The 57,671-nt window shown below is 25.9% G+C and carries 51 protein-coding genes, 3 tRNA genes and 1 other RNA gene (2 of these 55 running past the window's edge); 33 read left to right on the top strand and 22 right to left on the bottom strand.

Going from position 1 to position 57,671, the window contains the following annotated elements; genetic code table 11:
• The 4 genes in view from ftsY to rpmB are tightly spaced (at most 24 nt apart) and all read right to left on the bottom strand, a layout consistent with a single transcriptional unit that may run on beyond the window.
• Nucleotides 1-864 carry the 5' portion of a signal recognition particle-docking protein FtsY gene (gene ftsY, locus H0H49_RS00520; protein WP_185864552.1) on the bottom strand. Its footprint begins 78 nt before the window's first position, so 864 of the gene's 942 nt are visible here — the first part of the coding sequence; the start codon lies at nt 862-864; the stop codon falls past the left edge of the window.
• A 6-nt stretch (nt 865-870) separates the two neighbouring features.
• Nucleotides 871-1,029, bottom strand: coding sequence for a DUF4295 domain-containing protein (locus tag H0H49_RS00525; RefSeq protein WP_185864553.1), 159 nt, complete (start codon nt 1,027-1,029; stop codon nt 871-873).
• A 24-nt stretch (nt 1,030-1,053) separates the two neighbouring features.
• Nucleotides 1,054-1,242, bottom strand: a complete 189-nt coding sequence (rpmG, locus tag H0H49_RS00530; RefSeq protein WP_185864554.1) for a 50S ribosomal protein L33 — start codon at nt 1,240-1,242, stop codon at nt 1,054-1,056.
• Nucleotides 1,223-1,486, bottom strand: coding sequence for a 50S ribosomal protein L28 (gene rpmB / locus H0H49_RS00535; protein WP_185864555.1), 264 nt, complete (start codon nt 1,484-1,486; stop codon nt 1,223-1,225). Before rpmB ends, rpmG begins: the two co-directional genes overlap by 20 nt.
• Nucleotides 1,487-1,557: 71 nt before the next feature.
• Between rpmB and H0H49_RS00540 the strand changes: the two genes are divergently transcribed.
• The 3 genes from H0H49_RS00540 to H0H49_RS00550 all read left to right on the top strand — a co-directional run bounded on the left by H0H49_RS00540 (nt 1,558) and on the right by H0H49_RS00550 (nt 2,652).
• Nucleotides 1,558-2,271, top strand: coding sequence for a YebC/PmpR family DNA-binding transcriptional regulator (locus tag H0H49_RS00540; RefSeq protein ID WP_185864556.1), 714 nt, complete (start codon nt 1,558-1,560; stop codon nt 2,269-2,271).
• An RNA gene (gene rnpB / locus H0H49_RS00545) (RNase P RNA component class A) lies at nt 2,269-2,557 on the top strand. Before H0H49_RS00540 ends, rnpB begins: the two co-directional genes overlap by 3 nt.
• Before the next feature lie 10 nt (nt 2,558-2,567).
• Nucleotides 2,568-2,652, top strand: a tRNA-Ser gene (locus H0H49_RS00550).
• A 17-nt stretch (nt 2,653-2,669) separates the two neighbouring features.
• On the opposite strand, the gene H0H49_RS00555 is transcribed toward H0H49_RS00550, so the two are convergent.
• From H0H49_RS00555 to rho, 3 genes are all read right to left on the bottom strand, one after another.
• Entirely contained in the window at nt 2,670-3,815 is a 1,146-nt protein-coding gene (locus H0H49_RS00555; protein WP_185864557.1) for a DNA recombination protein RmuC, read from the bottom strand.
• 53 nt (nt 3,816-3,868) lie between these two features.
• Nucleotides 3,869-3,941 (bottom strand) — tRNA-Met (locus H0H49_RS00560).
• A gap of 48 nt (nt 3,942-3,989) precedes the next feature.
• On the bottom strand, nt 3,990-5,528 hold the full coding sequence (rho, locus tag H0H49_RS00565) for a transcription termination factor Rho (RefSeq protein WP_185864558.1): 1,539 nt from the start codon (nt 5,526-5,528) through the stop codon (nt 3,990-3,992).
• Nucleotides 5,529-6,140: 612 nt separating this feature from the next.
• Here rho and prfA point away from each other — a divergent pair.
• Nucleotides 6,141-7,235 carry a peptide chain release factor 1 gene (gene prfA, locus H0H49_RS00570; protein ID WP_185864559.1) on the top strand — a complete coding sequence of 365 codons (1,095 nt, stop codon included), beginning with the start codon at nt 6,141-6,143 and terminating at the stop codon, nt 7,233-7,235.
• A gap of 2 nt (nt 7,236-7,237) precedes the next feature.
• Here prfA and accC read toward each other — a convergent pair whose 3' ends face one another.
• The 3 genes from accC to rpmF are packed head-to-tail and all read right to left on the bottom strand — an operon-like array spanning nt 7,238 to nt 9,279.
• Nucleotides 7,238-8,599: an acetyl-CoA carboxylase biotin carboxylase subunit gene (accC, locus tag H0H49_RS00575; protein ID WP_185864560.1), complete on the bottom strand. Its 1,362-nt coding sequence runs from the start codon at nt 8,597-8,599 to the stop codon at nt 7,238-7,240.
• A 15-nt stretch (nt 8,600-8,614) separates the two neighbouring features.
• Nucleotides 8,615-9,070: an acetyl-CoA carboxylase biotin carboxyl carrier protein gene (accB, locus tag H0H49_RS00580; RefSeq protein WP_185864561.1), complete on the bottom strand. Its 456-nt coding sequence runs from the start codon at nt 9,068-9,070 to the stop codon at nt 8,615-8,617.
• Nucleotides 9,071-9,087: 17 nt separating this feature from the next.
• Nucleotides 9,088-9,279: a 50S ribosomal protein L32 gene (gene rpmF, locus H0H49_RS00585; RefSeq protein ID WP_185864562.1), complete on the bottom strand. Its 192-nt coding sequence runs from the start codon at nt 9,277-9,279 to the stop codon at nt 9,088-9,090.
• Nucleotides 9,280-9,395: 116 nt separating this feature from the next.
• Between rpmF and proS the strand changes: the two genes are divergently transcribed.
• The gene (gene proS / locus H0H49_RS00590; RefSeq protein WP_185864563.1) at nt 9,396-10,868 is read left to right on the top strand and encodes a proline--tRNA ligase; all 1,473 of its coding nucleotides are present in this window, start codon (nt 9,396-9,398) and stop codon (nt 10,866-10,868) included.
• Here the strand turns inward: proS and H0H49_RS00595 are convergent.
• Nucleotides 10,860-11,807 carry a dihydroorotate oxidase gene (locus tag H0H49_RS00595; RefSeq protein ID WP_185864564.1) on the bottom strand — a complete coding sequence of 316 codons (948 nt, stop codon included), beginning with the start codon at nt 11,805-11,807 and terminating at the stop codon, nt 10,860-10,862. The genes proS and H0H49_RS00595 overlap by 9 nt on opposite strands.
• A 73-nt stretch (nt 11,808-11,880) precedes the next feature.
• Here H0H49_RS00595 and pyrE point away from each other — a divergent pair, with 73 nt between their 5' ends.
• Together pyrE and H0H49_RS00605 are read left to right on the top strand one after the other, a co-directional pair.
• Nucleotides 11,881-13,254 (top strand): orotate phosphoribosyltransferase, encoded by a 1,374-nt coding sequence (pyrE, locus tag H0H49_RS00600; protein WP_185864565.1) that lies wholly within the window; start codon nt 11,881-11,883, stop codon nt 13,252-13,254.
• 160 nt (nt 13,255-13,414) lie between these two features.
• Nucleotides 13,415-13,990, top strand: coding sequence for a MarC family protein (locus H0H49_RS00605; RefSeq protein WP_185864566.1), 576 nt, complete (start codon nt 13,415-13,417; stop codon nt 13,988-13,990).
• Here the strand turns inward: H0H49_RS00605 and H0H49_RS03100 are convergent.
• Together H0H49_RS03100 and fbp are read right to left on the bottom strand one after the other, a co-directional pair.
• Nucleotides 13,962-14,126 carry a hypothetical protein gene (locus H0H49_RS03100; protein ID WP_394798472.1) on the bottom strand — a complete coding sequence of 55 codons (165 nt, stop codon included), beginning with the start codon at nt 14,124-14,126 and terminating at the stop codon, nt 13,962-13,964. The genes H0H49_RS00605 and H0H49_RS03100 overlap by 29 nt on opposite strands.
• A gap of 186 nt (nt 14,127-14,312) precedes the next feature.
• Nucleotides 14,313-15,323: a class 1 fructose-bisphosphatase gene (fbp, locus tag H0H49_RS00615; protein ID WP_185864567.1), complete on the bottom strand. Its 1,011-nt coding sequence runs from the start codon at nt 15,321-15,323 to the stop codon at nt 14,313-14,315.
• A gap of 97 nt (nt 15,324-15,420) precedes the next feature.
• Between fbp and H0H49_RS00620 the strand changes: the two genes are divergently transcribed.
• Complete coding sequence (locus tag H0H49_RS00620) at nt 15,421-16,185, top strand: lysophospholipid acyltransferase family protein (RefSeq protein ID WP_185864568.1); 765 nt, start codon at nt 15,421-15,423, stop codon at nt 16,183-16,185.
• A gap of 35 nt (nt 16,186-16,220) precedes the next feature.
• Nucleotides 16,221-16,718, top strand: coding sequence for a ribonuclease HI (locus tag H0H49_RS00625; RefSeq protein WP_185864569.1), 498 nt, complete (start codon nt 16,221-16,223; stop codon nt 16,716-16,718).
• Here the strand turns inward: H0H49_RS00625 and H0H49_RS00630 are convergent.
• Nucleotides 16,711-17,526: a TrmH family RNA methyltransferase gene (locus H0H49_RS00630; RefSeq protein WP_185864570.1), complete on the bottom strand. Its 816-nt coding sequence runs from the start codon at nt 17,524-17,526 to the stop codon at nt 16,711-16,713. The genes H0H49_RS00625 and H0H49_RS00630 overlap by 8 nt on opposite strands.
• Before the next feature lie 8 nt (nt 17,527-17,534).
• On the opposite strand from H0H49_RS00630, the gene H0H49_RS00635 reads away from it, so the two are divergent.
• Together H0H49_RS00635 and H0H49_RS00640 are read left to right on the top strand one after the other, a co-directional pair.
• On the top strand, nt 17,535-17,954 hold the full coding sequence (locus H0H49_RS00635; RefSeq protein WP_185864571.1) for a deaminase: 420 nt from the start codon (nt 17,535-17,537) through the stop codon (nt 17,952-17,954).
• Nucleotides 17,955-17,976: 22 nt separating this feature from the next.
• Nucleotides 17,977-18,059: transfer RNA gene (locus tag H0H49_RS00640), tRNA-Leu, on the top strand.
• Between the two features lie 11 nt (nt 18,060-18,070).
• Here the strand turns inward: H0H49_RS00640 and ureC are convergent.
• Both ureC and H0H49_RS00650 read right to left on the bottom strand, forming a co-directional pair.
• Nucleotides 18,071-19,780, bottom strand: coding sequence for an urease subunit alpha (gene ureC, locus H0H49_RS00645; protein WP_202983780.1), 1,710 nt, complete (start codon nt 19,778-19,780; stop codon nt 18,071-18,073).
• Nucleotides 19,777-20,400 carry an urease subunit gamma gene (locus H0H49_RS00650; RefSeq protein WP_185864572.1) on the bottom strand — a complete coding sequence of 208 codons (624 nt, stop codon included), beginning with the start codon at nt 20,398-20,400 and terminating at the stop codon, nt 19,777-19,779. Before H0H49_RS00650 ends, ureC begins: the two co-directional genes overlap by 4 nt.
• A 308-nt stretch (nt 20,401-20,708) precedes the next feature.
• Between H0H49_RS00650 and thrA the strand changes: the two genes are divergently transcribed.
• Genes thrA through thrC form a run of 3 tightly spaced genes read left to right on the top strand, consistent with a single transcriptional unit; the run spans nt 20,709 to nt 25,465 of the window.
• Nucleotides 20,709-23,156 carry a bifunctional aspartate kinase/homoserine dehydrogenase I gene (thrA, locus tag H0H49_RS00655; protein WP_185864573.1) on the top strand — a complete coding sequence of 816 codons (2,448 nt, stop codon included), beginning with the start codon at nt 20,709-20,711 and terminating at the stop codon, nt 23,154-23,156.
• A gap of 5 nt (nt 23,157-23,161) precedes the next feature.
• Nucleotides 23,162-24,115: a homoserine kinase gene (locus tag H0H49_RS00660; RefSeq protein WP_185864574.1), complete on the top strand. Its 954-nt coding sequence runs from the start codon at nt 23,162-23,164 to the stop codon at nt 24,113-24,115.
• Nucleotides 24,116-24,133: 18 nt separating this feature from the next.
• Nucleotides 24,134-25,465, top strand: a complete 1,332-nt coding sequence (thrC, locus tag H0H49_RS00665) for a threonine synthase (RefSeq protein ID WP_185864575.1) — start codon at nt 24,134-24,136, stop codon at nt 25,463-25,465.
• A gap of 14 nt (nt 25,466-25,479) precedes the next feature.
• Here thrC and H0H49_RS00670 read toward each other — a convergent pair whose 3' ends face one another.
• Entirely contained in the window at nt 25,480-26,280 is an 801-nt protein-coding gene (locus H0H49_RS00670; protein WP_185864576.1) for a thymidylate synthase, read from the bottom strand.
• 67 nt (nt 26,281-26,347) lie between these two features.
• On the opposite strand from H0H49_RS00670, the gene H0H49_RS00675 reads away from it, so the two are divergent.
• From H0H49_RS00675 to H0H49_RS00685, 3 genes are read left to right on the top strand one after another with little or no spacing between them, the layout of a single operon-like run.
• Complete coding sequence (locus tag H0H49_RS00675; RefSeq protein WP_185864577.1) at nt 26,348-27,280, top strand: ribose-phosphate diphosphokinase; 933 nt, start codon at nt 26,348-26,350, stop codon at nt 27,278-27,280.
• Nucleotides 27,281-27,302: 22 nt separating this feature from the next.
• Nucleotides 27,303-27,911 carry a 50S ribosomal protein L25 gene (locus H0H49_RS00680; protein ID WP_185864578.1) on the top strand — a complete coding sequence of 203 codons (609 nt, stop codon included), beginning with the start codon at nt 27,303-27,305 and terminating at the stop codon, nt 27,909-27,911.
• A gap of 29 nt (nt 27,912-27,940) precedes the next feature.
• A complete protein-coding gene (locus H0H49_RS00685; RefSeq protein WP_238784963.1) occupies nt 27,941-28,381 on the top strand; it encodes a nucleoside deaminase in 441 nt (146 codons plus the stop codon).
• Here H0H49_RS00685 and H0H49_RS00690 read toward each other — a convergent pair.
• On the bottom strand, nt 28,370-29,053 hold the full coding sequence (locus H0H49_RS00690; RefSeq protein ID WP_185864732.1) for a DedA family protein: 684 nt from the start codon (nt 29,051-29,053) through the stop codon (nt 28,370-28,372). The two genes, H0H49_RS00685 and H0H49_RS00690, sit on opposite strands and share 12 nt — an antisense overlap.
• 267 nt (nt 29,054-29,320) lie before the next feature.
• Here H0H49_RS00690 and aroB point away from each other — a divergent pair, with 267 nt between their 5' ends.
• Nucleotides 29,321-30,421 (top strand): 3-dehydroquinate synthase, encoded by a 1,101-nt coding sequence (aroB, locus tag H0H49_RS00695; RefSeq protein WP_185864580.1) that lies wholly within the window; start codon nt 29,321-29,323, stop codon nt 30,419-30,421.
• 60 nt (nt 30,422-30,481) lie between these two features.
• A complete protein-coding gene (gene gyrA / locus H0H49_RS00700) occupies nt 30,482-32,944 on the top strand; it encodes a DNA gyrase subunit A (protein ID WP_185864581.1) in 2,463 nt (820 codons plus the stop codon).
• Here the strand turns inward: gyrA and H0H49_RS00705 are convergent.
• Nucleotides 32,941-35,058, bottom strand: a complete 2,118-nt coding sequence (locus H0H49_RS00705) for a carboxy terminal-processing peptidase (protein ID WP_238784955.1) — start codon at nt 35,056-35,058, stop codon at nt 32,941-32,943. The two genes, gyrA and H0H49_RS00705, sit on opposite strands and share 4 nt — an antisense overlap.
• A 91-nt stretch (nt 35,059-35,149) precedes the next feature.
• Here H0H49_RS00705 and surE point away from each other — a divergent pair, with 91 nt between their 5' ends.
• From surE to guaA, 13 genes are all read left to right on the top strand, one after another.
• The gene (gene surE, locus H0H49_RS00710; RefSeq protein WP_185864582.1) at nt 35,150-35,998 is read left to right on the top strand and encodes a 5'/3'-nucleotidase SurE; all 849 of its coding nucleotides are present in this window, start codon (nt 35,150-35,152) and stop codon (nt 35,996-35,998) included.
• 20 nt (nt 35,999-36,018) lie between these two features.
• On the top strand, nt 36,019-36,981 hold the full coding sequence (ruvB, locus tag H0H49_RS00715) for a Holliday junction branch migration DNA helicase RuvB (RefSeq protein WP_185864583.1): 963 nt from the start codon (nt 36,019-36,021) through the stop codon (nt 36,979-36,981).
• A 69-nt stretch (nt 36,982-37,050) separates the two neighbouring features.
• Nucleotides 37,051-38,352 (top strand): adenylosuccinate synthase, encoded by a 1,302-nt coding sequence (locus H0H49_RS00720; protein ID WP_185864584.1) that lies wholly within the window; start codon nt 37,051-37,053, stop codon nt 38,350-38,352.
• Between the two features lie 6 nt (nt 38,353-38,358).
• Nucleotides 38,359-39,795 (top strand): adenylosuccinate lyase, encoded by a 1,437-nt coding sequence (purB, locus tag H0H49_RS00725; RefSeq protein ID WP_185864585.1) that lies wholly within the window; start codon nt 38,359-38,361, stop codon nt 39,793-39,795.
• A gap of 36 nt (nt 39,796-39,831) precedes the next feature.
• Nucleotides 39,832-43,557 carry a phosphoribosylformylglycinamidine synthase gene (locus tag H0H49_RS00730; RefSeq protein ID WP_185864586.1) on the top strand — a complete coding sequence of 1,242 codons (3,726 nt, stop codon included), beginning with the start codon at nt 39,832-39,834 and terminating at the stop codon, nt 43,555-43,557.
• A 10-nt stretch (nt 43,558-43,567) separates the two neighbouring features.
• On the top strand, nt 43,568-44,068 hold the full coding sequence (gene purE, locus H0H49_RS00735) for a 5-(carboxyamino)imidazole ribonucleotide mutase (protein WP_185864587.1): 501 nt from the start codon (nt 43,568-43,570) through the stop codon (nt 44,066-44,068).
• Nucleotides 44,069-44,101: 33 nt separating this feature from the next.
• Nucleotides 44,102-44,830: a phosphoribosylaminoimidazolesuccinocarboxamide synthase gene (purC, locus tag H0H49_RS00740; RefSeq protein ID WP_185864588.1), complete on the top strand. Its 729-nt coding sequence runs from the start codon at nt 44,102-44,104 to the stop codon at nt 44,828-44,830.
• 90 nt (nt 44,831-44,920) lie between these two features.
• Nucleotides 44,921-46,381, top strand: coding sequence for an amidophosphoribosyltransferase (gene purF / locus H0H49_RS00745; RefSeq protein WP_185864589.1), 1,461 nt, complete (start codon nt 44,921-44,923; stop codon nt 46,379-46,381).
• Nucleotides 46,368-47,357, top strand: a complete 990-nt coding sequence (purM, locus tag H0H49_RS00750) for a phosphoribosylformylglycinamidine cyclo-ligase (RefSeq protein ID WP_185864590.1) — start codon at nt 46,368-46,370, stop codon at nt 47,355-47,357. The genes purF and purM overlap by 14 nt, the downstream gene beginning before the upstream one ends.
• 10 nt (nt 47,358-47,367) lie before the next feature.
• Nucleotides 47,368-47,937 carry a formyltransferase family protein gene (locus H0H49_RS00755; RefSeq protein ID WP_185864591.1) on the top strand — a complete coding sequence of 190 codons (570 nt, stop codon included), beginning with the start codon at nt 47,368-47,370 and terminating at the stop codon, nt 47,935-47,937.
• A 25-nt stretch (nt 47,938-47,962) separates the two neighbouring features.
• Nucleotides 47,963-49,489: a bifunctional phosphoribosylaminoimidazolecarboxamide formyltransferase/IMP cyclohydrolase gene (gene purH / locus H0H49_RS00760; RefSeq protein WP_185864592.1), complete on the top strand. Its 1,527-nt coding sequence runs from the start codon at nt 47,963-47,965 to the stop codon at nt 49,487-49,489.
• Nucleotides 49,490-49,493: 4 nt separating this feature from the next.
• Entirely contained in the window at nt 49,494-50,735 is a 1,242-nt protein-coding gene (gene purD / locus H0H49_RS00765; RefSeq protein ID WP_185864593.1) for a phosphoribosylamine--glycine ligase, read from the top strand.
• 32 nt (nt 50,736-50,767) lie between these two features.
• On the top strand, nt 50,768-52,306 hold the full coding sequence (gene guaA, locus H0H49_RS00770) for a glutamine-hydrolyzing GMP synthase (protein ID WP_185864594.1): 1,539 nt from the start codon (nt 50,768-50,770) through the stop codon (nt 52,304-52,306).
• A gap of 47 nt (nt 52,307-52,353) precedes the next feature.
• Here the strand turns inward: guaA and accD are convergent, their stop codons facing one another.
• On the bottom strand, nt 52,354-53,193 hold the full coding sequence (gene accD / locus H0H49_RS00775; protein ID WP_185864595.1) for an acetyl-CoA carboxylase, carboxyltransferase subunit beta: 840 nt from the start codon (nt 53,191-53,193) through the stop codon (nt 52,354-52,356).
• A gap of 10 nt (nt 53,194-53,203) precedes the next feature.
• Nucleotides 53,204-54,274 (bottom strand): class II fructose-bisphosphate aldolase, encoded by a 1,071-nt coding sequence (gene fbaA / locus H0H49_RS00780; RefSeq protein WP_185864596.1) that lies wholly within the window; start codon nt 54,272-54,274, stop codon nt 53,204-53,206.
• Nucleotides 54,275-54,447: 173 nt separating this feature from the next.
• Here fbaA and H0H49_RS00785 point away from each other — a divergent pair, with 173 nt between their 5' ends.
• Nucleotides 54,448-57,051 carry a UvrD-helicase domain-containing protein gene (locus H0H49_RS00785; protein ID WP_185864597.1) on the top strand — a complete coding sequence of 868 codons (2,604 nt, stop codon included), beginning with the start codon at nt 54,448-54,450 and terminating at the stop codon, nt 57,049-57,051.
• Between the two features lie 3 nt (nt 57,052-57,054).
• Here the strand turns inward: H0H49_RS00785 and lipA are convergent, their stop codons facing one another.
• A protein-coding gene (gene lipA / locus H0H49_RS00790; protein WP_185864598.1) for a lipoyl synthase crosses the window boundary here: on the bottom strand, nt 57,055-57,671 show its 3' portion. It continues 241 nt past the right edge of the window; 617 of the gene's 858 nt are visible here — the last part of the coding sequence; the start codon falls outside the window, past its right edge; it ends in the stop codon at nt 57,055-57,057.

A 57,671-nucleotide genomic window follows, 5' to 3' on the forward strand; every position in this document is an offset into this window, starting at 1 on the left:
TTTTATTGGAATTTTAAATTGATCCATAATACCTATTATTACACCACCTTTTGCTGTTCCTTCTATTTTTGTTAAAATAATGGAAGAAATTTTAACAAATGAAATAAATTTTTTTACTTGTTCAAAAGCATTTTGACCGGTAGAAGCATCCAAAATAAGCATGATTTCATGAGGAGATTCAGGTATGATTTTTTTCATAACTCTACTTATTTTTGAAAGCTCTTCCATCAGACTAACACGATTTTGTAATCTACCTGCTGTATCAATTAATACTACATCTTTATTTTTCGATTTTGCAGATTGTAATGTGTCATAAGATACAGAAGCTGGATCTGCATTTATATGTTGTTTAATTAAAGGAACTTCAGCTTTATTTGACCATATTTCCAATTGGTTAATTGCTGCTGCTCTAAATGTATCTGCAGCTCCAATTATTGGAGATAAACCTTTTTTTTTAAATAAAAACGCTAATTTACCAATTGTAGTTGTTTTTCCTACGCCATTTACTCCTACCACCATAATGACATATGGTTTTTTACTGTAATTTTTTATTGTTTTTTCTAAATCATTTTTATCAACTCCTATAAAAAAATTATTGATTTCTTTTTTCAGAAGATTATATAAATCCTTTGTATATTTATAACCATTACTTTTAATTGTATTTTCTAAATTATTTATAATTTTTATGGTAGTTTTTGTACCTACATCTGCTGATAACAATAAATTCTCTATTTGGTCTAAAACTCCTATATCAATTGATTTTTTTAAAAAAATGATATTTTTTATTTTTGAAAAAAAAGATTCTCTCGTTATTTTTAATTCATCATCAAAAGTTTCTTTTTTCTTTTTTTTTAGAAAAAACATGAATAATTACTTTATTTTAAAAAAATTTTTTACTTTTTCAAAAGTAATCATTTTATCTTCAAAAGCATAAGAATCATACTTTTTTGATTTTTTTACTATTCTAATGGCTAAAACCATTTTTTTTGATTCTATTTTTTTTTTGTTATTTACAATTTTTTTAGACATATTTTTTTGTAATGTAATTTTTAATTAATTTCCTTTAATTTCCTTATGTATAGTATACTTTTTTAAAATTGAATTATATTTTCTCAATTTCATTCTATTCGGAGTATTTTTCTTATTTTTAATAGTTATATATCTAGAAGTACCAGGTAATCCACTTTTTCTATGTTCAGAGCATTCTAAAATAACTTGTATTCTATTTCCTTTTTTTGCCATAACAATCTGATAACTTTTTCAGTTTACGTTGATATTTACTTAATGCTTTCTCAATTCCCATTTTATTAATGATTCTAATAGCATTAGCACATACTTTTAAAGTAATCCATTTATTTTCTTTTATTAAAAAAAAACGTTTTTTACATAAATTAATGTTGAAACGTCGTTTTGTTTTATTACTAGCATGAGAGACTTTATTACCAAACATAACTCTCTTTCCTGTCAACTCACAAACTTTTGACATAATACTTTATTTTTACTAAATTGCTAAACAATTCTTTCCAATAAAGATATCAATAATTTCTTAATATTTCAATGTCAGGACATAGTAAATGGTCAAACATACAACATAGAAAATCTACTAAAGATTTTAGAAAATCTAAAATTTTCTCCAAGATGATTAAAGATATTTCCATAGCTGTTAAAGAATCAGGAAAAAATTCCTTTCGATTAAGAAATGCTATCGCTAATGCAAAATCGTTCAACGTACCTAAAAATTCTATAGAAAAAGCTATAGAAAAAGCTCTACAAGTTAAAAAAAATAATTATAGAAATATGACCATAGAAGGACGTCTTCATGGTATTAGTATGATGATAGAATGTATGACTGATAATAATGTTAGAACAATATCTAACATAAGATCACTCATTCATAAAAATGGAGGTAGGTTATGTAAACATGGAGAATTATCTCATTTATTTCAAAAAATAGGATTTTTTGATATAAATATAAAAGATATTCACTATCCCATCGAAGATTTTGAACTGATGATTATAGATTTTGGAGCAAAAGATTTTATAAAAAATAACGAAACAATATCCATATATACAGAGTTTGAAAACTTTGGATTTATGAAAAAAAATTTAGAAAAATTAGAACTATTTCATAGTTCAAAAATAAATTATATTCCAAATCTAACTAAAAATATTTCATATGATAAAAATAAAAAAGTACTGGATATAATAGAAAAATTAAAAAATAACGAAGATGTCGACAATGTTTATTGTGATTTAGAATCAATAAAATAAGTAGAATGTCCTATCGCATTTTTAAAAAATGAGGAAAGTCCGGACACCATAGAGCAACATAATGGGTAACACCCATCCATCGATAGATGAGGAATAGTGCAACAGAAAGAATGTACAGGTAAAGGCTGTAGTGAAATCATGTAAACTCTGTGTGGTGAAATGCCATGTATACCGGAAAACTTGCTCGGTTGATACCGGGGGGTAGGCAGATAGATATTTAGGGTAACCTAAATAGTAGATAAATGATAGGAAAAAACAGAATCCGGCTTATAGTTCTACTTTTTTTATGTTTTGTAGGAGAGATGGCCGAGAGGTTTAAGGCGCACGTCTGGAAAGCGTGTACACAAAAGTGTGTCAAGGGTTCGAATCCCTTTCTCTCCGCAAAATTTATAATTCATTTACAAATTATCTATGTCTCTTAATTTTTTTTCCATAAGATGACTTCTTACTCCTAATAAGGTATCTATATCTTTCGATGCACCTTGTAATTTATCTTGAGCTTGATGAAGTAAAATACCAAATTTTTTAAACTCCTGTTTGACAGTTTCTAAAACTTTCCATACTTCAGAAGTTCTTTTTTGAATGGCTAAAGTTCTAAACCCTATCTGTAAACTATTCAATACAGCAGCTAGAGTTGATGGTCCTGTTATCACAGTTTTATATTTTCTTAATAACTGCTCCAATAATCCAGAGTTTTTTACTATTTCTGCATAAATACCTTCAAAAGGTAAAAAAAGAATAGCAAAATCCGTAGTATTTGGAGGATCTATATATTTATCTTTAATGTCTTTCGCCATTTTTTTAATAACAGATTCCATATTTTTTATGGATATTTCTATATTCTTTTTATCTCCTTTACGATAGGCATTTTGTACTTTTTCATAAGTTTCTTTTGGAAACTTTACATCAATAGGAAGCCATACTACATTATCACCTTTTCCCCCCATACCTGGAAGTTTAATTGCAAATTCAACTATAAAATTTGTATTAGATTTTGTAACAACGTTAGAAGCATATTGATCTGGAGATAAAATTTGTTCTAAAAGCATTGAAAGTTGCATTTCACTAAAGCTACCACATATTTTAACATGATTTAATGTTCTTTTTAAATCACCAACATCCTTTGCTAATATTTTCATTTCTCCAAGACCTTCTTGTAAAAAAAATAATTGATTTCCAATAATTTCAAATGATTTTCCTAAATGGAGATTTAAAGAATTTTGAAGTTTTTCATTTACATTTTTTTTTATATCTTCCAAATTTTTTTCTGTTAATTTTAGTAATTTTTCTTGTTCATCATAAATAAAATCTAATTTTTTAGATTGATGATTAATATAAAATGCAATTCTATTTTCAATAGAATTCTGAATTTGGTTTAAATAATCACGTAATTTTTTTTCATTATACTCAGATGATACTTCTATATCATTTCGTTGATTCCTAAATTCTTCACGAAAGAATAGCTCTAGTCTTCTAAAAAAAAAAATAAAAATAATGAAAAAAATAAAGAAAAAAAATAAAATAAGTAATGAAAAATAAAACATTGAAAAAATACAGAAGAATTTTTTGACGAAAATTTATGTAAAAACAATAATAATAGCGGGGATAGGACTCGAACCTATGACCTTCGGGTTATGAGCCCGACGAGCTACCAACTGCTCCACCCCGCGAAAATTACTTCGAATATAATATTTTTCATTTACAAAATCAAATTATTTTTATCCATTCATAGATATTAGAAATTCTTCATTATTTTGAGTTCTAGCTATTCTTGATCTTAGAAATTCCATAGCTTCTACTGGATTCATATCAGAAAGATGTTTACGGAGAATCCACATCCTTTGCAAAGTTTTTACATCTAATAATAGATCATCTTTTCTTGTACTAGAAGAAACAAGATCAATAGCTGGATAAATTCGTTTATTAGCAATTTTTCTATCTAACTGAAGTTCCTTATTTCCTGTTCCTTTAAATTCTTCAAAAATAACTTCATCCATTTTTGATCCTGTGTCTATCATTGCTGTGGCAATGATAGATAGAGACCCTCCATTTTCTATATTTCTAGCCGCTCCAAAAAATCTTTTTGGTTTATGCAAAGCATTTGCGTCTACTCCACCTGATAAAACTTTACCTGAAGCAGGTGCAACAGTATTATAAGCACGAGCTAATCGTGTGATAGAATCTAATAAAATTACTACATCATGAGAACATTCTACCATTCTTTTTGCTTTCTGTAAAACAATATTAGCAACTTTTACATGTCGATCGGCTGGTTCATCAAAAGTAGAAGCAATGACTTCCCCTCTTACGTTTCTTTGCATATCTGTTACTTCTTCTGGACGTTCATCTATAAGTAGTATAATTAAATATACTTCTGGATGATTAGCCGCAATAGCATTTGCTATTTCTTTTAATAAAGTTGTTTTTCCTGTTTTTGGAGGCGCAACAATCATTCCTCTTTGGCCTTTTCCGATAGGAGTAAAAAGATCGACTATTCTTGTAGATAGTGTAGAGCTTTTCTCAGCTAACTTAAACTTTTCGTTTGGAAACAATGGAGTTAAATGTTCAAATGAATCTCTTCCTCTAATAAATGCAGGACTCCTTCCATTTATTTCAAGTATTTTTATTAGTGGAAAATATTTTTCACCATCTTTTGGTGGACGAACTTCCCCTCTGATTGTATCTCCAGTTTTCATACCAAAAAGTCTAATTTGAGATTGAGATACATAAATATCATCAGGAGAGGATAAATAGTTAAAATCTGATGATCGTAAAAAACCATAATTTTCCGGCATTATCTCTAAAACTCCTTCACTAATTATAATGCCATCAAATTCATATTCTGGAGATCTATACTTATTTGAAAAATTTTTTTTCTGTAATGATCCATCTTGGTTTTTAGTAGCATGAAATGTTTGAGAATCATGTTTATCATTTTTTTTCCAACCAGAAAAATTCTGATGTTTTTTTTGAAGTTTCACAACAGATGATTCTTCTTTATTTTTATTTTTTCCATTATTTATATTGTTTTTTTCTAAAAAAAAATTATTAGATTTAGATTCAGGTACTTTTCTATTTTTGTATTCATTAATATTTTTTTCCTTCTTTTGAGAAGAATTTTTTTTATTAAAAATAGAAATTATTTTTTCTAAAAGTTCGTTTTTTCGTAATTGTGTACATTTTTTTAATCCTGAAGAACGAGCAATTTCTTGTAACTCAAAAAGTTTTTTACTTTTTAATTCAGTAATATCAAACATAAAGTAGTAGTAGTAATTGGGTTATTGGCATATAATATATCACCTGTTTATTTATATTTATTGATGGATTTTTATAGAAAAAATATACTTACTTAATAAAATAAATAATAATGAAAACTAAGAAAAAGTTAGAAATGACAAGTACAATTTATACAAAAAAAATATTTGAATTTTAAAAAAAGCAAAAATTTTTCAAAAATTATGTTATATCGCATACAAACATTATATTCATTAATTTCTATTTTTATTTATTCTATTGCATTATATTATTATGCTAAAATAGAAAGAAAATATTCAATTTTACTTAATAAAACAGTTTTATATATTTTTATTATATGTTTAGTTTTATCCGTTATTAGCCTCCTATTTTTTAAAAATAGACAGGTACAATTATTATTAAATAAAATTAATATAGCAATAAATGCCATCAATTTTATTATGATAATATTTTTTTCATTTTTACATTATTACAAACTAAATAGATATATTCTATTTATCATATTTTCTTCTATATATATTTTAAAAAAAACTAATAAATCAATAAAAAAAGACATTGAATTAATTGATTCAGTGAACAGAATTCGATAGAAAATATTTAAAAACTAACAAAAAATGAAAAAAATTTCATTGATTCAAAAGTTAAAAAAATATGAAAATGAATACCAAAAAATATCCAAATCTATAATAAATGATGGAAATAAAATTTATTCTAATAAAGAGAAATACAAAAAATTTATTAAAAAATATACAAAATTAGAAAAAACAGTTCATTTATATCAAAAATATAAGAAAGAATTAAATCTTTTAAAAGAAGCTAATTTTATTATGAAAAATGATAAAGATTTAGAAATAAAAGAGTTAGCATTTAAAGAACGGTCAAATATATTAAAAAATATTTATGATATAGAAAAAAAAATTGAAAATATTTTATTCTTATCTTCAGAAGAACATATAATGGAGGAAGATGATAGAAATGCTATCATGGAGTTAAGATCTGGAACAGGAGGAAATGAAGCTTGTCTTTTTGTAGAAGATATATTGAGAATGTATACAATGTATTTTAAAAAATCTGGTTTAAAATATAAAATTTTACATGCTCAAAAAGGTGGAATTAATGGATATAAAGAAATAATATTGGATATTAGTGGTAAAAAAGGAATCTATGGAGATCTAAAATTTGAATCAGGAGTACATAGAGTACAAAGAATTCCGAAAACAGAATCTCAGGGTAGAGTACATACATCTGCGATTACAGTAGCTGTTTTACCTCAAGTAGAAGAAATAGAAGTAAAAATAAATTTAACTGATCTTAAAAAAGATACTTTTAGATCCAGTGGATCTGGAGGTCAACATGTAAATAAAACAGAATCAGCTGTTAGACTAACACATATTCCAAGTAAAATTACTGTAGAATGCCAAGAAGAACGTTCTCAACATAAGAATTTTGAAAAAGCTATGAATGTTTTAAGATCACGTATTTACCATAGAAAAATGGAAGATAGACTAAAAAAAAGATCCATACAAAGAAAATCCTTAGTCTCTACAGGAGACCGTTCTGTAAAAATAAGAACTTACAATTACCCTAATAATAGAGTTACAGATCACAGAATTCATAAGTCTATTCATGATCTTACAAATTTTATGAATGGAGATATTCAAGAAATGATCAACTCATTAAAAGTTTTTGAAGAAAATCAAAATAAATAATTTTAATCATCTGATAAAAATGTTTTTAAATTGATTTTATCTAAAAAGTTTGTATTATAATTTCCTTTTAAGAAATCATTATTTTTCATAAGTTTTCTATGAAAAGGAATAGTGGTACGTATTCCTTCTATTACAAATTCATCTAATGAACGTTTCATTTTTTCAATAGTTTCTTTTCTACTTTTTGCTGTAGTAATAACTTTAGCTATCATAGAATCATAATAATGAGAAACAAAATATCCTGCATAAATATGAGTATCTATGCGAACTCCTTTACCTCCTGGAATATGTATTTGAGTAATTTTACCAGGTGATGGACGAAAATTTTTATATGGTTCTTCTGCATTAATTCTACATTCTAGAGAATACATTTTTGGGAAAAAATTTTTTTTTGTAATTTTTTTTCCACAAGCTAAAAATATTTGCTCCTTAATCAAATCTAATCCTGTCACTTCTTCAGTAATGGGGTGTTCTACTTGTATTCTAGGATTCATTTCCATAAAATAATAATTTTTTTTATCGTCAACTAAAAATTCTATAGTGCCTAATCCTTCATAACGAATAAATTCAGCAGCTTTTACTGCTTCATCTCCCATTCTCTTTCTAAGAGATGTGTTTAAAAAAGGAGAAGGAGCCTCTTCCACTAATTTTTGATTCCTTCTTTGAATAGAACAATCTCTTTCAGATAAATGATAAGCTTTTCCATATTGATCCCCCATGATTTGAATTTCTATATGTCTAGGATCTAAAATAAGTTTTTCGATATATATATCATTTTTACCAAAACAAGCTAAAGATTCCTTTTTCGCTTCTTCCCAAGATATCTTTAAATAATTTTTTTCTAAAACAGATCTGATTCCCTTTCCACCTCCTCCAAAAACTGCTTTTATTATAATAGGATACCCGATTTTATCTGCAATTTTTTCTATTTGTTTATAATTAGAAGAATCTATAAAACAATTTGATCCAGGTAAACATGAAATTCCAGCTTTTTTCATAGTTATTTTTGCAGAAATTTTATTACCCATTTGAATCATATGACTTGGTGGCGCTCCTATAAACTTTATTCCATGTTTATTACACATAGATGAAAAATAAGCGCTTTCAGACAAAAAACCATATCCAGGATGTATCGCATCTGCATTTGTTAATTCCGCAGCAGATATTAGATTTGGAACATTCAAATAAGATTTATATGGAGAAGGTGGCCCTATACATACAGCTTCATCTGCAAAATAAACATGTAAACTATGCTTATCTGCAGTAGAATAAACGGATACTGTCTTTATTCCCATTTCTTTTACAGAACGTATTATCCTCAAAGCAATTTCTCCACGGTTAGCTATTAGTATTTTTTTAAACATAAAAATTATTAATAATCAATCAGGATCCAAAATAAATAAGGGTTGATCATAATCAACAGGAGTCGCATCTTCTACCAGAACTTTCACAAGTTTTCCATTAACTTCAGACTCTATATCATTAAATAATTTCATAGCTTCTATTACACATACTTTTGTTCCAATTTTTATTTTATCTCCTACCCTAACAAAGGGATCTTTATCGGGATGAGGTCTTCGATAAAACGTGCCTATCATAGGAGATTTTATCGTTAAATATTGATTATCATTATCTTTTTCCAATTTATTAGAAAATCTATCTGGAAAATCAGAAACATAAGAAGATATTTTCGGATAATATTTTTTCAATTTATTATTTTTGTTGTATTTGCTATTCTTAATATGAATTTTAGTTCTACCTATTTGAATTTTTATTTCACGAATATCAGATTTGGAAATAAACTGAATTAATGACTTAATTTTTTCTAAATTCATATACAACAAATATTATATTATTTTGGATCTTCTTTGCTATACAAAATCTTTCCTTTATAATATAATTTATTGTTATACCAGAAAGCATGATGATATAAGTGTTTTTGATTTGTTAAAGAACATTTTACTAATAAAGGTTCTTTAATCTTTAAATGACTTCTTCTTTTATTTCTTCTAGACTTAGACTGTTTTCTTTTAGGATGTGCCATATTATTTTATTGAATTAAATCACTAATTTAGAAATAAATTCAAATGTGTTAATAAAAATTATTTTTATATATTGTATAATTAATTGTTCAATTACTTACTTTTCTTTAATGATTTTATGAATCGAATAACTAAACGTAGTGAAAATTATTCTAAATGGTATAATGAAATAATTGATAAGTCTAAATTAGCTGAATTTTCTGGTATTCGCGGGTTTATGGTGATGAAACCATATGGATATTCTATATGGGAAATAATGAAGGAAAAATTAGATAAAATGTTAAAAAAATCAGGTCATGAAAATGTTTATTTTCCTTTATTAATTCCTAAAACTTCTTTTTCATTAGAAAAAGAACATACTAAAATTTTCTCTGAAGGATGTGCTATAGTAACACATTCTAAATTAATTAAGAAAAAAGAAAAATTAGTAATTGATCCTGAATCAAGATTACAAGAAGAATTAGTAGTTAGACCTACATCTGAAAGCATTATATGGAAAATGTATAAGCGTTGGATACAGTCTTATAGAGATTTGCCTATTCTATTTAATCAATGGGGAAATGCTATTAGATGGGAAATGCGTACTCGTATTTTTCTTAGAACTAATGAATTTTTATGGCAAGAAGGACATACTGCTCATTCAACAAAAAAAGAGGCAATAGAAGAAACTAAGAAAATATTGAATATATATACGGAATTTTCAGAAAAATTTATGGGAATTCCAGTATTACAAGGTATCAAACCTTATATGGATAAATTCCATGGATCTGATACAACATATTGTATAGAAGCAATGATGCAAGATGGAAAAGCTTTGCAAATAGGAACAGCTCATTTTTTGGGACAAAATTTTTCAAAAGCTTTTAATGTACAATTTACTAATTTTCATGGAAAAAAAGAATACGTTTGGTCCACTTCTTGGGGTGTTTCCACTAGACTGATTGGTGCAATAATAATGTCTCATTCTGATGATAATGGATTAATACTACCCCCGAAAATAGCTCCTATACAAATTATTATTGTTCCTATATATCATAATGATCATGGGGAAGAAGAATCAAAAATAGATGAATTATCAATAAAAATTTTAAATATTTTAAAAGAAAAAAAAATACGTGTAAAATATGATAATAGAAAAATATTCACTCCTGGATGGAAGTTTTATGAATATGAAATGAAAGGTGTTCCTATACGAATTAGTATAGGAAAAAATGAAATAAAAAATGAAAAATTGGAAATATTCAGAAGAGATACATATAAAAAAATGTATATCACTTTAATGGATATGAAAAAAAATATTACTCATTTGCTTGAAGAAATACAGAAAAACATTTATCAAAAAGCTTTGAATAGAACAAAAAAAATGACCGTAAAATTAGATGATTACAATGATTTTAAAGAAAGAATGCATCGTCTCGGTGGTTTTATTTTAGCTCATTGGGATGGTGATAAAAATACAGTAAAAAAAATTCAGAATGATACGGAAGCTACAATACGACTTATTCCAATTTCTTTTGGTAAAGAAAAAGGAAAATGTATATATTCTGGAAATAATTCTTCTCAAAGAGTAATATTTTCTAAGTCATACTAAATCTTTCAAATTTCCTTTGAAATTATCTATAGATGAATAATTTTTCTTTTCTAAAATAGAAATTAACTCTTTTTTCAATCTATCAAAAATTGAAATTCCTTCTTCAATAAATTGAGTTCCTACTTGAACAGCAGATGCTCCACACAAAATATGTTCAAAAATATCTACACCATTGGTAATTCCTCCACATCCTATAATGGAAATTTCTTTTCTTAGATAAAGATGAAATAAACGAATATTAGCCAATGCAAATGGTTTAATTGATAGCCCACCTATACCTCCAAAACCTTTTTTTGGATATATTACTACGGACTCAGTTGTTGAATTAACAAAAATGCCATTAGGTATACTATTAATACAGGTTACAAAATAAATAGGAAACTGATTTAAAATAATAGCAACATTTTTAATATGAATTTCCTTAAAATAAGGAGGCAACTTTAAACCCAAAGGTTTTTTATAAAACTTAAATATTTCTTTTAAAAAATAGGATAGTTTATAAAAATCATATCCTATGATTTCTTCTTCTCCAAGAATATTAGGACATGATAAATTTAATTCTACAGCAGTAACTTTTGAGGATAAAGAAGCTTTTTTAAGAAGAAAACAATTTTCTTCTATAGATAAACCAGATATGGATAAAAAAATAGGTTTTTCAGTTTTATTTTTCTCCAAAAAATCTAAATAAAAATCTATACCAAGGTTAGGTAACCCCATAGAATTTATACTTCCATATTCACAATAAAAATATCTTGGTTTTACATTTCCTTTTCTAGGAAAAAATGTACAGCTTTTTGTTACTATTGCGCCTGAAGAACTTTTTAAAAGATCATTTAATTCTTTTTCTGTAGTACAAATAGCACCTGATGCGTTCATTATACATGATGATAGTTTTATATCTTTTATGCTAATAGATATATTTACTTTTTTCTTGTCCATGAAAAATAAATTATAATAATATTCAAACTTATAGAATTTTAAAATTTTTAACTTTACTAAAACAGTTTTTTTTATGGAAAAAAAAGAACATTTCTTCTTAAAAATTTATGATTTAGGAATCATAAAATTCGGTAATTTTACTTTAAAAAGTGGTATAAAATCTCCGATATATATAGATTTTCGTCCAATAGCTTCTAGACCAGATTTATTAATAAAATTATCTGATTTATTAATTAATAAAACAAATTTTAGCGATTTTGAACTAATTTGTGGGGTTCCATATGCTGCTTTGCCTATAGCTACTGCATTATCATTAAGAACAAATGTTCCTTTAATAATTAAAAGAAAAGAAAATAAAGGTTATGGAACAGAAAAAATGATAGAAGGTATTTATAAAAAAGGGCAAAATTGCTTTCTTATAGAAGATGTTATTACAAGTGGAGATAGTTTATTAAAAACTATAATAGACCTTGAAAAAGAAGGTTTGATTATAAAAGATATTATGTCTATTCTTGACCGAGAACAAGGAGGTATAGAAAATATCAAAGAAAAAGGATACAGTATCCAAACTTTATTTCGCATAGGAGATATATTGAATGTGTTAAATGAAAATAATTTATTAAAAAAACAAGAATTACACATAATTCATCTATTTTTTAATAAAAAAGAAAAAAAGAATATTCATGAAAAACGTCTTTCTTATGAAGAAAAAAAAGAAAAAATAAATCATCCTATTGGAAAAAAACTTATAGATATTTCATTGGAAAAAAAAACAAATTTAATATTTTCTGCAGATATAATTTATTCTAATGAAATACTTGAATTGGTATACTCAATTGGAGATATAATTTGTGGATTAAAAATTCATGCAGATATCATTAATGATTTTTCTTCATCATTTATTACTTCTCTAAAAAAAATATCACTGGAAAAAAAATTTCTATTATTAGAAGATAGAAAATTAAGTGATGTAGCTCATATCAATTATCTTCAAATTCATTATGGAATTCATAAAATTTCTTCTTGGGCAGATATTATTACAGTTCATTTACTTTCTGGAAAAAACAGCATTCAAGAATTAAACATTCCTTGTAATATAGGATTGGTTACTGTATCTGAAATGTCTTCTCATGACAGATTATCTGATGATAATTATATCAGAAAAGTATTAAATATTTCTCTAAAAAATCCAAAAGTAATTGGAACTGTAGCTCAAAGAAAAGTTGATGACAGATTATTGCTATTTAATCCTGGAATACATTTTTCCAATCCTGGATGTCATCAAAAAAAAGATTACATTCATCCCATACAAGCTTTTGAACAAAATAAAACTGATTTTATTATTGTTGGAAAAGCGATTTATCAGTCAAAAAATCCAGTAATAGAAGCAGAAAAATATAGAAAAGAAGCATGGAAAGCTTATGAAAAAAACCTTGAAAAAGGTTAAAATTGATTACTTCATGTAAGTTTTTTTTTTAAAATTAATGATACTGATTGTAATTTTATTTAATTTGTATGTTATAAATGTTGAATACTGTTTTATGATCAGAATAATTTTACATAAACTATTTTTTTAGAAAATAGGATTTTTCGAATAAATTTTCAATATGGAATGGGTTAATTCATTAATTAGTTGTTTTATGATACTTTTTAGTATCATAGATATCTTGGGAAATGCTCCTATAATTATGGGATTTAAATCCAAGGGAAATATTATAGAAACTAAAAAAGTTATAATAACTTCTCTTATTATATTTTTATCTTTCCTATTTTTAGGACAACCTATGTTAAAAATAATAGGAGTAGATGTTCATTCTTTTTCCATAGCTGGATCTATTGTTTTATTTCTTATTGGTTTGGAAATGATATTAGGAATTGATTTACATAAAGTAAAAAAAAATGCACAAACTTCTATTGTCCCAATAGCATTTCCACTAATAGCAGGACCTGGATCATTAACCACTCTGATTTCATTAAGAACTACTTACGATGTCAATATTATACTTTTATCTTTAATACTTAACATGATTGTCGTCTATTTTGTCATAGATAAATGTGATTTTATTGCTGAAAAAATAGGAAATGATGGATTAGATATCTTAAAAAAGATATTTGGAATTGTTTTATTAGCTTTTGCAGTTAAAATATTTGGAGCTAATGCTGCTCAAATTTTTCAACCATAATCCGACGAAAAATTATTTTTATAGACCTATCTATTTCTTTAAATTTAGGTAAGTGATGAGATTTATAAAAAAATATAATGTAAAAAAAAGTATCTTCTAAAAGAAATTTATTGATTAAAAAAGAAGATCGCAACAAACGTTTTATTCTATTTCTGTGTACAGCTTTTTTAAAATTTTTTTTTTACTATAGTTCCGATTAAAATCGGATACTTATTGTTTTTTTCTTTTGTACATAAAAAAACTGATGAAATAGGAAAAACAAAAATGTATTTCCCATTTTTAATTATTTCTTCAAAAATTTTCTTTTTCTTTAATTTTATTTTCATGATGATTTATTATTATTCATGATAAATTCTTCAAATTTAGTAACCATATTAATAGGTCCACAAATAAATGGAGTTCTCTGATGTAATTGAGTAGGTTTTATATCTAAAATTCTTTGTTTACCATCAGATGCTTTTCCACCCGCTTGCTCCGTTAGAAAAGCTATAGGATTACATTCATAAAGCAATCTTAATTTTCCATTTGGAGATGAATATGTTTTAGGATAAATATATATTCCACCTTTTATCATATTTCTATGAAAATCTCCAACCAAAGATCCAATATATCTTGCTGTATAAGGACGATTTTCTTTTTTTTCTTGACAATATTTTATAAATTTTTTAATTCCATTAGAAAAATTAGCATAATTTCCCTCATTAATAGAATAAATATTTCCTATTTCAGGAAAAAAAATATTTGGGTGAGATAAATAAAATATTCCAACTGAAGGATCTAAAGTAAATCCATGAACTCCTTTACCAATAGTAAATACTAATATAGTAGAAGATCCATAAATAATATATCCTGCTAAAATTTGTTGACTACCTTTCTGTAAAAAATCATTGATTGTTAAATTCATTTTGATAGAAGATTTTCTCAAATAAACAGAAAATATGGTACCTATAGAAACATTAACATCTATATTTGATGATCCATCTAGTGGGTCTATTAATACAATATATTGATTCTGAGTTAAATTTTCTTTTTTTCCATTTATTATTATAAAATCTTTACTCTCTTCTGAAGCTATTCCACAAACAACGTTTCTACTTTTAAAAGATTCAATAAATGCTTTATGAGCAAAATTATCTAGTTTTTGTTGATTTTCTCCTTGAATATTAGTTACCCCAGAACTACCTATTAGTTCTTCCGTTAATCCTACTTTATTTACTTCTTTATGTATAGCTTTAGAAGCTAGTTTTATGGAACTAAATAAACGTAATAAAGATTCCGTAGAATATGGGAAATGATCTCTATTTTTTATAATAAATTCTCCTAATGAATACATAATTTTATAAATATTAAACTTTTTAGAATAACTTTTTCAAGTTTATCTATAAAAAATAAACTTTATAATTTTAGATATTTTTTTAATTTTATTTTCGATGAGAATAATACAAATATCATTAATATTGTTATGGCGTATGTGGTTTGTTCTTATCAATATATTTTTAGTACCATTATTGGCAGGGGCATCTATTCCATTTTTGTTTAAAGATAAATATTATCCAATTGCATATTGGTTTTATCAAATATGGGCAAGAATCAATCTATTTCTTATGGGATTTTGGTATGAACTGAAAATAGATGGTGAACAGGAAATATTAGATAATAAAAAACAATACATAATTATCAGTAATCATAGTTCTATCATGGATATTATGTTAATTTTCTCTATTATGAGAAACCACCCTATAGTATTTGTTGGCAAATCAGAATTGGCTAGACTACCCTTTTTTGGTTTTGTTTACAAAAAAAGTAACGTTTTGATAGATAGAAAAAACTTATCTAGTTGTATGCAAGTATTTAAAAAGGTTCAGAATAAAATAGATTCTGGAAAAAGTGTTTGTCTTTTCCCAGAAGGAAGAGTTCCAAATCCTTCTATATTTTTAGATCGTTTTAAAAACGGAGCTTTTTTTATAGCTATCATAAAAAAGATTCCTATTATTCCATTTACTATAGCAGATATAAAAACTAAATTTCCTAGCAATTCGATTATTAAAGGATCTCCAGGTAAAATAAGAATTAAACAACATCATTCTATATCTACAAAAAATTTGTCACTCAAGGATAAAAATTATTTAAAAGAAAAATGTTTTAATATAATTAAATATCAATTAGAAAAATTTGAAAAAGAAGCAAAAAAATAAATAAAAATCGTTAATTTTTTAATATTTAATAAATAATGAATAATAATAGAAAAATTTATATTTATACTGATGGATCCTCTAGAGGAAATCCTGGTCCAGGAGGATATGGAGTATTTATAGAAGAAATGATTATTGGATTGTCTTATGCTAAAAAAGTGATATCTGAAGGATATCGCTATACTACTAATAATCGAATGGAATTGCTAGCTATAATAGTTGGATTAGAAAACATTAAAAAAAAAAAACAAAATATTATCGTTTTTACCGACTCTAAATATATAGTGAATACTATTCAAAACAAATGGATTGATGATTGGAAGAAAAATAATTTTTACAAAAAAAAAAATGCAGATTTGTGGAAAAGATTTTTACCCTTATTTTACAAACATTATGTTATTTTTCAATGGATCAAGGGCCATAGTAATCATTATATCAATGATTATTGTGATCGTTTATCTACGGCAGCAGCTAAAAAAAATAAAAACTTAAAAATAGATTATGTTTATGAAAAAAATAATAATATTATTATTTAGCTACATAATATTTTTGTCTAATTATTTCATAAATTATAATAGAAACTGCATTACTAACATTTAATGAATTTATATCTCCAAACATGGGTATATTTATTATATGATCAGCTTTATCTAACCAAATACTAGATACACCTTTATCTTCAGATCCAAAAACAATAGCAATACGATCATAATACAATTTTGTTTTATATATGTTTTTAACAACATAATGACTATTATTATGAAAACCAGTTGTTAATATTTTTATATTATTTTTTTTCAACCAATGAAAAATAGTTTCCATTTTTTTTTCTATAAAGATAGAAATTGTAAAAATACTTCCCAAACTGGATCTAATTACGTTGGAATTAAAAATATAAGTTTTCATATTACATAATATAATCATATTTACTCCAACAGCATTTGCTGTTCTTAATATAGAACCTATATTTCCAGGTTTTTCTATTCCATCTAGAATAAGTATTATAGCATTTTTTTTACATATATTTATATTTTTTAATGTGTTCATTTTTTTTTCTTTGAACAATGCAATAATACCACCAGAATTTTCTCTATAAGAAATTTTTTGAAAAACTTTTATACTGATATAAAAAATTATTGATTTAAATAATTTCACCAAATTATATTTTTCAAATATTTCATCGCATATAAATATTTCTATCGGATAGAATTTTCCTTTTACCGCCATTTCAAATTCTTTTATTCCTTCTACAATAAAAAGTTTATTTTTTTTATTTATGCTTTTATAACTTTTTATTAAATTTTTAATTTTTGTATTTTTTAAACTGTATAATATTTTTTTCATTATCCTGTATGGTTCAAAAAAATGATGATATTTACTATATGAGTCAAGCAATTTGTATTTCAAAGTCTTCTTTTTGCAAAAAAAAGAAAGTAGGAGCTATTATAGTAAAAAATAATAAGATTATATCTGACGGATATAATCATACACCAATTGGTTTCGATAATATTTGTGAAGATATAGATGGAAAAACTAAATGGTATGTATTACATGCTGAAGCTAATGCTATATTAAAAACATCTTCTTCATCTTTATCTTGTGATGGAGCTTCTATATATATCACACATTTCCCATGTAAAGAATGTAGTAAATTAATTTACTTATCTAGTATAAAAAAAGTCATATATTTATATGAAAATAATAAAAAAACTAATGATATATATTTTTTCTTGAAAAGAATGCAAATAAAAGTAGAAAAATTAAATTTTTAATATTATATAAAAAAATATACACACCCAGGTGGCGAAATCGGTAGACGCGTTGGACTCAAAATCCAATGATTTTATATCATGCGGGTTCGAATCCCGCCCTGGGTATTTTTGTATTTTTAAAATAAAAAATATTTTTGAGATAATGGTAAAATATCAGAAGGTTTAGAAATTATTTTTTCTCCATTTATATAAACACTATAAGTTTTTGGATCTATTTCTACATTTGGAGTTTCTTCATTAAGAATCATATTTTTCTTTGAAATAGATCTGCATCCTCTTACTACTTTTATTTGTTTTTTTATTTCATTTTTTGAAAAAAATGAATTATTAATAGCATTTGTTGTAATAAAAACACTACTTATTTTTGGTTCGAAAAAACCAAACATTTTTCTATACATAAATGGTTGCGGAGTAGGAATAGTAGCATTCGGATCACCTACACTAGCATATGCTATCATTCCACCTTTGATTACTAATTCTGGTTTAGCTCCGAAAAAAGAAGGTTTCCATAATACTAAATCGGCCATTTTTCCAATATGAATTGATCCAACATATTCTGAAATACCATGTGTAATAGCAGGATTTATCGTATATTTTGATATATATCTCTTTACTCTAAAATTATCGTTTTTTGTATTCTGATCCTCTTTAATAGGTCCTATTTCTTTTTTCATTTTATCAGCTGTTTGCCAGGTTCTTCTAACAATTTCTCCTATTCTTCCCATAGCTTGAGAATCAGAGCTAGTCATACTTATAGCACCTATGTCATGTAATACCCCTTCTGCACTAATAGTCTCAGATCTTATACGAGATTTAGCAAATGCAATGTCTTCTGGAAGATTAGAATCTAAATGATGACAAATCATTAACATATCTAAATGTTCATCGATTGTATTGTATGTATAAGGCATAGTAGGACTTGTAGATGAAGGTAATACATTAGGAAATGATATTACTTTTAATAAATCAGGTGCATGGCCACCCCCAGCTCCTTCTGTATGATAAGTGTGAATAGTTCTATCTTTAAAAGCTTTTAAAGTATCTTCTATATAACCAGATTCATTTAATGAATCTGTATGTATATTTACTTGAATGTCTAATTTTTCTGAAACGTTTAAACATTGATCTATAACATATGGAGTACTTCCCCAATCTTCATGAATTTTTAATCCACCTGCTCCAGCTTCTATTTGTTCGATTAAAGCTTTTGGATTAGAACTATTACCACTTGCAAGAAAAATAAAATTGATAGGGACATGGTCTGTACTTTTTAACATTCTTTGTATATTCCAAATACCTGAAGTACAATTAGTAGCTATACTACCAGTAGCTGGGCCTGATCCTCCTCCTATTATAGTAGTAGTTCCATTTTCTAGAGCAACTTCAAACAACTGGGGACATATATAATGTACATGACTATCAACACTACCAGCTGTAACTATCATATTTTCTGAAGAAATTACTTCTGTTCCTGCACCAATATGCATATTTGGATCTACACCATCCATAAAGTATGGGTTGCCTGATTTTCCTATACCTACTATCAATCCATTTTTAATTCCAATATCTGCTTTGACAATCCCCCAATGATCAATAATAATAGCATTAGTTAAAACTAAATCTAAAACTCCTTTTTTACTTGTTGCTAATGGATGTTGACCCATTCCATCTCTAATCACTTTTCCTCCTCCAAAAACACATTCATCTCCATAAATAGTGTAATCTTTTTCTATTTCAACCCATAAAGATGTATCACCTAAACGAATCTTATCACCTATTGTAGGTCCATACATACTTGCATAAGATTCTCTATCTATTTTTTTCATACTTTTGTATTTTCTTTCCCTGAAAAACCGTAAATTTTTTTATCACCTCCTATTTCTACTAAAATTACTTCTTTTGTTTCTCCTGGTTCAAACCGAATTGATCTACCAGAAGGTAGATCAAGTTTGTAACCTTTGGTCCCTTCTCTATCAAAAATAAGAGCAGTATTAGTTTCGTAAAAATGAAAGTGAGACCCTATTTGAATAGGGCGATTTCCAGAATTATAAACTATTCTTTCTATGCGATTCCTTCCAGATAATAAAACAATTTCTTCTTTAAGAAGATCATATTGTCCTGGAATAATTTTCGAAGATCCTTTTTTTTTAATAGGATTATGTATTGTTACTAATTTTGTTCCATCAGGAAAAGTTGCTTCTACCTGAACATTATTAAGCATTTCATGAACTCCATCCATAACTTGTTCATTTTTAAGAATATTTTCAGCTTCCTTTATAATATTTTTTACTGTTTTTCCTTCACGAGCACCTTCCATAACATAATTTGTTATCAATGCTAGAGATTCAGGATAGTTTAGTTTTAATCCTCTTTTTAAACGTTTTTTTGCTAATTCCCCAGCCATATGCAGAAGAATTTTTTCCTTTTCATAAAAAGTTAAATGCATACTATCTTTTAGTTATTTCTGTTCACAAACAAAATAAAAATGTCATTATAACAAAAATTTAAATGAATTTTTTAAAGTTATGAAATATTATTCGATATTAATATTAACTTCTTATGATATATATTAAGATATCGCGATAAAAACTTACATTATCATAGAATATTTGATTCAGAAAAATAATGAACATGAAATTTTTTATTCAATCTAATCTTTAAGTTTAAGAAGTAAATAAAAAACAACCCTCCATAAATAATGATTATTTTTGCTATCAACAGAGGGAAAATTGTTATTAAAAAATAATTTAAAAAATGCAAGTTTTAAAATTTGGAGGAAGTTCCGTTGCTCATTCTGATGCAATAAAACGTATTTGTTCTTTATTAGAAAAAAAACCAAAAGGAAGATATGCAATCGTTGTTTCTGCATTAGGAAATATTACGGATCAATTGATAGAATGTGGTAAGTTAGCTTCCAAAAGAAGAAATAGTTATAAAGATATATTAGAAGAAATAGAAATACGTCATATCAATATTATAAGAAAACTATTTCCAATTACTTATCAAAGCCATTTAATTAGTTGGATAAAAAAAAATATTAATGATTTAGAAAGTTTATGTGATGGTATTTTTCAAGTAGAAGAATTATCAAAACGTTCTTTAGATAAAATAATGAGTTTTGGAGAACTAAGTTCATCTTTTCTTATAGCAGAAAAATTAAAACAATCTGGATTAGATGCTGTTTGTAAAGATAGTAGAGATTTGATCATTACAGATTCTCAATTTGGATGTGCTCAAGTAGATTTCATTACTAGCAATCACAATATTGTACAATTTTTTCGTGAAAAAATATCAGAATATATTGTATTACCTGGTTTTATAGGATCTACATTAGAAAATGAAACCACCACTTTGGGAAGAGGTGGATCCGATTACACTGCAGCTATTTTAGCAGCTGCTATATCTGCAAGTTTACTTGAAATATGGACAGATGTAAGTGGGATGATGACCGCTAATCCCAAAATAGTTAACCAGGCATTTCCTATTAAAGAAATTTCTTATGAAGAAGCAATGGAATTATCTCATTTTGGAGCAAAAGTTATTTATCCTCCTACAATACAACCTGCTATGAAAAAACACATTCCTATACAAATTAAAAATACTTTTTCTCCCATGGATACAGGTACTTTAATTTACATTAGTAAAAATACAAATATTAGTCAACCTGTTACCGGTATATCTGGAATTCAGAATATGGCATTACTTACTCTTGAAGGAAGTGGTATGATAGGAATTCCTGGATATTCTAAACGTTTATTTGAAGCTTTATCACGTGAAAAAATAAATGTCATTTTTATTACTCAAAGTTCTTCTGAACATTCAATTACTACTGGTATTCATGAAATGGATGTAATAAAAGCAAAAACAGGAATAGATAGTGAATTTTCTCAAGAAATTCACCAAAGGCGTATTGATCCATTGAGAATAGAAAAGGACCTTTGTATTATTGCAGTAGTAGGAGATAATATGAAAAATCTTCATGGAACTAGCGGTAAAATGTTTTCTTCTTTAGGTAGGAATAGTATTAATGTTAGAGCTATTGCGCAAGGATCTACTGAAAAAAATATATCAGCAGTCATTAGAAAAGTTGATTTTAAAAAAGCATTAAATACTTTACATGAGGCATTTTTCGAAAGTCCTCCAAAACAGATAAATCTTTTTATTTGCGGGGTTGGAAAAGTAGGTAGTAAACTACTTGAACAAGTAGATCAACAACAAAATTATTTATTAGAAGAGTTAAAACTTCAAGTAAGGATAATAGGATTAGCCAATAGTAGAAAAATGTGTTTCCATAATAATGGAATTAATTTAAGTAAATGGAATAAATATCTCAATGAGAATGGAGAAAAAATGAATATATATTCCTTCATGGAAAAAGTTTGGAAATTTAATTTAAGAAATAGTTTATTTGTTGATAATACAGCTAGTGAAGAAATGGCTATGACGTACGAAAAGTTTCTAAAAAATGGAATAGGAGTTATTACTTGTAATAAAATTGCTTGTTCTTCTGATTATGAACATTATAAAAGACTAAAAACTTTGTCTAGACATTTTAAAGCTCCTTTTTTATTTGAAACTAATGTAGGTGCTAGTCTACCAGTAATTAGTACGTTAAATGATCTTATAAATAGTGGAGATAAAATAAATAAAATTGAAGCAGTATTATCAGGAAGCTTAAATTTTATATTTAATTGTTTTACAGGTCAAAAATCTTTTTTAGAAGTAGTAAAAGAAGCTCAATTAAAAGGATATACCGAACCAGATCCTCGTATTGATTTAAGTGGATTAGATGTTATGCGAAAAATACTGATTCTAGCAAGAGAATGTGGTGCTCCATTAGAGTTAAGTGATATACAAAAAAAATATTTTCTTCCTGAAACTTGTTTGAATTCAAATTCAATCGATCATTTTTATCAAGAATTACATAAGTATAAAGATTATTTTTTTGAGATTAGAAATAAAGCTGAAAAATGTAATCAACGTTTACGATTTATTGCACGTTATGAAAATGGCGTAGCTTTTGTTGGATTAGAATCTGTTCAACAAAATCATCCATTTTTTCAATTAGAAGGAAAAGATAATATGGTATTATATAATACATACCGTTACGCTGAACAACCTCTTATAATAAGAGGAGCTGGAGCAGGAGCTGAAGTAACAGCATCTGGAGTGTTTTCTGATATTATTAAAGCGACTAAATAAAAATCATGAAGGGGGTTAAAATATTCGCACCAGCTACGGTTGCTAATTTAGCTTGTGGATTTGATGTCATTGGATTAGCTTTAGACTTTCCAGAAGATGAAATTTTTTTGTATAAATCTAATACACCAGGAATACATATTCATAAAATACATGGGACTTCTTTACCTACTGATCCTAAAAAAAATGTAGCTTTTGTTGCTTTACAATTTTTATTAAAAAAATATCAACAAATAGAAAATTTTCATAAAGAAAAAAAAATAGGATTTGAAATAGAATTAATCAAAAATATTCATCCTGGAAGTGGAATAGGTTCAAGTGCAGCTAGTGCAGCTGGAGTTGTTTTTGGAGCTAATATTCTATTGGGAAATCCTTTTAATAAAAATCAACTTATACGGTTTGCTATGGAAGGAGAAAGAATAGCAAGTGGATCTGCTCATGCTGATAACGTTGCTCCTGCCATTATGGGAGGAGTTACTTTAGTAAGAAGTTATAATCCTTTAGATATTACTAAAATTCATGCTCCTAGCGAATTATGGGTTAGTATCATTCATCCTCAAATTGAGATTAAAACATCAGATGCTAGGGAGATTTTGAAACAAAAGGTATTAATGACAGATGCTATTCATCAATGGGGGAATGTAGGGGCTTTAATCGCTGGATTATATCAAGAAAACTATGGTTTAATAAGTAGGTCTCTAGAAGATAGAATTGTGGAACCTATAAGGGCTACATTAATTCCAGCATTTTATGAATTAAAAATAAAATGTAAAGAAATAGGGGCTTTAGGAGGAGGAATTTCTGGTTCTGGACCATCTGTATTTATGTTAAGTAAAGGCAATGATATCGCAAAAAAAGTGACAGAAGTCATGAATCGTGTTTATTCTACATTAAAAGTAGATTATAAAACTTATACTTCTCCTATTAACCAAAATGGAGTAAAATGGTTTAAAATTATTTAGAAAAATTATATTATTATTATGTTGTATCATAGTTTAAAAAATGATAATAATTTCATATCTTTTGAAAAAGCAGTATTAAAAGGTTTATGTCAAGACGGAAGCTTATACGTCCCAAAATATATTCCTATATTGGATAATAAGTTTATTAAAGATATTATTACAAAAGAATTAGATATTTATAAAATATGTATGACTGTCATAAAACCATATATAGGAGAGTGTATTCCAGATTCTTATATTGATCAGATTATTCGTGATACTTTATCTTTTCCATTTCCATTAAAAAAAATACATGATAATGTTTATGTATTAGAACTATTCCATGGTCCTACTTTAGCTTTTAAGGATGTAGGAGCAAGATTTATGGCGGGTTGTTTGAGTTTTTTTTACAAAAAAATAAGAAAAAAAATAACTATTTTAGTCGCCACTTCTGGAGACACAGGTGGGGCAGTTGCTCAGGGTTTTTACAAAAAATCTGGAATAGAAGTTATTATTTTATATCCATATAATGGAATTAGTTCATTGCAAAAAAAACAAATTACTTCATTAGGTGAAAATATATTTCCTTTAGAAATTATAGGAAGCTTTGATGACTGTCAAAATATTGTAAAAAAATCTTTTACAGATAGAGAAATACAAAAAAAATATATATTAACTTCTGCGAATTCTATAAACATAGCAAGATGGCTACCTCAAATGTTTTATTATTTTTTAGCTTATAAAACAATAGGAAAACATGATGAAAAACTGATTTTTTCAGTTCCTAGTGGTAATTTTGGAAATATTTGTGCAGGAATGATGTCAAAAGAAATGGGGTTACCTATAAAATTTTTTATTGCTTCTACGAATATCAATGATACTATTCCTAGATTTTTGAAATATGGAGAATATAAACCGTTGACTGTTAATAGAACTATATCTAATGCTATGGACATATCTAATCCAAATAATTTTCCTAGAATATGGAATTTTTTATGTAAAGAAAATTTTTATCAACTAAAGAGTAAATTATTTTCTTATCGATTTACAGATAAAGAAACGTTATATACTATAGAAAAAGTATGGAATAAACATAAATATATATTGGATCCACATGGAGCAATAGGATATTTGGGAATAAAAAGATACTTAAAAGAAATAAACAGTAAATTTTCATCATTGAAAACCATTTTTTTAGAAACAGCTCATCCCATTAAATTTTTGGATAATATGCCATTATCTTTACGAGATGAAATTAAAGTTCCTAGTACACTAAAAGTTTTTTTGAAAAAAGGAGAAATAGAAAAAAAAGTTTTATCTATGTCAAACGATTTTACCAGTTTCAAAAATTGGTTACTGGGAAGAGTTTAATGAATATTTTGTTTTTAAATAGCTACATCACCCTGAATATGAGGAAAAGGATAATAATTTTTTAAATTAAAATCTTTGAAAGAAAATCCATCAATACTTTTTATTGATGGATTAATACTAATTTCTGGTAGTGTTTTCGGTTTTCTTTGTATTTGTAATTGAACTTGTTCTATATGATTTTTATATATATGTGCATCACCTATAGTATGAATTAATTCTTTTTCTTTTAAATCTAATACTCTAGATAACATTGTCAATAACAAAGCATAAGATGCTATATTAAATGGTAATCCTATAAAAATATCTGCGCTTCTTTGATATAAAAGTAATGATAGATTTCTATTATCAGCAGATACGTAAAATTGAAAAATAACATGACAAGGAGGTAATGCCATATCTTTTAGCATTCCTACATTCCAAGAAGATACTATCAATCTTCTTGAGGTTGGATTTGATTTTATTTCTTTTATAACATTTTTTATTTGATCAATAAAATCACCATTGTAACTAGGCCATTTTCTCCATTGTAATCCATATATTGGGCCTAAATCTCCATTTTTATCAGCCCAGTTATCCCAAATGGAGACATTATTATTTTTTAAGTATTGTATATTAGTTTCTCCTTTCAAAAACCATAGTAACTCATGAATGATAGATCGTATATTTAATTTTTTAGTAGTTAAAAGTGGAAAACCTTTTTCTAAATCAAATCTCATTTGATATCCAAATAAACTTATAGTTCCTATTCCAGTACGATCTCTTCTTTCTATTCCATTTTTCAATATGTATTTTAATAGATTTAAGTATTGTTTCATAAATTAAATTTTATACATAGATTTATTTTTAATTTAAAAAGTATTTTTGCATAAAAAAAACATAACTATGAATCAAAAAGTACTCTTCTTTTCTACAAGAAGTGGGTTAGAATTATCTAAAAAAATAGCTAAACATTATGGAAAATTCTTAGGAAAGGTACGGTTTTTGGAATTTAGTGATGGAGAATATACTCCTTGTTTTGAACAATCTGTTCGTGGATCAAGAGTTTTTTTAATTGGATCAACTTTCCCTCCAGTAGATAATTTAATGGAATTATTATTAATGTGTGATGCAGCTCGTAGAGCTTCTGCTCAAAATATAACACTAGTCATTCCATATTTTGGATGGGCTAGGCAAGATCATAAGGACCAACCTAGAACTCCGATTGCAGCAAAACTTATAGCTAATTTAATGGTTGCATCAGGAGCAAAAAGAGTAATGACTATGGATTTACATGCAGATCAAATTCAAGGATTTTTTGATATACCTGTAGATCATTTATACGCTTCCAGAATATTTATCGACTATATTAAAAAATTAAATATGGATCAATTGACTATTGCTTCTCCAGATATGGGTGGAGCAAAAAGAGCTAGAAGCTATGCCGGTTATTTAGGAACAGATGTGGTCATATGTTATAAAGAAAGAAAAAAGGCAAATGAAATAGAATTTATGAATCTTATAGGAAACGTTAAAAACAAGAATATTATACTTATAGATGATATGGTAGATACTGCTGGAACTTTAACAGAAGCAGCAAATTTAATAAAAAAACAAGGAGCTAGAAGTGTTCGTGCTATAGCTACTCATCCAGTTTTATCGGGTAATTCATATGAAAAAATAAAAAATTCTGATTTAGAAGAATTAGTCATAACGGATACTATTCCTTTAAAAGGAAAAAATGGAAAGATGAAAGTATTATCTTGTGCTTCACTTTTTGCTGAAGTGATGCACTCTGTTCATAATGATGAATCAATTAGCAATAAATTCATAATTTAATTAATCAATAGTAGTAGTAGATATGAAATATGTCAATATATACGGAAAAAAAAGAGATATAAGTAAAAAAAATATACGTTTCATCCGAATTTCTGGAAACATACCGTGTATTTTATATGGAAAGGATATCAATGTTCCATTTTATACTGAATCAAAAGAATTAAATAAAATAATGCGGTATAGTAGTGGTATATATGGTGTAAATATTAAAATAGAAGGTTATGATCAAGAGATAAAAGCTATACAAAAAGAAATACAATTTGATCCAGTTAGCGATAAAATTTTACATATAGATTTTTGCAAAATTGAAGAATCAAAATCTATAATTTTAGACCTTCCAGTGAAATTCATCGGACGACCAATTGGTGTTACTAAAGGAGGAGAGTATTCTTCTTTAATAAGAAAATTGAAAATAAAAACTATGCCATCTGATTCTCCTGAAGATATAAAAATAAATGTTAGCCATTTGGATATAGGAGATAGAATCACTGTTAAAGATTTATTATCTAATAATGATAAATATACTATTTTACATCCTATAGAAACTATCATAGCTAGAGTAAAGAATTCTAGATTAACTCAAAAAGTAGAAGATAATAAAGATAAAGAAGAAGATCAAAAAAATAAATAATGTTTTTTTCAAAAAAAGATCATTATTTTATGGAAATTGCTTTGAATGAGGCTGTTGTTGCTTTTCATAAAGATGAAGTGCCTATAGGAGCGGCAATTACGTTTGAAAATATAGTTATAGCAAAAACCCATAATCTAACAGAGACATTAAATAATACAATTGCACATGCAGAAATATTAGCTATTGTATTAGCTAACAAATACTTTAATAAAAAATATTACATTAAAAAATGCACTTTATATGTCACATTAGAACCATGTATTATGTGTGCTGGAGCTTTATTTTGGTCTCAAATAGGAAAAGTGGTATGTGGAGCAAATAATAGTAGTAAAAGAGGTTTTTCATATTATGGTATTAAATTACATCCGAAAACAGAATTTGTTTCTGGTATTATGAAAAATGAATGTAAATCTTTGATACAAAAATTCTTTTTAAAAAAAAGAATAAAACATAAAAAACTAAATCAATAATTTCTTTTTATTGCTTTTCTTTTTATTGCTTTTCTTTTTATTGCTTTTTATTAGTTTAAAAAATACTGGAAATGTTGTTGTAAATACTATCAATAAAACAATCCATTCGAGATGATTTTTCAATTTTGGAAAATTCTTATCTAGATAATGTCCTGCCAACATAATGGAAAATGTCCACGAAATAGCTCCAATTACATTGTATATCATAAACTTTCGAAAATTCATGCGAATAGCTCCTGCTATAATGGGAGAAAAAGTTCGAAATAAAGGAAGAAATCTACTCATTATTAATGCGGTCGCTTTATATTTATTATAAAACAATTTAGCTATAATTAAATGTTTTTTTTTGAAAAAAAAGGAATCTTTTTTTCTATATAATAACTCTCCAGACTTATATCCTAACCAATATCCTTGTATATTTCCAAGAATAGCAAAAAATGCCACAATTAGTATGATAATAAAAAAAGGAACATTATAAAAATTTTTACATAAATTTTCTCCAAATATTCCAGCAGTAAATAATAAAGAGTCTCCAGGTAAAAAAAAACCAATAAAACAAGCAGTTTCTGCAAATACAATTGCTAAAAGAATAAATAATGCTGTATTTCCAAAATAGAAAAAAATCCATCTAGGATTCAATAAATATTGAATAAAATCCCAAAAATCTGACATATTACAAATATGATAAAGAAAAACAAATTTAAATATCTCCATTTCTCAAATATATTTCTGAATATTTAAATTCAATAAAATATTTTTTTATATGGAATACAACAACATATATATGTCTATTGATACCTTAGGATGGATACCAAATATTATTTTTATAATAATAGGTATTGTTTTCTTAATTTTTTGGTTACGAAAAATATTCTATTATTTAGACTAATATTTCAAATTAAAATTCACTACTTTTGTTCAGTAAATAAAGTAAATAAGATGAATTTATGCAAGAAGAAAACGAAAATATACTTTAATGATGAAGCTTATTGTATCTTAAATAACTATCTAGTTAATCAGGAGTATGATCAAAAAAATGTATTTATTTTAGTAGATGATATAACTTACAAGCATTGTTTTCCCATTATATTATCTCATGTAAAATTTTTAAATAAATCTCGTATTATTAAAATAAGAACAGGAGAAAAAGAAAAAAATATTTATACATGTATTAAAATATGTAAATTTTTGGAAAAATTCAAAGCTACCAGAAAAAGTTTAATCATAAATGTTGGAGGTGGAGTAATAACAGATATTGGTGGTTTTGTTGCATCTATATTTAAACGTGGAATTCCTTTCATTAACATTCCTACAACCTTATTGGGAATGGTAGACGCATCAATAGGTTATAAGACAGGTGTTAATTTAGATTCTATTAAAAATGAAATAGGAACTTTTCATATACCAGAATTATTAATTATTGATTCACTTTTTCTTAATACTCTATCTAGAATAGAAATTATTTCTGGAATAGCTGAAATGTTAAAACATGGACTAATAGCAGATAAAAATTTTTGGATTTATATCAATAAATTCAAGGTGAAGATAATGGAAAAAAATAAAGAAATATCTGATGAACTGATTAAAAAATCCATATTTATAAAAAATAGAATAGTTACACAAGATCCTAAAGAAAAAGGATTAAGAAAAATTCTTAATTTTGGTCACACTATAGGTCATGCTTTAGAAAGTTATTTTATGAATAAAAATACGAATACGATAAAAAAAGAAAAAATACTACACGGTATAGCTGTTGCTTATGGAATGATTTATGAATCCTGGATATCACATAAAATTAATGGGTTACCTATGGTAGATTATAAAGAAATACAATATTCAATTTCTTCGTTTTATCCTAAAAAAAAATATGTTTTATCATCTTTAGATGTAGAAAAATTATTTATGATTATGGAACATGATAAAAAGAATGAAAAAAATAATATTATATTTTCTTTAATAAATAGAATAGGAGAATGTTCTTATAATTGTGAAGTACCTTTTTCTTTGATAAAAGAAAGTTTATTGAAATGTGAATTTTGATTTCTTTTTTAGTTCAATTTCAATTATTTATATTTCCGTAAAATTAAATAAAATTTTATAATGAGTGAAGGAGAAAAATTAATTTCTATTAATATTGAAGATGAAATGAAATCATCTTACATAGATTATTCTATGTCTGTCATTATTTCTAGAGCACTACCTGATGCTAGAGATGGATTAAAACCAGTGCATAGGAGAGTACTTTATGGAATGTATAAATTAGGAATTTTTTGTCATGGTTCTTATAAAAAATCTGCTCGTATTGTTGGAGAAGTGTTAGGTAAATATCATCCTCATGGGGACGTATCTGTTTATGACACTATGGTTCGTATGACCCAAAAATGGACTTTAAGATATCCATTAATAGATGGTCAAGGAAACTTTGGTTCTTTAGATGCAGATCCACCTGCAGCTATGCGTTATACAGAAGTAAAAATGAAAAAAATATCTGAGGATATGTTATTGGATATTAAAAAGAATACAGTGGATATGCAATTAAACTTTGATGATTCTATAGAGGAACCTACTGTTTTACCAACACGTGTTCCAAATCTTTTGATTAATGGATCTTCTGGAATAGCAGTAGGTATGGCAACTAATATTCCTCCTCATAATTTAACAGAAACTATTAAAGCAATTTGTGCTTATATAGATAATAATAATTTATCTATAGAACATATTATGAAATATATTAAAGCACCTGATTTTCCAACAGGAGGAATCATTTATGGATATGATGGTGTTAAAAAAGCATTTCAAACTGGAAAAGGACGTATAGTATTACGAGCAAAAATACATTTAGAAGAGGTTCAGGGTAGGCAATGTATTATAGTGGATGAGATTCCTTATCAAGTCAATAAATCAGATATGATCACTAAAACAGTTGAATTAATGAAAGTAGGAAAAATAGAAGGAATTTATCAAATTCGGGATGAATCCGATAGAAAAGGATTACGTATTGTTTACATTCTGAAACAGAATACAAATCCTAATATTATATTAAATAACTTATTTAAATATACACCCCTACAAACTTATTTCAATGTTAATAATATTGCATTGGTTAATGGAAAACCCGTTCAATTAAATATAAAAGATCTTATTCATTATTTTGTCAAACATAGACACGATGTTATTATTCGTCGTACTAAGTATGAACTAAAAAAATGCGAACACCGTGTTTATATTTTAACTGGTTTCTTAAAAATAGTAGATAAGATTGATACAATGATCCAACTAATTAAAAATTCTAAAAGTCATAATGAAGCTAGTTATCAATTAATGAAAAAATTTGAAATATCTGAAAATCAGTCGAAATCTATTTTAGATATGCGTTTACAAAATCTAACGACCTTGGAAGTAAAAAAAATAAAAAATGAATACGAAAAATTATTAAATGACATAGATTTTTTAAAAAATGTATTAAATGAACATTCTACAAGAACTGCAATTATAAAAAAAGAACTTTTAGAGATTAAGAAAAAATATCAAGATGCTCGTCGTACACAAATTGATTATATGGGGGGAAATGAAGTTCATAATATAGAAGATTTGATCGAAGATGAACAAGTCGTTTTAACTATTTCTCATGCTGGTTATATAAAAAGAACATCCTTATCAGAATATAAACGACAAGGTAGAGGAGGTGTAGGAAATAGGGGTGCTACTGCTAGAGAAGAGGATTTTTTTAAACATTTACTTATAGCTACTAACCATCAGTATCTTCTTTTATTTACAGAAAAAGGAAAATGTTTTTGGTTAAGAGTTTATGAAATACCAGAAGGTTCTAAAGTATCTAAAGGTAGAGCCATCCAAAATATTATTCACCTTCAACAAGATGATAAAGTAAATGCTTACATTTTAACTGGAAACCTTTCTAATAAAAAATATGTTAAAGATCATTATGTTTTAATGGTAACTCAAAAAGGTATTATTAAAAAAACATCTTTAGAAAATTATTCTCGTCCTAGAAAATATGGAATTAATGCTATTGTTATTAGAAAAGAAGATTCTTTATTAGAAGCTATTTTAACAAAAGGAGATAGTCATGTATTTATAGCTTTAAAAAGTGGAAGAATTATTCGTTTTTCAGAAAAAAAAGTTCGTATTACTGGACGAAATTCTTCTGGAGTAATAGGAATAACTTTCACATTCAAAGAAGATAAAGTAATCGGAATGATATGTTCTTCAGCAGAAGGAGAAGAAGAAAAAGGAAGTTTATTGGTAGTTTCTCAAAAAGGATTTGGAAAGAGATCTCACCTTAAGGAATACCGTGTAACTAATCGTGGAGGAAAAGGAATCAAAACAATAAACATTACTCAAAAAACAGGAAGTTTAATTGCTATAAAATATGTTACAAATGAAGATGATATAATGATTATTAAAAAATCAGGAATTATCATTCGTATTCCAGTATCAGATATACGAGTAATGGGAAGGACGACTCAAGGAGTCAGATTAATTCATTTGAAAGAAAATGATGCTATAGCTGACGTAGCAAAAGTTTATAAACCTATTGTTTAATTATTAAAATCACGTAAAATATTAACACATTCTGATATATAAAAATCTTTTTTCAAACTATTTATCCATTTTTTTTGAAATTCTAATTCATTTTCATTAAAAGAAATTATTTGATAATTATTATTTATAGGAAATACTTTTGTATATATATGGTTTTTTAAATAACGTCTGAATTTCTGAAGATATTTATTCATTTTTAAATTTTCATAATATGAATCTTTCCAATGTAAATGATATATATTATTTTTTGACAGTTTATTTTCTAATAATTGTATTTTATTATTTATTTTGTTAATATTCATTAATTTATTATTATTTTTTATACGATTCATACTTTTTAATTTAAGTGATTTCAATTTATTTTCGTCCAAAGTATAAGTTGTAACAGTAGGTATAGTAGGATCTATAGAATCACATTTTATTGGATTATGTAGATCTTTTTCCATTATTAGTGATGATGAATGAATGCTTGGGATAACAATATCTGAATGAACTCCTTTTAATTGAGTAGATATTCCATTAATTCTATAGAATTTATTCATAGTCAATTTTAAAATTCCTAATTCTTCTTTTTTATAAAAAAGTAATAATCTATTTAATGTATATATAGATTGAACAGTTCCTTTTCCATATGTTTGTGCACTACCAACAATAATTCCTCTTTTATAATCTTTGATAGCAGCAGCAAGTATTTCAGAAGCAGACGCAGATTGTTCGTTAACAAGCACCACAAGTGGGCCTTTCCATAAAATAGTATGGCTACTATTTAGTATTTTTTTATAAGGAGGTTGTCCCCCTATTTGTACAATAGGAACTTTTCCTAAGAAAAAACTAGAAATTTTTATCACAGTATCTAATGATCCACCTCCATTATTTCTTATATCTATAATAATTCCTTTAATATTTTCTTTTTTGAGTTCTTGAATAATTTTTCTTATATCATTTGCTGCATTCCTTCCATTTTTATTTTCAGGATTAAAGTAAAATTCTGGTAAACAAATTAAACCATATTTATTTTTTTTATCTGAAATTAAGAATACTTTTGCAAAAATTTCTCTTTTTTCAATGACATCTCTAGTAAGAACGACTTCATCTATAGATCCATTTTTATTTTGTATGATTAATTTTACTTTAGTTCCTTTTTTTCCTTTTATTAAACGTATAGAATTTTCCAAAAGCATTCCAACAATGTTTTGGGGTTTTGAATTTAAATCATTTGATACCCTAATAATTTTATCTCCTATGTCTATTTTTTTACTTTTCCATGCTGGAGATCCAATAACAATATTTACTACTGTAGCATATCCTTTTTCATCTTGAAGTACTAGACCAATTCCTTCAGTTTGACCAGATACATTTAAATTGAACATTTCTTTTTCTTTTGTAGAAAAAAAATTGGTATGAGGATCGTATTGTGAAAGAATAGTATTAACATATATTGAGAACCAGTCTAATTTTTTAACCATTTTTAACTTTCTAAAACATTCTTCTATATATTCTTTCACTTTTTCTCTTGATTTTTTTTCTTCATTGATAAATGAATTTTTCCATAAAATATATTTATTATGTTTTTTTGATATTTTTTCTTTTTCTTTTATATAATTTTTTATTTCTAATAAAGTTAAAAACTTCATATATTTTCTCCATCTTTCCATACGTTCTTCTTTATTTTTAGGAAAATAATTATCATATTTATAATAGATATCTTTTTTATTAAAATTAAAATTCTTTTTTAAAATGTCTTGACATATGCATTCAACTTCTTTTATCCTTTGATAAAAACATTTAATAATTGCATCAAAAAATGTAGTGTCTGCATTAATCCAAAAATCATCTATTTTATCTTTATATAAAGAAAGATTATTTATGTCTTTTTGTAGAAAAAAACGTTTTTGACTATCTAATTTTTCAAAATATTTATTATATACTATTTTTGAAAAATTATCGTTAATATTGATTGGATTAATATGAGAAAAATCAAGTGTTTTATATATAGTCTTAAGTATAGTTTTTTTCTGTTCTTCTTCATTATTTGAAAAACAAAAACTAAATAAAAATAGGAGTATAAAAACAATTATTATCCACTTAGTTTTTATAATTTTACTATTATTCACTATTTAATTTATTATTATAAATGTTTTTATAAGTTTGTAATTAAAAATTATAAAATATAAAAAACATATTTTAGTTTTTTTTCATAAAAATATGAATAATAAACCAATTATTTTAGTAACAAACGATGATGGAATTATAGCACCAGGTATAAGAGCTCTTGTAAAAAACATGAATTCTTTGGGAGAGGTCTATGTTGTAGCACCAAATAAACCTCAGTCTGGAACAGCACATTCCATTACTATGGATACCATATTGTACTGTGATTCTGTTAAAATTGATAATGGCAAACAAAAAGAGTGGGAATGTTCTGGAACTCCTGTTGATTGTGTAAAATTAGCTATTAACAATATTTTACCTAAAAAACCAGATATTTGTGTATCTGGAATAAATCATGGATCAAATTCTTCTATAAATATTAGATATTCTGGAACAGTTTCCGCTGTAATAGAAGCTGGAATAGAAGGGATACCATCTGTAGGATTCTCTCTTTTAGACTTTGAATGGAATGCAGATTTTTCCTCATCAAAAAAATATGTACGTGAAATTGTAGAAAAAATATTACATAATCCTATTCCAAAAAAAACTATTATACTCAATGTCAATATACCCAAATTGAAAAAAAAAGAAATAAAAGGAATTAAAATATGTAGACAATCAGAATCCAAATGGAAAGAAAGTTTTGATAAAAGATATAATCCAAAGGGAAGGACATATTATTGGTTGGAAGGTAATTTAGTTCATTTTGATAATAATAATAACAAAAAAAAAATAGATAACATAGATGATAACAATATAATAGATACAGATGAATGGGCGTTGAAAAATGGATACATATCCATTGTTCCTATTCAGTTTGATTTTACAAACTATTCAATTTTAAATATTTTGAAATCTTGGAATTTCATCCTATTATTTTGTTGTGTATTTTCTATGTTTTAAATTCAAAATAAAACATTATTGTGTCTTATTTTTTAGAAAAATCTTTAAATCCAAAAACTATTCAAGATTTTATTGGTCAAAAAGATATATTGGAAAATATCAAAATATTTATTCAAGCTGCTAAAAAAAGAAAAGAATGTTTAGATCACATATTATTTCATGGACCTCCAGGCTTAGGAAAAACAACTTTAGCTCATATTGTTGCTAATGAATTACGTGTTAACATAACTGTTACCTCAGGAGCAGTTTTAGATAAACCAGGAGATTTAGCTGGCTTGCTGATTCATTTAAAATTAAATGATGTTATTTTTATTGATGAAATTCACCGTCTTTCTCCAATAGTAGAAGAATATTTATATTCTGCAATGGAAAATTATAAAATAGATATTATTATAGATTCCGGTTCTAATGCTAAATCCGTACAAATAGATCTATCTCCGTTTACTTTAATAGGAGCTACTACAAGATCTGGTTTACTTACAGCACCTATGCGTTCTAGATTTGGAATAAATTTACGACTTACTTATTATCATAAAGAATTATTGAAGAAAATTGTTAATCGTAGTGCGAAAGTACTAAATGTTCCAATAACAGAAGAAGCTTGTTACGAAATTGCTAATAGAAGTCGTGGAACTCCACGAATAGCTAATGCTTTACTTCGAAGAATTCGTGATTTTGCACAAATAAAAGGAAATGGAACGATTGATATTGATATATGTAATGTAGGATTGAAATCCCTTAATATTGATGAATATGGATTAGATGAAATGGATCATAGAATACTTGAATCTATTATTGATTCTTTTAAAGGAGGTCCAGTAGGAATAAATACTATAGCTATATCTGTTAATGAAAATACAGAAACTATAGAAGAAGTTTATGAACCATTTCTGATACAGGAAGGATATATTATAAGAACTCCAAGAGGAAGAAAAGCTACAAAATTAGCATATCAACATATAAAACATAAATCTATAAGATAAGCGAAAATATTATTTTTTATATTTACCAGAACACTTAACTTTGTTCAAAAATATAAACAATGTATCATCATGCCTTCGAATGTTATTGTTGGTCTCCAATGGGGTGACGAGGGAAAAGGAAAAATTACGGATTTACTTTCTAAAAATTCGGATTATGTAATTCGTTATCAAGGAGGTAATAATTCTGGTCATTCTATACATATTAATGATCGTCATTTTGTTCTTCATTCTATCCCTTCTGGAATAATTTATTCTTATGTTAATTGCATTATTGGACCCGGAGTAGTTATAGATCCAAAATATTTAATAAAAGAAATAAAAAATTTAGAATTTTTCGGAATTAAAACAGATAAAATTTATATATCAAATATAGCTCACGTGATAATGCCTTATCATCGTTTATTAGATAAATATCAAGAAGAATATTTAGGAAAAATGTCTATTGGAACTACCCATTGTGGAATAGGACCAGCTTATGCTGATAAAATAGGACGTATTGGCATACGTATTATAGATCTTATGGATAAAAATTTATTCCGAATAAAACTAAAGAAAAATATTTGTTTTAAAAATAAAATTATAACAAAAATTTATAAAAAGGATCCCATTTCTTTTGAAGATATTTACGAAGAATACATAGAATATGCAAAAATTATTCATCATAGAATAATAGATGCTGTTTATAAAATACATGATGCTTTTTATAAAGGAAAAAAAATTTTATTTGAGGGAGCTCAAGCTACGTTATTAGATATTAATTATGGAACATATCCATATGTTACTACTTCTTCTTGTTCAACAGGAGGTGTATGTACAGGATCGGGGATTCCGCCTGTATTTTTGAAAAATTTTATAGGTATTGCAAAAGCATACTGTACACGTGTAGGAAACGGCCCATTTCCTACAGAAATAAAGGGTGATGAAAATGACATAATTAGAGATGAAGGAGATGAATATGGTTCAACAACAAATCGTCCAAGACGATGTGGGTGGCTAGATTTAGTTTCTTTGAAATACTCTTGTATGATAAATGGAATCAATCATTTAATTATTACAAAATTAGATGTATTGAGCAAATTGAAAGTTATTAAAGTATGTACAAAATATCAGTATATAGAAAAAATTATTAAATATTTTCCATCAAATATAGGGGTTAATGATGATATAAAAGGAGTTTATATAGAATTTCCTGGTTGGGAGAAAAAAATATCTCATATTAGAGATTATAATAATTTACCAGATAATTGTAAAAAATACATTAAATTTATCGAATATTATCTGAATGTAAAAATATTATTAATTTCTGTAGGACCTGATAGAACACAAAATATCATTATAAATAAACATTTTTTTGAAAAAATTTTTTCATAAACTAACATGGAAAAATATAATAACCCTTTAATAGAAAGATATAGCAGCAAGGAAATGTTATATAATTTTTCTCCAAATAAAAAGTTTTATACTTGGAGAAAATTGTGGTTTTACTTAGCAAAGTATCAAAAAGAATTAGGATTAAATATTAGTGATGAACAAATACAAGATTTAAAAAAAAATTTATCCAACATTGATTGGAAAAGAGTTCATTTTTTTGAAAAAAAATTTCGTCATGATGTTATGGCACATTTGTACGCTTTTGGAGAAAAAGCTACTATAGCAAAACCTATCATTCATCTAGGAGTTACTAGTGCATTTTTAGGAGATAATACTGATATTATACTTATTCGAGATGGACTAGAAATTTTGCTTAAAAAACTGATCAATCTTGTTTTTCGTCTTAGAAATTTTTCTTTAGAATATCATAATATTCCTACTCTAGCTTTTACCCATTATCAACCAGCTCAACTAACGACTGTTGGAAAACGTTCTGCTTTATGGATGCAAAGTATTCTATTAGATATAAATGAATTAGAATTTAGGTTGAAGAATATTCATTTTAGAGGAGTAAAAGGTACTGTCGGATCTGCTGCAAGTTTTAAAGAGTTATTTAATGGAGATTTACAAAAAATAAAACTTTTAGAAAAGAAAATATCCAATCAGTTTGGATTTAAAAATGTTTTTTCAATTACTAGTCAAACTTATGATAGAAAAATAGATGCACAAATATTAAATTTGTTGTCGAATATAGCGCAGTCTGCTCACAAATTTAGCAATGACTTACGACTATTGCAGAATTTAAAGGAAATGGAAGAACCTTTCGATAAAGAACAAATAGGATCTAGTGCTATGGCATATAAACGTAATCCAATACGAAGCGAAAGGATGGCTTCTTTAGCAAAATTTGTTATTTCTTTATCAAATAGTTCAGCTATGGTAGCAGCAACTCAATGGTTAGAAAGAACTTTAGATGATTCTGCAAATAGAAGATTGGTTATAGCACAATCTTTTTTATCTATAGATGCAATTCTCATAATTTGGAATAATATAGTAGAAAATATGATTATATATCCTCAAATCATAAAAAAACATATAAAAGATGAACTTCCATTTTTAATTACAGAATATATTATAGTAGAAGCTGTTAAAAAAGGTGCAGATAGGCAAGAAATTCATGAAAGAATACGAATCCATTCTATGAAAACAACTTCTAAAATGAAGCTAGAGGGAAAAGAAAATGATTTTATTAAAAGAATATTGAATGACACCAAAATACCGATTGATAAAGAAACAATGAATAAAATATTAATCCCTGAAAATTTTATAGGTTTTTCTTCAGATCAAACTTTAGAATTTATTAATATAAAAGTTAACCCAATATTAAAAAAATATCACCATTTAATTGATTCTGATTTATCAAATATAGATATACAAGTATAATCCAATAATTATTAATTTCATTGGATTTTTCAAATTATGAATTTTAGAATTTATATACAGAAAAAAAATATTTTCAATATTTCTTCTAGAAGAATACTTAGAGAAATAAAAGAAATGAATATTTCATTAAATGAAATCATTATTTATCATGTTTATGATATTATTAATATAGAAGAAAATGTAAATGTTTTTTTTAATAGTTTATTACAAATAATTTTTGTAGATCCTGTAACAGACATATTATTTTATAATGATATAAATATTAAAAATCCACATTTTTATATAGAAGATTTTCCAGGAAATAATGATAGAGCAGAAGCTGCGATGCAATGCATAAAAATTTTATGTCCTAAATCAAATGCTATTGTAAAAACAAGTCAATTAATAGAATTAATTGGAATAGATCATAATAATAAAAAAGACTTAAATAAAATTAAAAAATATTATCAACATATTGATGATGAATATGAAAAAATAATTAAAACAAAATACGATTCTCATATCGTAATAGATAAATTTATTAATCTTTCTTATGATGAACTTATCAAGTTTCATAAACTATGGAATCTTTCCATAGGAATTGATAATTTAATCTTTATACAAGAAAAATTCATAAAATATAATAGAAACCCAACAAAAGAAGAAATACGTATTTTAGATACATATTGGTCTGATCATTGTCGTCATACAACTTTTTTTACAACGCTATCAAATATTACATTTAATGGAAAATTAAAGAAAATATATGAAAATATTTATACAAAATATTTAAATGATAGAGAAAAAATAGGTTTTTCTAAAAAACCAATAAATTTCATGGAATTATCCAATCTTCCTTATAAAATACTTCATCAAGAGGGGAAACTAAAAAATTTTGTTTTATCCAATGAACATAATTCTTTCATGATGAAGATAAATGTAGATGTTATAAATAATAATAATAAAATTGAAAAAGAAAAATGGTATCTTTTATTTAAAAATGAGTCTCATAATCATCCTACTGAAATTGACCCATTTCATGGAGCCTCTACATGTATAGGAGGTGCTATACGTGACCCTTTATCTGGTAGGTCTTTTGTTTATCAAGGAATAAGATTAAGTGGAGCAGCAAATCCTATGATCAAAAAAACTATTGATAAAAAATTACCTCAACATAAAATTTGTTTAGAATCAGCTATGGGTTATAGTTCTTATGGTAATCAAATTGGATTAGCTACTTCTCATGTTCATGAAATTTATCATGAGGGTTATAAAGCAAAAAGAATGGAAATAGGAATGGTTATTGGAGCAGTTCCGATTGATTTTGTCAGACAAGAAGAACCAAAAAAAGGAGATATTGTTTTATTAATTGGTGGATTAACGGGAAAAGATGGAATAGGTGGAGCAACAGATTCATCTAAGGAATATGATGATAAAAATTCGAAAAAAATAGGAGTAAAAGGGAACCCAATAATAGAAAGAAAAATACAAAGATTTTTTAGAAAAAAAGAGGTTGTTACTTTAATAAAAAAGAGCAATGATTTTGGTGCAGGTGGTGCTGCAGTTTCCATAGGAGAATTAAGTGATAGTATAGAACTTTATTTAGATAAAATTCCTATAAAAAAAATAAAAGGGAATATGGAAGCAATAGATATTGCTCTTTCAGAATCACAAGAACGTATAGCAGTAGTATTAGATTCTAAAAATGTAAGTAAATTTATTCGTTTAGCTGATGAAGAAAATATTAAACCTGTATATATAGCAAAAATAACTGATAACAAAAAAATTGTATTTTATTACAAAGGAAATAAAATTCTGAATTTAGAAAGTCATTTTTTGAATACAGGAGGAATTAGAAAAAAACAAAAGGTTCAAGTGGATTCTCCTGTTTCTATATCTCCCATCAATGAATCAAAAAAATGTTTTTTCAGTGAAACAACATTTTTAAAAACTATTTCGGAATTAAATATAGCTTCTCAAAAAAACCTCGTAGAAATGTTTGATAGTACAGTTGGTGGAACAACTGTTTTAATGCCTTTCGGGGGAAAGTATCAAATGACACCATCTGAAGGAAGCGTACATAAGATTCCTGTCCATAATGGAAAAAAAACAAATACAGTTAGTTTTGCTTCTTGGGGTTTTCATCCTGAAATTTCTGCATGGAGTCCATTTCATGGTGGAATGTATTCCATAATAGAATGTATTTCCAAAATAGTTTCTATGGGAGGAAACTATAGAAACACTTATTTTAGTTTTCAAGAATATTATCAAAAATTAGGGAATAATCCGAAAAATTGGGGTAAAACTTTTTCTGCTTTATTGGGGGCTTATCATGCACAAATGTCTTTGGAATTAGCTTCTATTGGAGGAAAAGATTCAATGTCAGGTACATATAAAGATATTCATGTACCTCCAACATTGATAGCTTTTGGTGTAGCATATGGGGCATGTTATCATGTAATTTCTCCTGAATTTAAAAAAGTAGGAAATAAAATATATTTATACCATCATAAATTATTAAAAGATGAAATTCCCGATTTTAATTCTATAAAAAATGCTTACGATAAAATTTTTGAAGGAATTTCTTCTGGTAAAATTATTTCTGTAAAAACAGTAAAAGATGGTGGTATTTCTATTGCCATTGCAAAAATGTCTTTTGGAAATCGTTTAGGAGCAGTTATAAACTGCAAAAATCATTTACTTGAAACTCATATAGGATCTCTCATTTTAGAAACTACTTCTCCTATTTTTTCAAATGATTTTATTCTTATAGGAGAAGTAGTTTCTGATAAAAAACTAATTTTTAATGAGGTATCAATTGATATTAAAAAATCTATAGAAAGTTGGTCAAAAACTTTTCATTCAATTTTTTCCTATTCTACAAAAGAAGAACAAAAACAAAAGAATATTAAAAAATATAATTTTTTTGAAAGAAAAACATGCAAACAACCTATATTATGGAAATGTAAGTACACTAAAAAAGTGAATCCACATGTTTTTATTCCTATATTTCCAGGAACAAATGGTGAATTTGAATCTATTACAGCATTTAAAAAAGAAGGAGCTATAGTAGACAGTTTTGTTTTCAATAATATAAATAACAAAAGTATAACAGAATCCATCATTTGTATGAAAAAATATATAGAATCTGTACAAATACTTATGTTTTGCGGAGGTTTTAGTGCTGGAGATGAACCAGATGGGGCAGGAAAATTTATTGTAACTATATTACATAATAAATTTATTAAGGATGCTATTATGCATTTTCTTGAAAAAGATGGATTAATATTAGGTATATGTAACGGATTTCAAGGATTGATAAAATCTGGATTACTTCCTTATGGAAGAATAGGTTTTAGAAATGATGAATCTCCTACATTAACATATAATAAAACAGAAAAACATATATCACAATGTGTACATATTAAGGTAGTTTCAGACCATTCTCCGTGGTTACATGGAATGAAAAATAAAATGTATACACTACCTATATCTCATGGAGAAGGTAGATTTTATGCTAGCGAAAAAATAACGAATGATTTATTTGAAAAAAATCAAGTAGCTGCACAATATGTAGATTTACAAGGAAACCCTAGTTTAGAAACAGCTTATAATCCTAATGGATCTATTGGATCTATTGAAGGTTTGTTAAGTAAAAATGGTAAAATTTATGGAAGAATGACACACCCGGAACGTTGTAATGATTATGGATTATTGAAAAATATTTCTAATGATCATGATCATGGATCTATTTTTAAAAATGCTGTACAATATTTCTTATAAAGAATATAAAATGAACACAAAAATAGCTATTTTTATCGGAAGTATTTCTGATAAATCAATTATAAAAAAAGGAGTAGATCTTTTAAAAGAATTTAACATAAGCTACAAATCTTATATTATATCTGCTCATAGATTACCAGATATATTGTCAAATACTATAAAAAAAGTAGAATATGAAGGAATAGATGTAATCATATCAGGAGCAGGTTTATCTGCTCATTTACCTGGAATTATTGCTTCAAAAACTATTATCCCTGTTATAGGAATTCCTTTTTACAGTTGTAAAAAGGAAGAAGGATCATCACTAGGTGGTTTGGATGCACTTTTTTCTATAATACAAATGCCAAAAGATGTTCCTATTGCTACTGTAGGTATAAATAATTCGTATAATGCAGTTTTATTAGCTATTCATATCTTAGCTATGAAATATGAAAATATAAAAACATCATTATTAGAATTCCGAATGAAAAAAAAAGAAAAACTACTCTCTAAAATAGAGTATAATTTATGATTTATATATATCAATAATTAATCATATTATGATATGAAGTTATTAAAAAAAGAAAGGAAACTCCTTTTAGAAGGAAAAACAAAAAAAATTTACACTTCTGATAATCCTTGTGAAGTAATTATCCATTATAAAGATGATATTACATCTTTTAATGGATTAAAAAAAAATGTTATCCCTGATAAAGGAATTTTAAACAATGAAATTACTACATTTATATTTAATCTATTAAATCGTTATGGAATAAAAACTCATTTTATACGAAAAATGAATAATAGGGAACAATTATGTCATAAAGTAAACATGTTTCCTTTAGAATTTGTTGTTCGTAATATAGTAGCTGGAAGTATTTCTAAACGATTAGGAATCAAAGAAGGAACTCCTATTTTAAATCCAATATTTGAAATTTTTTACAAAAATGATCATTTGAAGGATCCGTTGATTAATGATCATCATGCGGTATTCTTGAATGTAATTTCTCATAAAGAATTAAGCAATATTTATTGTATTATATCAAACATAAATAATAAACTGAAAAAGTTTTTTTTTGATAGAAATATTATATTAGTAGATTTTAAAATGGAATTTGGTAAGGGAAAAAAAGATAATCAAATATTTCTTTCTGATGAAATAAGTCCTGATACCTGTAGATTTTGGGATAAAGAAACAATGAATAAATTAGATAAAGATATATTTAGAATAGGGTTAAAAAAAGAAAAAATAATTGACGTTTATATGGAAGTTTTAAAAAGACTAAATAAATAAAAGTTCATCGTTCATAGAATACAACAACAATACTAATAGTAATAATTAATGATATTTATAGATATTATTATTTTCCATAAAAAAAGATAGATGATATCTCAATTATTCCCTGTTAAAAAGGATTATAAATATTATGATGATGATAAATTTCATGATGAATGCGGTATTTTTGGAGTTTACTCTACTGAAAAAATCGATACCTTATCTTTAATTCAATTTGGACTATTTGCATTACAACATCGTGGACAAGAAGCTTGTGGATTCTCTGTTCTTAGAGATGGTTTTATTTTATCTCATAAAAGTGAAGGTCTTGTTTTAGATTGTTTTAGAAAAATTTCTAATTCTAAATGCTACCAAGGAAATGCAGTTATTGGACATACACGTTATTCGACGGAAGGTGGTCAAAGTAAAAAAAATATACAACCTTTTTTCGGAAAAGACTACAATGGAAAAAGTACGATATCTATCGTTCATAATGGAAATTTAGTAAATGCAAAATATATTAGGAAAAAATTAGAGTCTGAAGGAATAAATTTTATATCGGAATCATCAGATTCGGAAGTTATATTACGTTTAATTCAAAAATACTTAGATAATAATTCTAGTTTAGAAGAAGCCATAAAAAAGACAACGATATATATTAAAGGTGCTTATTCAGTAATAGTACTGATGGATAACAAAATTGCTGCATTTCGAGATCCGAATGGTATAAGGCCTTTATGTTATGGGATGCTGGATGATAAAAGTTATATATTTAGTTCTGAAACTTGTGGAATAGATTCTGTTGGAGGATTTTATATAAGAGATTTATTTCCAGGAGAAATTATCATAGCAGATAAAAAATCTATTCAATTTTCTGTATTAAGAAAAAAAGAACATACGAGAAAAAGAATATGTTCCTTTGAATATATTTATTTTTCTCGTCCAGATTCATTGATTGAAAATATCAATGTTTATGAAATTAGAGAAAGATGTGGAGAAAAACTATACGAACAACATCCAGTAAAAGCGGATGTTGTTATTGGAGTTCCAGATTCTGGAGTTCCAGCTGCTATTGGATACTCTAAGGTATCTGGAATTCCATTCAAACCAATATTAGTAAAAAATAAATATATCGGAAGATCTTTCATTCTTCCAAAACAAGAAATGCGAGAAAAAATAGTTAATTTAAAACTGAATCCTATTTTAGATGAAATAAAAGGAAAACATGTAGTTATCATTGATGATTCTATCGTTCGTGGAACTACTAGTCGTAGATTAGTATACATATTAAGAAAAGCAGGAGCTAAAAAAATTCATTTTAGAAGTGCTTCACCACCTATTATAGCTCCATGTTATTTAGGAGTAGATACCCCTAGAAAAAAAGATCTTATTTCATATAATCATATGAAAAAAAATATAGAAAAAATTTTAGACGTAGATAGTTTAGAATTTTTAAGCATGGAAAATCTAATAGAAATTCTAGGTGGATATAATTACTGTTTTGGATGTTTTACTGGAAATTATCCAGTTCATAAAAAAAATGACATTTTCACATATGAAAAAAAGTAATAGTAGAACAATAGAAAAAATTAGCAAAATTTTAAAAAAAACTTATAATAATAAAGTTCTGAGCAATTTAGATCATTTTTCTGGTTTCTATCAAATATTTGGATATAAAAATCCTATTTTAATTTCTGGAGTTGACGGAGTCGGTACGAAATTACGTTTAGCTTTAGATTATGAAAAATACAACATAATTGGAATAGATTGTTTTGCTATGTGTATAAACGATGTTTTATGTCATGGAGCTACTCCTTTATTTTTCCTAGATTATTTAGCTTGTGGTAAACTTGACTCTTATATTGTAGAGAAAATCCTACATGGAATAGCTTTTTCTTGCAAAAAAAATAATACGTGTTTCATTGGGGGAGAAACTGCAGAAATGCCTGGAATATACCAGGAAAATGATTATGATGTTGCAGGATTTTGTGTAGGGATCGCAGAAAAAAATAAAATTATAGATGGTAAAAAATTGATTCAAGAAGGAGATATCCTAATAGGACTTTCTTCTTCAGGAGTACATAGTAATGGATTTTCTTTAATCAGAAATATTTTTTCTAAAAATGATTTTTTGACTGATTTTGAAAATCAACCTTTATTTGAAACTCTTTTAGAACCTACAAAAATATACTATTCCTCTATTCACATTTTATTTAAAGAATTTGATATACATGGAATTGCTCATATTACAGGAGGAGGAATATTAGATAATGTATCCAGAATTATTCCAGATAATTTATCATCTGTCATAATAAAAGAAAAAATACCTATTCAATCGATTTTTAACTACATTCAAAAAAAAGGAAATTTATTGGAAAAAGAAATGTGGAATACTTTTAATATGGGAGTAGGAATGATATTAGTAATTCCAATCAATCAAAAAAATTCTATTCTACATAGATTACGTATGTTAGGAGAACATCCTTTTATTTTAGGATATATTGTTAATATAAAAAATACGGATCAAAAAGTATTCTTGAAATAAAAAATATTACATGAAAAAAATATCTATTTTAGTTTCTGGAATGGGAACTAATATGAAACATATATTACAAGCCATAAATAATAAAGTGCTTACTAATATTACGGTAAATTCAATTATTTCTGATAGATATTGTCCCGCTATAAAATATGCATTAAAAAATAATATGAAAGCTTTCTCTCTAGAAAAAATTAATAAAAAATTTCTTTCTTTAGAAATAAATAATTTACTAATGAAAGATCCTCCAAATTTGATAATTCTTTCTGGATTTCTTTTTATTCTTAATAAGGAATTTTGTGAAAAATGGCACAGAAAAATTATAAATATTCACCCTTCTCTTTTACCTAAGTATGGAGGAAAAGGCATGTATGGAATGAAAGTACATGAAAAAGTTATTAATAATAAAGAAAAAATATCTGGAGCAACAGTTCATTACGTGACAAAAGATGTAGATTTAGGAAGTATAATTTTAAAAAAATCATGTTCTATCTCTTCGAAAGAGACTCCTATCTCTTTATCAAAAAAAATATCTTTTATAGAAAAAGAAATACTAATCAAATCAATTATAAATCTTTTGAATTAAGTAATAGTTATTTATTATATGTATTATGAAAAAAGCTTTAATCAGTGTTTATAAAAAAAATGAAAAATTATTTGATTTTTCGCGTTTTTTAGAAAAAAAAGGATATGAAATTATATCTACCGACGGTACTTACAAATATTTAAAAAAAAATGGTTTATCTAATGTTATCAAAGTTTCTGATGTAACTTCATTTCCAGAAATACTAGATGGAAGACTGAAAACTATTCATCCTAATATTTATGGAGGAATTATGGCGAATCGTTCTATTGAAAAACATATTGATTCTATTAGATCTAAAAAAATTCATCTTATAGATATAGTAGTAATTAGTTTTTATCCATTTATTGATAAAAAAAATGAATCTATTGATTTCAATTCAATAATTGAATTTATTGATATAGGTGGACCATCCGTACTTCGTGCTGCAGCTAAAAACTTTCTACACGTAACCGCTATAACAGATATTAATGACTATAGTTTAGTACAAGAAGAAATTTGTGATTATGGAACAACATCATTGAATTTAAGAAAAAGATTAGCGGGAAAAGTATTTAATCTTACTTCCGCTTATGATTCCGCTATTTCCCAACATCTTTTAGATGATAAATTTCCAAATTACTTACATTCATCTTATAAAAAAAAAATAAATCTCCGTTACGGAGAAAATCCTCATCAAAAAGCATCTTATTATGTAAGTAATACACATCAAGGAGCAATGCGGAATTTCAATCAATTACATGGTAAAAAACTTTCCTTTAATAATTTAAGAGATATGGACATTGCTTGGAAAGTCGTCTCTCAATTTTCTGAACCAGCTTGTTGTACTATAAAACACTCTACCCCATGTGGTGTAGCATTAGGTAAAAATATAGTTGAAGCATTCCAAAAAACTTATTATGCAGATTCCATTTCTTCTTTTGGAGGAATTATGGCAGTTAATACTAGAATTACAAAAGAATTAGCGAAAGAAATTAATCATATTTTTTTAGAAGTTATTTTAGCTCCGGGAGAATATGAAGAAGATGTATTAAGAATTCTTAAACTAAAGAAAAACATTAGAATAATTAGCATAAAAGAACCGATATCAAATCAACTAGAATATATTCAAATAGATGGTGGTATTTTAGTACAAGAACCAGATGAAATTACGAAAAATAATGAAGATTATAAAATAGTAACCAAAAAGAAATTTTTAGATAAAGAAATTAAATCTTTATTTTTTGCTCTAAAAGTAGTACAACATGTAAAATCCAATGCTATCGTTGTAGCAAAAGGAAGACAAACTTTAGGTATTTCAGGTGGACAAACTAACAGAATATGGGCAGCACGTCAAGCTATAGATAGAGCATTAGAAAAAAGTAATGAAGATTTAGTTCTTGTATCTGATGCTTTTTTTCCTTTTCGTGATGTTGTAGATGAGGTTGCTCGTTCTGGAGTTATACGGGCAATTATTCAACCCGGAGGATCCGTACGTGATGAAGAATCAATTAAAGCTTGTAATGATTATGGAATAGCTATGGCATTTACTGGAAAAAGACATTTTAAACATTAAATTAATGAAAATTTTAATCGTTGGCAGTGGAGGACGTGAACATGCTATTGGTAAAAAATTACGAAAGGATTATCCTCCTATAAGTCTTTATTTTTATCCTGGTAACGGAGGTACAAAACTTATAGGTGAAAATATAGACCATATTCATTCTACTTTAGAGCTAGGTTTTTTCGCTAGAAAAAATAGAATAGATCTTACAATTGTGGGATCAGAAATTTTTTTATTGGACGGAATTGTCGATATTTTTCAAAATTTTGGTTTAAAAATATTAGGGCCTCATTATTTAGCTTCTAAACTTGAAGGAGATAGAATATTTGCAAAATCTTTTATGAAAAAATATGGGATTAGAACACCTGAATATAAAATTTTTTCTTGTTATAAAACAGCAATAGACTTTATAGAAAATAAAAAAAATATTTCTTTAGCAATAAAAACTAATGGGTTAGCTTCAGGAAAAGGTGTTTTGCTATCTCATAATAAAAATGAAGCAAAAAAAGCGTTGAAAACTATTATGATAGAAAAAAAATTTGGAGAATCTGGAGATAAAGTCATCATAGAAGATTTTTTAAAAGGAAAAGAAGTTTCTATTATATCCATATTTAATGGAAAATATATTATACCTTTTTTATCTGCTAAAGATTATAAGAAAATTGGAGAAAATGAAATAGGAATTAATACTGGAGGGATGGGAAGTATAGTTCCTAATCCTTATATGAATCATTCTATTTGGAAAGATTTTGAAAAAAATATATTAAATCCTACTTTAGTAGGACTACTTTCAGAAAAGTTAACTTTTTTTGGATTTATATATTTTGGACTAATAATTTCTTCAGGAAAAATATATTTATTAGAATATAACACTCGCATTGGAGATCCTGAAGCTCAATCATTATTTCCATTAATGGAAAGTAATTTTCTACATATGATACATTCATCTTTCCTACAACAAAAAATATCCATTATTTGGAAAAATAATAAATGTTCTTGTTGTGTAGTTGTATCTTCTAAAGGTTATCCAGAAAAATATGAAATTGGAAAAACTATAAAAGGATTTAATTATTTAATAGAACCATTTTATATTGCTGGCGCTGATAAAAAAGAAAAAAATTGGGTAACATCAAGTGGACGTGTTTTAAATATCGTAGGTATAGGAAATTCTATTGAAGAAGCAAGATATAAAGCTTATGAAAAAGTAAAAAAAATTCATTTCGATAATATATATTACAGAAATGATATTGGACTTTAAAAAAGTATAAATTTTTCTAAAAAAATAGAAAAATGAAAAAAAATTTTATCCTTATATTAGATTTCGGTTCTCAATATAGTTATCTCATTGCAAGAAGAATTAGAGAAATGGGTGTATATACTGATTTTTTACAATCAAATGTAATTTCTTTATCCAAAATTTTATCAAATAAACCTAATGGCATTATTCTATCAGGAGGGCCTCTATCTGTTTATGATAACAGTGCGATGATAATCAATAAAGATATTTTTAAATTGGACATTCCTATTTTTGGAATTTGTTACGGAATGCAGTTGATTTCTCACATTTTCGGAGGAAAAGTTGAAAAATCTAAAATAAAAGAATATGGGAAATCTCATTTAATAATAGATTCTTATTCCAAGATATTTCATGGAATACAAAAAAAGTCCATTGTTTGGATGAGTCATTTTGATGAAGTCACAAAAATTCCAAAAGAATTTACAATTGTAGGACATACGGAATATTGTGCTATTGCAGCATTAGTTCATACAACTAAGGATATTTATGCGGTTCAATTTCATCCGGAAGTAAAAAATACAGAATTTGGAAGAACTATATTGAAAAATTTTGTAGTAAGAATATGTAAATGTTCCCAAAATTGGGTACTAGATAATTTTGTAAAAAAATCAGTACATAATATAAGAAAACGTGTTTTAAAAAAACAAGTAATTCTTGGTTTATCAGGAGGTTTAGATTCTTTTGTTACAGCCATTATTATCCATAAAGCTATTGGAAAATCTCTGAATTGTTTATTTATAGATACTGGACTTTTTCTAAATAAAGAAAAAGATAGAATATTTTCTTTATGCAAAGAAAGCAATTTACCGATTAAAATAATAGATGCAAGAGATAGATTTTTATCCAAACTAACTGGAATTTCTGATCCCGAGAAAAAGAGAAAAATTATTGGTAAAGAATTTATTTCCATTTTTCAAGAAGAATCTGAAAAAATAATGGATGCTGAATTTTTAGCACAGGGGACTATCTATTCTGATATTATTGAGTCTTCTTCAAAAAATGGTTTTTCTTCTATAAAATCTCACCATAATGTAGGTGGATTACCAAATAAATTAATGAAACTAAAATTAATTGAACCACTAAAAAAATTATTTAAAGATGAAGTAAAAAAAATAGGAGTACAATTAGGTCTTCCAAATGAAATATTAAAAAGACATCCATTTCCTGGTCCTGGATTAGGTATTAGAATAATTGGAAAAATAAATAAGAAAAAAATTTTGATTCTTAAAAAAGCAGAAGATATTCTTATGCAAGAACTCATAAAAAATAATTTATATAATTCCGTTAGTCAAGCCTTCATAGTGTTATTACCGATTAAATCAGTAGGAATAATGGGAGATAAAAGGACATATGAATATTCAGCAGTATTACGTGTCACTCATACAGAAGATTTTATGACTGCTACAGTTTCACATTTATCTTATAATTTTTTAGAAAAAATTTCAAATAGAATAATCAATGAAGTGGACGGAATTAATCGTATGTTATATGATATTACTTCTAAACCTCCATCTACTATTGAATGGGAGTAGTAATAATAAATAGTTATTTATAATACATAAATGATGAATATTTCAATTTACATCATCATAGATATTAAATTATAAATATTTTTTTTCAATTCTTTTCTATGACAAATTAAATCTATAAATCCATGATCCATAAGGAATTCTGATGTTTGAAACCCTTCTGGTAAATCTTTTCCAATTGTTTCCTTAATAACTCTAGGACCTGCAAACCCTATTAAAGCACCAGGTTCTGCTATGTTAATATCTCCAAGTAAAGCATAAGAAGCTGTTACTCCTCCTGTAGTAGGATCTGTAAGAACAGATATATAAGGAACATGCGAATCACGCAATTGTGTTAATCTAGCTATTGTTTTTGCCATTTGCATTAATGAAAAAGAAGATTCCATAATTCTAGCTCCACCAGATTTAGATATCAGAATATATGGCATTGTTTGATCCATACAATATTTTATTGCTCTAGAAATTTTTTCACCTACAACAGAGCCCATAGATCCTCCTATAAATGAAAAATCCATACAAGATATTACCGTATTTTTTCCTTTTATTTTTCCTACACCTGTTCTTATAGCATCATATAAATTTGTTTTTTTAATTGTTTCTTTAACTCTATCTGTATATTTTTTACAATCTTTCCACTGTATAGGATCCTTACTCATCATTTTTATATTCATTTCTGAAAATTCACCATTATCGAAAAGTATTTCGAAATATTCTTTACTGTGAATTCTGACATGATATCCATCTTCTGGGCTAACATAAGCATTTTTCTTTAATTCTTCTGTATCTATAATTTTACCATTAGGTGTTCTATACCAAAGTCCTTTTGGTAAATATTTTCTATCGTCTATAGACGTTAAAATATTCTTTTTTTTTCTTAAAAACCAATCCATGGTTTATTTTTTACAAAGTATTAATATTATTCATATATTCAAAATATTTTTTAAGAAGAATTTTAAATGATTTTTCTCCTTCTCTTAACCAAATTCTTGGATCATAATATTTTTTATTAGGGATATTTTCTCCCTCCGGATTCCCTATTTGTTTTTTGATATATTCTTCATATGTTTTCATATAATTTCTGACTCCACAAGTAAAAGCATATTGTAAATCAGTATCTACATTCATTTTTACCACTCCGTAACTAATTGATTTTTGTATTTCACTTTTTGATGAACCGGATCCTCCGTGAAAAACGAAAGAAACTGGTTTATTTTTTTTAGTATGAAATTTTTTATGTATATAATTTTGTGTTTTTTTTAATATATCTGGACGAAGATTCACATTACCAGGTTGATAAACTCCATGTACATTTCCAAAGGAAGCTGCTATAATAAAATTATTACTGATTTTTATCAGTTTATCATAAGCATATGCTACTTCTTCCGGTTGAGTATAAAGTTTTTTATTTTCTATGTCAGAATTATCGATACCATCTTCTTCACCTCCTGTAACCCCTAATTCTACTTCAATCGTCATTTGATATTTATTCATTCTTTCAAAATATTTTTCGCAAATACTGATATTATCTTCTAATGGTAACTGAGATAAATCTAACATATGAGAACTAAATAATGTTTTTCCAAAGCGATGATAATGTTCTTCATTAGCTTGTATTAATCCATCAATCCATGGTAAAAATGGTTTAGAACAATGATCGGTATGGAGAATAACTGTTGCATTATATACTGAAGCTAATTCATGAACATGCATAGCAGATGTTATGGATCCTTTAATTGCAGCTTGTTGTTGATAATTACTTAACCCTTTTCCTGCATTGAAAATAGCTCCTCCATTGGATAATTGAATAATAACAGGGGAGTTTACCTCTGCAGCAGTTTCCATAACAACATTTATTGTATTAGATCCAATTACATTGATAGCAGGTATAGCAAAAATATTTTCTTTAGCATATTCAAATATTTCTTCAACAATATTTCCAGTAGCTACTCCAGTGGGAAATTTTTTAGACATGTTTATTTTTTTTTCTTAATAAGGATGAACAAATGTAAAAAAAAGTATTCTTCCATTTTATAAAAAAAATCAAAATGCTATATATAATATATTTTTGTTTGCATTTTTATATTATGTTATGTATTCCAAAAATATGAATAAATTTTTATTTGAAATTTAAATTTTAAAATTACATGTTATTTCCAGCTACATTAAAAATATATAATGCTTCAGCAGGATCAGGAAAAACTTTTTTCTTAGTAAAGAACTATCTTCACATTTTATTCAAAAGTCCTAATGCTGATGAATTCAAAAGTATTTTGGCTTTAACTTTTACAAATAAAGCATCTGAAGAAATGAAAAATAGGATACTTGAGTGTATTAAAGAATTTTCCAAAAAAAATGTGAATAAAAAATATTATTATTTATTGAATTATCTGCTAAAAGATTTACAATTAACTCATTATCAATTACGTCATCGTTCTAAAAAAATATTGGATGAAATTTTAAAAGATTTTTCTTCTTTTACCATAAGTACAATAGATAAATTTACTTATAACATTATACGATCTTTTTTTTCTTCAGAAAAAAAATTAGAGATGGATACTAACAATTTTCTATATGAAATCGTAAGAAATATATTATATAAATTCAAATTTTCAGAGAAATGGTACACTATTTTAGTTGAATTATCTTTAGATAAATTAAAAGAAGGGGAAAACTGGGAAGTAAGTAAATATTTATATAATTTAACTAAAATTATGATAGATGAGAATAGTTTTTTTCCTTTAAAAAAAATTAAAAATTATTCTTCATATGATCTAATGAAATTAAAAAACACTATGGTCAAAAGAACCATAAAATTTGAAAAAAAATGTAAAGAACAAGGAGAAATATTTTTTGACATATTAAAAAAGAATTCTATTAAAAAAGAATCATTTATTCACTTAGATTTACCCAGATTTTTTCAAAAAATGAAAACAGGAAACATATTTTTTCATCCTTTGAATAAACGTCTTGAAAAATATATGCGATCTAATATTTTTTTATCCAAAAATATCAGAAAAAAAAAAAATAATAATCAAATAGAATTGATAGAGATTAATAAAAAAAAAATATTATCCTTATATCATAAAACTATTAATATATACGAAAATAATATATCTTCTTATCTTATAGATAAAATTTTATTGAAAGATATTAGTATTTTTTCGATAATACATGAAATAGAAAAAGAATTCTATCTTTTAAAAGATGAGAAAAATATCATATTAAACGCAGAATTGAATAAAATTCTTCATGAAAAAATTATTCAAGGTTTATTTCCTAGAATATATGAAATGATGGGAATGAAGTATAAATATTATTTCATAGATGAATTTCAAGATACTTCTTTTTTACAATGGCAAAACATAAAGTTTTTAGTAGAAAATGCATTATCAGAAAATGGATCAGCTATGATAGTAGGAGATCCTAAACAATCTATATACAGATGGAGAGGAGGAGATGTTAATCAATTTATTAATTTATTCAATTATAAATCAAAAATTTATCATATAATATCTCAAACTATAGATATCAACTATAGAAGTTTTGAAAAAATTGTAATATTTAATAATTCATTCTATAAATATGTATCAAAATTTTTTGATTCTTTTATGTATAGGAATATATATAAAAAATCGGAACAGAAAATATATAAAAAACATGGTGGATATGTAGAACTCAATTTATTTAGCAAGAAAAAAATTTCTGATTATAAAGAACATGTTTATTTCGAATTAAAAAAAAGAATCAATAAATTCATACATCTAAATTATTTATTATCTGATATAGCTATTTTAGTTAGGAATAATGATGAAGGAAATTTTTTATCAGAAAAACTTATTAAAGATAAATTTTTTGTAAATACTTCTGTTTCTCTTTTAATAAAAAATTACGCGGAAATACAAATAATTATAAATTTTTTTTATATCATTTCTTATCCTTTTCATTATAATAAAAGAATTTTATTCATATCTATTTTGTTAAGTAATGAATTTTTCATTAAGGAAATAAATCACGATTTTATCATGAAAATTGTATTCCTACCATTAGACATTTTTTTTGAAGAAATTTTCCGACTTTTGAAAAATTCAAAGGAATTATTTTCAATAAAAAATATATTGAACCATAATAAATCCATATATGATCTTTCGGAAAATATTATTGAAATATTTCAATTATTAAATAGTAAAAATAACGTTTCATCTATTTACTCTTTTTTGGATTTTGTCTATAGATTTATGAAAAAAAAGGGGAATTCTATTATAGATTTTTTAGATTATTGGGAATTAAAAAAAGATAAAGAAAGTATTATAGTGTCTGATAATACAAATGCTATTCATGTAATAACTATTCATAAATCTAAAGGTTTACAATTTCCTATTGTATTTATTCCTTTTGCAGATTGGAATATACATTCCAATAATAAAGAAGGAGAATGGATTAAAGTAAATCCACATTTATATCATGGTATCAGTTATTTTTATTTAAAAATAAAACCATATTATAAATCTATAAAGAATAGTAAAATTCATCATTTTTATGAAAAATATATTTCTGATATAATATTTGATAATATTAATTTATTGTATGTATCTACTACTCGTTCTATGGAAAAATTAGTTTTATTTTCTGATATTGACAATACTAAATCTGTTTCTTCTTACATTAAGGGATTCCTTCATGAAAAAGAAATATGGAATGAAAAAAAACAAAAATATTCTTTCGGAAAAGAAGAAAAAAAAATTTTATAAATTTTATTTTACATGTTTTTCAGCATGATAAGAAGAACGAACTAATGGACCACTTTCTACATATTTAAATCCCATTTTTAATCCTATATCTCTAAATTCTTGAAATTGTTTAGGATGTACAAAAAAACGTACTGGATAATGTTTTAAAGAAGGTTGTAAATATTGTCCTATCGTAAAAATATCAACATTAGATATTTTCACATCTTCCATGGTTTTTATAACCTCTTCTTTTGTTTCTCCTAATCCTAACATAATTCCTGTTTTTGTACGAATATGATGATTTTTATATTTTATATATTGCAATACTTCTAGACTGCGATGATACTTAGCTTGAACACGTATCATTCTTGTTAATCTAGGAACGGTTTCCAAATTATGAGAAATTACTTCTGGTTTTACATCGATTATTTTATCAATTATTTTCTTTTCTCCTTTAAAATCAGGAATTAAAGTTTCTATTGTTACATATGGATTAAAATAACGTATTTCTTTTATTGTTTCTATCCATATAGATGATCCCATATCTTTTAAATCATCCCTATTAACGGAAGTTAATACAACATGTTTTACTTTTAAAATTTTTATAGACTCTGCTACTTTTTTTGGTTCTCTCCAATCTA

Source organism: Blattabacterium cuenoti (assembly GCF_014252035.1).
Lineage (GTDB): Bacteria > Bacteroidota > Bacteroidia > Flavobacteriales > Blattabacteriaceae > Blattabacterium > Blattabacterium cuenoti_Z.

Coding starts and splice junctions, on each gene's coding strand:
- H0H49_RS00525 (WP_185864553.1), bottom strand. CDS start 1,029: ATGTCTAAAAAAATTGTAAATAACAAAAAAAAAATAGAATCAAAAAAA.
- rpmG (WP_185864554.1), bottom strand. CDS start 1,242: ATGGCAAAAAAAGGAAATAGAATACAAGTTATTTTAGAATGCTCTGAA.
- rpmB (WP_185864555.1), bottom strand. CDS start 1,486: ATGTCAAAAGTTTGTGAGTTGACAGGAAAGAGAGTTATGTTTGGTAAT.
- H0H49_RS00540 (WP_185864556.1), top strand. CDS start 1,558: ATGTCAGGACATAGTAAATGGTCAAACATACAACATAGAAAATCTACT.
- H0H49_RS00555 (WP_185864557.1), bottom strand. CDS start 3,815: ATGTTTTATTTTTCATTACTTATTTTATTTTTTTTCTTTATTTTTTTC.
- rho (WP_185864558.1), bottom strand. CDS start 5,528: ATGTTTGATATTACTGAATTAAAAAGTAAAAAACTTTTTGAGTTACAA.
- prfA (WP_185864559.1), top strand. CDS start 6,141: ATGAAAAAAATTTCATTGATTCAAAAGTTAAAAAAATATGAAAATGAA.
- accC (WP_185864560.1), bottom strand. CDS start 8,599: ATGTTTAAAAAAATACTAATAGCTAACCGTGGAGAAATTGCTTTGAGG.
- accB (WP_185864561.1), bottom strand. CDS start 9,070: ATGAATTTAGAAAAAATTAAGTCATTAATTCAGTTTATTTCCAAATCT.
- rpmF (WP_185864562.1), bottom strand. CDS start 9,279: ATGGCACATCCTAAAAGAAAACAGTCTAAGTCTAGAAGAAATAAAAGA.
- proS (WP_185864563.1), top strand. CDS start 9,396: ATGAATCGAATAACTAAACGTAGTGAAAATTATTCTAAATGGTATAAT.
- H0H49_RS00595 (WP_185864564.1), bottom strand. CDS start 11,807: ATGGACAAGAAAAAAGTAAATATATCTATTAGCATAAAAGATATAAAA.
- pyrE (WP_185864565.1), top strand. CDS start 11,881: ATGGAAAAAAAAGAACATTTCTTCTTAAAAATTTATGATTTAGGAATC.
- H0H49_RS00605 (WP_185864566.1), top strand. CDS start 13,415: ATGGAATGGGTTAATTCATTAATTAGTTGTTTTATGATACTTTTTAGT.
- fbp (WP_185864567.1), bottom strand. CDS start 15,323: ATGTATTCATTAGGAGAATTTATTATAAAAAATAGAGATCATTTCCCA.
- H0H49_RS00620 (WP_185864568.1), top strand. CDS start 15,421: ATGAGAATAATACAAATATCATTAATATTGTTATGGCGTATGTGGTTT.
- H0H49_RS00625 (WP_185864569.1), top strand. CDS start 16,221: ATGAATAATAATAGAAAAATTTATATTTATACTGATGGATCCTCTAGA.
- H0H49_RS00630 (WP_185864570.1), bottom strand. CDS start 17,526: ATGAAAAAAATATTATACAGTTTAAAAAATACAAAAATTAAAAATTTA.
- H0H49_RS00635 (WP_185864571.1), top strand. CDS start 17,535: ATGGTTCAAAAAAATGATGATATTTACTATATGAGTCAAGCAATTTGT.
- ureC (WP_202983780.1), bottom strand. CDS start 19,780: ATGAAAAAAATAGATAGAGAATCTTATGCAAGTATGTATGGACCTACA.
- H0H49_RS00650 (WP_185864572.1), bottom strand. CDS start 20,400: ATGCATTTAACTTTTTATGAAAAGGAAAAAATTCTTCTGCATATGGCT.
- thrA (WP_185864573.1), top strand. CDS start 20,709: ATGCAAGTTTTAAAATTTGGAGGAAGTTCCGTTGCTCATTCTGATGCA.
- H0H49_RS00660 (WP_185864574.1), top strand. CDS start 23,162: ATGAAGGGGGTTAAAATATTCGCACCAGCTACGGTTGCTAATTTAGCT.
- thrC (WP_185864575.1), top strand. CDS start 24,134: ATGTTGTATCATAGTTTAAAAAATGATAATAATTTCATATCTTTTGAA.
- H0H49_RS00670 (WP_185864576.1), bottom strand. CDS start 26,280: ATGAAACAATACTTAAATCTATTAAAATACATATTGAAAAATGGAATA.
- H0H49_RS00675 (WP_185864577.1), top strand. CDS start 26,348: ATGAATCAAAAAGTACTCTTCTTTTCTACAAGAAGTGGGTTAGAATTA.
- H0H49_RS00680 (WP_185864578.1), top strand. CDS start 27,303: ATGAAATATGTCAATATATACGGAAAAAAAAGAGATATAAGTAAAAAA.
- H0H49_RS00685 (WP_238784963.1), top strand. CDS start 27,941: ATGGAAATTGCTTTGAATGAGGCTGTTGTTGCTTTTCATAAAGATGAA.
- H0H49_RS00690 (WP_185864732.1), bottom strand. CDS start 29,053: ATGTCAGATTTTTGGGATTTTATTCAATATTTATTGAATCCTAGATGG.
- aroB (WP_185864580.1), top strand. CDS start 29,321: ATGAATTTATGCAAGAAGAAAACGAAAATATACTTTAATGATGAAGCT.
- gyrA (WP_185864581.1), top strand. CDS start 30,482: ATGAGTGAAGGAGAAAAATTAATTTCTATTAATATTGAAGATGAAATG.
- surE (WP_185864582.1), top strand. CDS start 35,150: ATGAATAATAAACCAATTATTTTAGTAACAAACGATGATGGAATTATA.
- H0H49_RS00720 (WP_185864584.1), top strand. CDS start 37,051: ATGCCTTCGAATGTTATTGTTGGTCTCCAATGGGGTGACGAGGGAAAA.
- purB (WP_185864585.1), top strand. CDS start 38,359: ATGGAAAAATATAATAACCCTTTAATAGAAAGATATAGCAGCAAGGAA.
- H0H49_RS00730 (WP_185864586.1), top strand. CDS start 39,832: ATGAATTTTAGAATTTATATACAGAAAAAAAATATTTTCAATATTTCT.
- purE (WP_185864587.1), top strand. CDS start 43,568: ATGAACACAAAAATAGCTATTTTTATCGGAAGTATTTCTGATAAATCA.
- purC (WP_185864588.1), top strand. CDS start 44,102: ATGAAGTTATTAAAAAAAGAAAGGAAACTCCTTTTAGAAGGAAAAACA.
- purF (WP_185864589.1), top strand. CDS start 44,921: ATGATATCTCAATTATTCCCTGTTAAAAAGGATTATAAATATTATGAT.
- purM (WP_185864590.1), top strand. CDS start 46,368: ATGAAAAAAAGTAATAGTAGAACAATAGAAAAAATTAGCAAAATTTTA.
- H0H49_RS00755 (WP_185864591.1), top strand. CDS start 47,368: ATGAAAAAAATATCTATTTTAGTTTCTGGAATGGGAACTAATATGAAA.
- purH (WP_185864592.1), top strand. CDS start 47,963: ATGAAAAAAGCTTTAATCAGTGTTTATAAAAAAAATGAAAAATTATTT.
- purD (WP_185864593.1), top strand. CDS start 49,494: ATGAAAATTTTAATCGTTGGCAGTGGAGGACGTGAACATGCTATTGGT.
- guaA (WP_185864594.1), top strand. CDS start 50,768: ATGAAAAAAAATTTTATCCTTATATTAGATTTCGGTTCTCAATATAGT.
- accD (WP_185864595.1), bottom strand. CDS start 53,193: ATGGATTGGTTTTTAAGAAAAAAAAAGAATATTTTAACGTCTATAGAC.
- fbaA (WP_185864596.1), bottom strand. CDS start 54,274: ATGTCTAAAAAATTTCCCACTGGAGTAGCTACTGGAAATATTGTTGAA.
- H0H49_RS00785 (WP_185864597.1), top strand. CDS start 54,448: ATGTTATTTCCAGCTACATTAAAAATATATAATGCTTCAGCAGGATCA.